Below are 53,414 nucleotides of genomic sequence, written 5' to 3' on the forward strand. Positions count from 1 at the left end.
AACGAAAAGCTGCTGCAGACGAATTAGGCATTTCTGAACGAACTTTATATAGAAAAATTAAACAATTCGATTTATAAAAGTAAATAATTCTCAAATTTTAAATTCCTGCTTTAAAAGCTGAGACAAAAAAATAAAATCCAAATTGCTTCGCCGATGCACCAGCACTCAAATCCAAATTGTTATATTTGAAAAAAAATGGGATTCCCTAAAAATTTGGAATTTGAGATTTGGAATTTACCCCCAATTGATATTATGAAAAAAATATATTCTTTATTAGCCTTAATGAGCTTGTTCATGCTAAGCGGTTGTTCTGTTTACAACTTTACAGGAACAGGAAACATCGATGCCAAAACTTTTCAGGTCAACTTTTTTCAAAATAATGCTGATTTAATTGAACCGGGAATTGATAGAACTTTTACATTGACCCTACAAGACTTAATCCAAAATCAAACCAATTTAAACCTGGTAAGTAATAGTGGTGATTTAGTTTACGAAGGAGAAATTGTAGATTACAGAACCACACCAATGACGGCCACAGCCGATCAGGGAGCTTTTCAAAACCGTTTAAGTATTCGTGTACATGTGAGGTTTACCAATAAAAAGAAGGAAAAAGACGATTTCGAAAAAACATTTGAATTTTACTATGATTTCCCAGGACAGGGGCTACCTACCGGAGCTACGCTAAATACAGCTATTCAGGTTATTTTTGAAAGAATCACACAAGATATTTTTAACGAGTCACTAGCAAAATGGTAATTTGCTTTTCTGTCGAATCATTAAAACTTTTAAGCGTTTAATCGATTAAACAGTGAAACAAATAAGCGATTAAACCAATAAACGATTAAACAATAGAATAAATGAATGTAACCGATTATACCTTCTTAATGAACAAGCCTGATGCTATTACCGAAAAGCAGGCAGAAGCATTGGGAAGCGTTTTGAATGAATTTCCTTATTTTCAAAGTGCAAGAGCCTTGCGCTTAAAAGGACTTTACGATCAAAACAGTTTTAAGTATAATTATGCGTTAAAAGTCACAGCAGCTCATACTACGGATCGTACCGTTTTATTTGATTTTATTACTTCTGAATCTTTCACTTCAATTCAAAGTGAATATTACGATAAAAAACTTAGAGACCTTATGGAAATTAAAGTTTTTGACAGTGAGATCGTATCCTTTGAACAAGTCAAAAAAACACCGGAAGTACGTGTTAATCCAATCGAGCAATCTATTTTGGATTCTATAAAAGAAGCTGCAACAGTAACTTTTGAAGAACCTGTAAAAGCAGAAGAAAAACCTGTCAATCAATTTATTGAACAATCAATACTAGATTCTGCACAAGAAGCAGCAGCTGTAACTTTTGAAGAGCCGGTAAAAACAATAGAAAAAGCTGTTGAATCTGTTTCAGAACAATTTATTGTTGCCGAGCCTGTAGAAGTTGCTCCAATCATTTTAGAAGAACCTGCAAAAATCGAGCAAACGGAAACAGAGCAGACGGAACAACAACCTGTATTACCTCCAACCAAAGAGCCGACACCAACTTTCTTTGATGAAATTGTTGAGGAAGAAATTCAGGAAATAAACCCAGAGGTTAAAGAAGTAAAAGTCAATCCAGTTGAGCAATCGATATTAAATTCTATAAAAGAAGCAACAACGGTTGTTTCCGAACAACCTGAATTAATCGAGGAACCAAAAGAAGCCCAAGCTCCTGAGAGTGTAAAAACAGCAGAAGAAAATCTGGAAATAGGACAGCCTTTGGATTTTTCTGTTAACGAAAAACATTCTTTTCAGGAATGGCTGCAATTAGCCAGAACGGAACCAATTGACAGAAGCGAAGAAACTTCACCCGAAATAAAAGAGCCCGAAAAAGTAACGGAATCTCCAACAGTAACAGAATCAATTGAAGAAGAGAAAAAGAAAAAAGCAGAATTGATCGATAAATTCATCGAAACCAATCCGAAGATCTCTCCTATCAAACAAACTGCAATAACGCAGACCGTACAATCAGACTTAAGTAAAGAAGATAATTCTTACTTAATGACAGAAACTTTGGCCAGAGTATATTTGGAACAAAAAAAATACACCAAAGCAATACAAGCATATGAAATATTAATTTTGAAATATCCAGAAAAAATTAGTTTCTTTGCAGACCGTATTTCGGATATAAAGATTTTACAACAAAATAACAATAATATTTAAACAATGAGTACATTTTCAATTTTCTTAGTTTTAATCACAATAGTTTGTTTTCTATTGATCGTAGTAATCATGGTTCAAAACCCTAAAGGAGGCGGATTGTCTTCTACAATCAGCGGAACTCAAATGTTAGGTGGAGTACAAAAAACAACTGACTTTTTAGACAAAAGTACTTGGACATTGGCTACTATTTTAATTGCATTAATTTTACTTTCTAGCTTAAGCTTTACAGGATCATTAAGCGACAGTGACTCTAAAATCATTGAAAAAACTGAAGCGCCTGCTGCTACACCAGCTGCTCCTGCTCAACAAACACCTGCTCCGGCAACGCCTGCCGCTAAATAATACATTTCAATATCACTATAAAATGCCAGCCTGTCAAAAGCTGGCATTTTTTTTAAGAAATAATGTCAGTTTTACCAGCATGGCATAGTTTCTGAAAGTTTCTAGAACATTAAAAAAACGTATAACCTAATAATATAATAAATCATGGCGTTAAACATAAAACCGCTTTCAGACCGCGTACTTATTGAGCCTGTTGCAGCTGAAACTAAAACTGCATCAGGAATCTTTATTCCAGATACTGCCAAAGAGAAACCACAAAAAGGAACTGTAGTTGCAGTAGGAAACGGATCTAAAGATCACACTATGACTGTAAAAGTGGGCGACACTGTTCTATACGGTAAATATGCAGGAACAGAATTAAAACTGGAAGGAACTGATTATTTGATCATGCGTGAAGATGACATCCTTGCGATTATCTAAAAAAATATTGTCTTAAGTACGAAGTATTAAGAATTAAGAACTTCATTAACTTGAAACAAATCAAACTTTAAACAAAATTAAAAAAATGGCAAAAGATATAAAATTTGATATTGAAGCACGTGACGGATTAAAACGTGGTGTTGATGCATTAGCAAATGCTGTAAAAGTAACTCTTGGACCAAAAGGTCGTAACGTAATTATCGGAAAATCATTTGGTGGACCAACGGTTACTAAAGATGGTGTTTCGGTTGCAAAAGAAATCGAATTAAAAGACCCATTAGAAAATATGGGCGCGCAAATGGTTAAAGAAGTAGCTTCTAAAACTAATGATTTAGCGGGTGACGGAACTACAACTGCTACAGTTTTAGCTCAGGCAATCGTAAAAGAAGGTCTTAAAAACGTTGCTGCAGGAGCAAATCCAATGGATTTGAAACGCGGTATCGACAAAGCCGTTGAAGCAATCGTTGCTGACCTTGCGAAACAAGCAAAAGTAGTTGGAAGTGATTCTGATAAAATCAAACAAATTGCTTCTATCTCTGCAAATAATGACGAAGTGATTGGAGAACTAATCGCTACTGCATTTGCAAAAGTAGGTAAAGAAGGTGTTATCACTGTTGAAGAAGCTAAAGGAACTGATACGTTTGTAGATGTTGTTGAAGGTATGCAGTTTGACAGAGGATATCTTTCTCCTTACTTCGTAACAAACCCTGAGAAAATGGAAGTTGAATTAGACTCTCCATACATCTTATTATACGACAAAAAAGTATCTTCTTTAAAAGAATTACTACCTGTTTTAGAGCCAGTTGCTCAATCTGGAAAACCATTATTGATCATCGCTGAAGATGTTGACGGAGAAGCTTTATCAACTCTTGTAGTGAATAAATTACGTGGAGCATTAAAAATCGCTGCTGTAAAAGCTCCTGGTTTTGGAGACAGAAGAAAAGCAATGTTAGAAGACATCGCAATCTTAACTGGTGGAACTGTAATTTCTGAAGAAAGAGGTTATACTCTAGAAAATACAACTATCGAAATGTTAGGAACGGCAAAAAGAGTTTCTATCGACAAAGACAACACAACTATTGTAAGTGGTGCTGGTGAAGCTGATATCATCAAAAACAGAGTAAACCAAATTAAAGGTCAGATGGAAGCTACGACATCTGATTATGATAAAGAAAAATTGCAAGAGCGTTTGGCTAAATTAGCTGGTGGTGTTGCTGTTCTTTATGTTGGTGCTGCTTCTGAAGTTGAAATGAAAGAGAAAAAAGATAGAGTTGATGATGCTTTACACGCAACACGTGCTGCTGTTGAAGAAGGAATCGTTGCAGGTGGTGGTGTTGCTTTATTAAGAGCAAAAGCTGCTTTGGCTGACCTTAAAGCGGATAATGCTGACGAAGCAACCGGAATTCAAATTGTATCTCGTGCTGTTGAATCTCCATTAAGAACTATTGTTGAAAATGCAGGTCTTGAAGGTTCTGTAGTAGTAGCAAAAGTGGGTGAAGGTTCTGGAGACTTTGGTTACAATGCTAAAACTGACGAATACGTAGACATGCTTAAAGCAGGTATTATCGATCCTAAAAAAGTAACTCGTGTAGCGTTAGAAAATGCTGCTTCGGTTTCAGGAATGATCTTAACTACTGAGTGCGCATTAATCGATATTAAAGAAGAAAACGCTGGCGGTATGCCAATGGGTGGCGGTATGCCGGGAATGATGTAATCGTTCTTTTCTTTAAAACTCAAAACGCCGGATTTCGATCTGGCGTTTTTTTTTATATTTTTTTTCCAAAATTCTCGCAGACAATTATTTTCCAGCCACAGATTAAAGGATTAAAAAGATTATAATCTGTGAGAATCTTTTTAATCCTTTAATCTGTGGTAAACCTTTTAATTTTAAAATTGTTTAACATTCTCTTTTTCATTAAAAATCCGGTTATTAATATCTTTACAGTTCTGTTTAAAATTTCAAAATGAGAAAATTTACCATTCACCTCTTACCTTTTATATTCTTACTTCTTACGATTCTTTCTAATGCGCAAAACCAAAAAGACGCTTATGTGGTTCTGGTTTCTATGGATGGATTTCGTTGGGATTATGCTAAACATTTCAAACTTCAAAATCTAGCTCAAATAGCAAAAGAAGGTGTCCATGCCAAATCAATGCGCCCTTCTTATCCCAGCAAAACTTTCCCCAACCATTACGCCATCGTTACCGGGCTCTACCCCGATCATCATGGAATCATTAATAATGTTTTTTACGATGCTGCATTAAACGAATCTTTCTCATTGTCTTCAAATGCCAAAAATGATTCCCGTTTCTATGGTGGAAATCCGATTTGGAACGTTGCTAAACAACAGGGAGTAAAAGCCGCTTCTTTTTTCTGGCCGGGATCAGATACGGATCAAAAAAGACCTGGTATTTATAAAGAGTACGACAACAAAATTCCTTACGAAACCCGCATTGATACTGTAATCAAATGGCTTCAGCTTCCTGAAAAACAACGTCCGCATTTTATCACACTTTATTTTGATGAGCCTGATCATACCGGCCATTCATTTGGTCCTCTTTCTCCTGAAAACGAAAAAGTAATCCGAAGAATGGATACTCTTATGGGGCGGTTATCTTCTAAACTGAATCAATTATCCATTGGAAAACAAATCAATTTAATTATCGTTTCAGATCATGGAATGGCAAACATTAGCGATGATAAAAAAGTAGCCGTTCTGGATTATATAAAACCCGAATGGCTTGGTTATAATGCTGTAATTAATCCAATCATGAGTCTTCAGGCAAAACCCGGCTTTCAGGATTCAATCGCAAATGCTTTAAAGAAAGTACCGCATATTAAATTCTGGAAATCCAAAGAAGTTCCTAAAAGATTACACTTCGGAACTAATCCGAGAGTTCATGATTTTGTTATTGAGGCCAAAAAAGGATATAGTTTAGTAAAAGAAAAATCGGTACATGTAAGCGGTGGTACACACGGATACGACAACAAAGAAAAAGACATGCAGGCTATTTTTTATGCTAAAGGCCCCGCTTTTAAAGTAAATAAAACGGTCGGATCGTTTCAGAATGTTTCGGTATACCCTTTAATTGCTCATATTCTCGGCTTGCAAATTGATGAAGTAGACGGAAAATTTTCCGAAGTTAGTAACATGCTTAAATAATTAGATAATGTGGCAATTAGATAATTTCTATGCGTAACGTACAGCAATTATCTAATTGCCACATTAAGCTACTAAGAAACAACTTTGTACGTTGGATCTTCAATTACATTTACGGCAATAACAGCTTCAGCATTTTTAAGTAAAACAATACAGTCTTTGCTTAGATGTTTCAGTTCAATTACTTTGTTTAACTGACTGTATTTTTTCGTCAAATTATTCAATGCTTCGATAGCCGACATATCTGCTATGCGGCTTTCTTTAAAATCAATAATCACATGATTGGGATCGTTTAAAGGATCGAATTTTTCTATAAAAGCAGCAGTAGAGCCAAAAAACAATGGTCCATAGATTTCGTAATGTTTTGTCCCTTTCTCATCAATATAATGTCTGGCACGAATTCTTTTGGCACTTTCCCAGGCAAAAACCAAGGCAGAAATAATCACTCCAATCAGAACCGCTAACGCCAGATTGTGTAGTAAAATAGTAACAACTGCCACCAAAACACCCACAAAAATATCATGCGCCGGCATTTTGTTAATAATCCTGAAACTCGCCCATTCAAAAGTCGTAATCGCAACCATCATCATGACGCCTACTAAAGCAGCCATTGGTAATTTACCGATTACAGGAGCTCCAAAAAGGATAATCAATAAAATCGTTAAAGAAGCGATTATTCCCGAAAGTCGTGCTCTCGAACCAGCAGAAAGATTAACCAGTGTTTGTGCAATCATTGGGCATCCCCCCATTCCAAAAAAGAAACCATTCAAAATGTTAGAACTCCCCTGAGCAATACATTCTCTGTTGCTATTCCCTCTTGTACCTGTTATTTCATCGACAAGATTCAATGTCAGTAAACCTTCTGTTAAGCCCACTGCCGCAACAATTACAGAATATGGAAATATGATTTTAATGGTTTCAAAAGACAACGGGATATTTGGAATATGAAAGGACGGAAATCCCCCCTTAACAGAGGCAATATCCTGAACGGTTTTTGTGTCAATATTAAAAATCAATACGACAGCAAATACGACAATGATTGCCACCAAAGAGGCCGGAACTGCTTTTGTAATCTTTGAAAAAAGTAATACAATTCCAATTGTAAGCGCCACTAAAGCCAGCATAATATACAATTGAGATCCTTGTAACCAAGTGGTTTGCCCATTCACCACAATTTTAAATTGCTCCAGCTGCGACATAAAAATAACCACGGCAAGTCCGTTTACAAAGCCATACATAACGGGCTGCGGCACCAATCTGATAAATTTTCCGAGTTTAAAAAGTCCGATACAAATCTGGACGATGCCTCCAAGCGCCACGGCTGCAAAAACATATTCGATACCGTGCGATTTCATTAAAGCAATTAAAACAATAACAGTGGCTCCCGCTCCACCCGAAATCATCCCGGGTCTGCCTCCAAAAACCGAGGTAACCAAACCCGCAATAAAAGCAGCATATAAACCAACCAAAGGTGGAAAACCAGCCAAAATTGCAAACGATAACGATTCTGGAATCATTGTCATCGCAACTGTTAATCCCGCTAAAATTTCGTTTTTATAATTGACCTTTTGAGTAAAGTCAAAAAGAGGAGTCCTTTTTTTCATAAGCACACAAATTTAAAAAATAATGTGCACATACTTAAATAAAGCTTTCCTATACTAAAACTTAATTTAAAAACTGTTTTACCAACAGTAAAAAACAAAAAACAATAAAATTTATCATATTCTAATTATTCTAATTTTACACAAGTATATCCTAAACAATTCACATAATCGATAATATTCTCAGGCTCTAAATCAATGCCTTCTATACGCAATATTTTATCACAATCTTCTAAGTCAAAATTGATTTTATAATCAGGAAACTGGCTTTGAATAACGGCAATGACATAATTTTTATCTGCCTCTTTTTGCACATTTGTTTTAAAAACTTCAACAACCATATCTTTCTACTTTAGTGATACATAAAATGATCAACGAATTACGGAATAAAGCTGAATTATAAACCTACTATAAAATGAATCATGAAAAATCCCCAATCTAAATAATTCGGGAGCTTCCTGATAACTACAAATAACTTAGACGTTCGTTCTTAATTTCTGTTACACGTACATCTAAATTTTATAAACTCTAGCACATAAAAAACGAATAGCTGAGACATAATGCACTCTTTTCAGGCGATTTCAGGTTTAAAATCCGACTGCCTTAACGTGTAGATTCTCTTGAGATTTGAGGTGCATAAATGTAAGCAAAAACTTTCTGAATTAGATTCTGCACCCGAAGAAAATATTCTTTTTTCATCAAAAAAATGAAAAAACAAAGCAGCTAAACGAGATTACGGTCAAATACCTGATACAGAAACTTATTTTATATTTATGCGATAAAAAACAAATGCTTTCTCTCGATAAAATTCCCTCAAATTCTCAAAAAAACAATCTGCTTTAAAAATAATTTTCTTACATAAAAAAATTATCTTCGCAAGGCCAAACAACTTTAACCTAAATTTTCGGAAAAATGCCTTTTTTTAGTTTTCTATTTAAAAAATCAAATTCAGGATGCCCAAGATGTCTTGGGAAAGGTTTTGTAGACTGGGAAGACATACGACGTTTAAACAAACAATTAAAATGGGCACCGGGTCCTTGTGCTTATTGTAACGCTTCAGGAAAAGCTACCCCAGAAATGCTTTCGAATGTGGCCGTAGATACGACTTACCTCACTATTGATTTACCAGAATCTGAAATAGAAAAAATAAAAAATGGTGACGAAGAAACTATAGAAAAAGGTAAACTGCAAGAACTTTTTGTAGAAAGCATTATTAAATATACCGAATACCATTACGTGAATAAAAATATGGATGCTCAAAGTATTGCAGATTTATACCTGAATACGGAAGATGAAAAAGCACCATTTTCGGTAGAAAAAGATAACCTGATACAATACATTCAAAAAATAATAGAATTAAAAAATTCTAAACCGGATTAATCTCAAACAAATACTACTTTAAATAAATTAGAGAAAACAAGTCGCAAAAAATGACTATAAAACAATAAAATTAAGGAAAAATACACTTTTAATCTCTAATCCTTTTGGGCAAAAAAACACAAAAACAGGTATAAATACGTATTGCCAAAACTTTCTTAAGTGGTAGTTTTGCACCAAATAATTTTTATTTTAAATTGTAGTTTTCCTAAGAGAAAATTATAAAATATTGTCATTTTTTTTGGAACAATTAAGCGAGCTTTTTAATCGATGCCAACGATTAAAAGTCTCGTTTTTTTTTAATCACAGTTTTCAATTGATGAGAAAAACACTCCTTACTTTCTGCCGAAAACATCTGCAAAGATTTCTTTCTTGATGATCATCTAACAAATTTTAAAAGCCTGTTATGATCAAAACAAAATCACTTTGTATCTTTGAGCCTTAAAAAAAAATATAGCCCCTAAATATCTCTATGACACGAGAACACTATATTCCCTTCAACAAGGAATTTCTATTGGAACAACAACTAACTGCCTTTGCCGAAGATTCCAAGAAAACGGATGATTTCAGAAAACTGTTTGATATTATTGAACACTATTTCCATTACGAAGCTTTTAATCTTAATCGAAATCTGAAGCAAAACTACGCTTTGTTTGATCCTGATTTGAGTCTGAACGAACGCGAAAATTTTATAGGTAAAAGTGATTTCAACGTTTTCAAAGAAACATTACTTACGGTATTAGAACAGGGGAATTATCGTGAAATAGATCAAGAAACACTGGATAAAGCCTTTGAGGATTCAGACTTAATCGGTTTGAAGCTTTCAATTGATTTCAACGCCTTTAAAGACTACGAATTATATGTTCGGGGACAACATAAGGCAAAAGAAAAGATTCGAAAATATTTTTTCTGGAAGAAAGAAATTGAAATTGAATATTACGATCGTGTCCTGATTTACCTTCATTACAGCGAAGCCGATTATATTAAAGAAAAAAAAGTAAAACTAGGAAAAATGCCTATCGAACCGGGTTCGGTTGCTTTAAAGATCTTTAAACGTGTTCCTAAAAATGATCTCGAAACTATATTCCCAAATGCTATTCCGAGAATGTCTACCAAAGATAAGTTGTTCTTTTGGGTTCCGGGAATTGGAGGCGGAATTTCACTTTTAAGTACAACCGTAATTCCTGCTTTGATTGGCATGTATGGCGCATATCAATCGGGAGAAGCTATCGACTTATTAAACAGCAAAGCCTCTTTAAATCAGGGTTTAATTGCGCTGGGTATTTTATCCCTTTATTTGTTTCGTCAGTACAGTAACTTTGTCAATAAAAGAATCAAATACTCTAAAATCCTTTCAGACAGCCTTTACTTTAAAAATCTCGGAAACAATAGCGGTGCTTTCTATTCACTGCTAAATTCCTCTGAAGAAGAAGTACTGAAAGAAACGATACTGGCTTATACCTTTTTATACAAAAATGAATATGCAATCTCAGCCGAAGAACTCGACAATCAAATTGAGTCCTGGTTTACGACAGCGCTCAATACAAATCTGGACTTTGATGTACAGGATGCTTTGTTGAAATTAAAAACTATGGCGTTAGCTGTTGAATCCAATGGTAAATGGAGTGTTATCCCTTTAGATGACGCATTGGTAACCGTTGACTCATTATGGGATAATGTTTTTGACTACAATCAGAAAGCAGAAGTTTCTGAATATAATTAATTACAGAATTTAATAATCAACAATACTATAAATGAAAAGAAAAGAGCAAGGAGAAGAAGTATACTAAAAATTAGTTTTACAATTTCAACTCGATTTTCTGACAAATCATTTTGAATCCATGTATGATTGTATAGCTGTAAACCGTCTGCCATTGTTTGACCATCATTTTCTTTTTCATGATTGATTACATAAATCTTTACAATCACCTCTTCTTTGTTTTCTATTTGATACATAACTATTTGTTTAATAAGTTATTTAATTATCGACAAAATTAGAAATGAAAAAAAAGACGGCACACCTAATAAAGCCATAAAACTATCATGATAAGACAAATACCTCCTTTTTTTGAGTATTAAATCTAAAATTTATCCTTTTTTCATTATTTTTTCTCGAAAACGAAGTACTTCTTTAGTGCCAGATTAAAAGCAGATCTGCAGCGTTTTTAATTCAAATTTCATATCTGCGTCTTCTTAAAAACTAAGATTATATATTTTTAAGAATAGTCGAAACTGATAAAACTAAATGTTTTTTTAGTAGATTTACGACACTAAACCCAAAACAATGAGAACATTAGAACAATGGTTTGATGAATACGCTGTAAGTCATCAGAACCCAAAGAATAAGGCAATACATTATATTTGTGTACCAGCAATCTACTTTTCGATAGTTGGACTGTTAATGAGTATTCCAAGTGATTTCATCTCCAATACCTTAAAACTGAACGCTCCTGTTCTGGAAAACTGGGCTGCTGTTGTTTTAATTTTTGTACTTCTTTTTTACCTTCGTCTGTCGGTAACGATGGCTTTGAAAATTGCTGTTTTTTCGACAATTTGTTTGGTTGTAAATTACTATATCGGACAAGTTTTGCCGTTATGGATCTTTTCTATTGGCGTATTTATAATTGCCTGGATCGGTCAATTCTACGGACATAATATTGAAGGAAAAAAGCCTTCTTTTTTGAAAGATTTACAATTTCTAATGATTGGTCCGGCCTGGGTTGTAGAGAATTTATTTTCTAAGAAGTAACTCACTTCCAATATGTTGAAAATGATAGCCTCAGGAATACTTGTCATTTAACTGGAAATACTAATTAACATACTTATAAAACATTAAAAAAATGGAAAACCAAAAAGCATCATCATTTGTCTTTTCGATTATTGCAATCATCTTAGGAGTAGTATTGTACAAACAATTTGACTTTGAAAAACTAACTTTCGAAAAACCGGCTTTAGCAGTACTTTATATCATCGTATTTTTATTCTCTATTTTTATTTTGATCAAAAACGCAAAAAAAGGGTCTGCAAAATAACGGAAGCAAAATCTCGTGCCTCAGATATTAGATCGTTTTCGAATGAATTATTAGAAAAAGGCCTGAGAATTGATATTCTCAGGCCTTTTTTCAAATACTCTCATATACTTTTTTAGAAATAATTTATTCTAAAATTAAATTGAAGACCATTAGCTGTAACAGAAAATGTGACAATAAAAGACAGTTTCATAAATTCGAATTTAGAAGTTATTAATCCTATAGTAATTTTATTGGTATATAGATATCGATAATATGGAGGTTTTCAGGATGCAATTTAGGATCATTTAAATGGCTTAGAAAGAAATTTCTATTATCGGGCTGATAGCCATTCTCTTCAAACCAAACTTCGTATATGTAATTCCAGGTTTTAAAGCATTCTGACATTGGTCCTTCTTTATGGAAAATGGCATATAACCCTCCACTAATTATGGTATTACCCACTATCCCCTCTCCTACTATTTTCTCAGGAACAGACAAACAAACATCAGCCTGAAGCATTCCTGATAAATTAGCATTACTTCTGTAAACGGTCAATGCTTTGGTTTCAGGAAAATTTACTAAATTTCTTGGAGTAGCCCAGCTAAAAAGCTTTTTAAACATCTCTTCAAATGTTTCACTATCATGACTGTGAATATTGAGATTTCTGATGTAAATAACATTAAATGCCTCAAGATTTTTAACTTCAAAATCAAGTTTCTTAATTTCACTCATTTCAATATTTTTTAAATTATTTAATTTGAGTGCAAGGTAGTTTTCGATTTCAGACTGCATTTTTCCAATATTGCTATCTATTATACGAATATTGCTATTTTTATACTGTACCCGCCATTCACTTGGTGTCATCTGTCTGACTTCACGAAAACTTCTTGAAAAAGAGGAAACATTCAAAAAACCGCAATCATTGGCTATTTCACTAATTGTCTTTGACGGATTATTCATCAGGAAAAACAGAGCCCTCTCTATCTTTGCATTTTTAATAAATTCATTGATTGTTTTTCCTGTAACAGACTTAAAAATTCTATGAAAATGAAACTTTGAAAAGCTGGAAAGAGCTGCCAATTTTTCTAAAGAAAGCTCTTCATGAAGATTTTCCTTAATGTAATCTATACTTTTATTGATTCTAAAATAATATTCTTTAATAGACTCTTCCTTTGTCATGCTTTTAAGCTATAGTATAAACGTTAAATATCATTTACAAATGCAAACTAATATTAATACAAAGTTATGGATGTATTAGACATTTTTTTATTCTTTTAAAGTCCTTTTCTGAAGCAAAATTATTAATACATTTATCCAACAATAAAGATTAAAAAATGGGTGACAGAATATTAAAAGACATACGCTTTTATGAAAGTGAAAAGCAAAATATTGAAGGACAAAGCATTCCTCGACAACTAGGTAAGCTCTTCGTACCAACAAAAGATACAAATTTTATAGGACAACGAATTGCCAGAAAATTAAACGAACTAAAATTCACTTATGGAGAATTTGATCATATATACATCAATTTAACAACCGTATTAAAGGAAAATGAAATTGTAGTTTCGAATAGAAACGTTGACAAAAGAATTAAATATTTGGATTTTGGAATTGACGTTGAAAAATTACAATCACTTTCTGATAGTGAAAAAAACGGCCTAATTAAATCAATAACATTCCAAGCGCTGAGAAAAATAAGTAATGACTTAAATTTGCCATTAGTAGATCAAACTGAGAAGCTTATTTCAGAATTGGATACCAAAATAAAAATTCATTTTAAAACAAAAGAAACCAAGTCCTTTAAAATTGATATTTATTATCAAATTGAAGTCGAAGAAATTGGAACAATGGCTGTAATTGAACACAAAGACAAGAAGAATAATTTCTACGGTTCAATGAACTATAAGCTTCAATTCTATGAGGATATTTATACCTTGATTGATACAATTAGTATTGCAAAGGGTTTGATAACTTTAAAACCCAAAAAATCTTTTACAGCAGACCTGAATAATAAAAGATATGAAACTCCAATACAATTAGAATTGAGCGATTTTACTCCTGTCATATGAACTTCATGGAATGTACAAAGCAAAACGTATAAAACAGTTTATAAAAGACATAAAAAAAACCTATTTCGTAACGAAATAGGTTTTTTACTTAAGTGACCCCGGAGGGGTTCGAACCCCCAACCCTCAGAGCCGAAATCTGATATTCTATCCAGTTGAACTACGAGGTCAATATTGTTTACTATTCCATTTTTTAAATTCCAAATTCCAGGAATAAGGTTGGGATTTGGAATTTAAATATTGGAATTTTTAAGATAATAGTTTCTTTACAATTGTAGAAATGGTTTTCCCTTCAGCTGTTCCGCCTAATTGTGCAGAAGCCAATCCCATTACTTTACCCATTGAAGCAATTCCAGCAGCTCCAGTTTCAGCAATGATTTTTGCTACTACTGCTTCTACTTCTTCTTCACTTAACTGAGCCGGTAAAAACTTCTCGATTACAGCTACCTGAGCTAATTCAGGCTCTGCTAAATCAGGACGATTTTGCTCTGTAAAAATTCTGGCGCTTTCTTTACGGGTTTTCACCAATCTCTGAAGCAATTTAATTTCATCGTCTTCTGTTAATTCTTCTTTAGAACCTGAAGCCGTTGCAGCCAATAACATTTCAGACTTAATAGCTCTTAATGCTTCTAAACTTACTGTATCTTTTGCTTTCATGGCGGTTTTAATCTCGTCCATGATTAGTGTTTGTAAACTCATTTTCTAATTTTATTTAAATAAGCCAAGGCTTATAGATTGATCTATTACATTTAAAATTATATTTTCTCCTTCGCTTAAACTGACCCATAAGATTCACTTTAAAAACCTGCTTATGAAGTCAAATTTCAAATTCTGTGCGAAGATAAAAAAAATAACCCGAAAATTAAATCCAATTTTCGGGTTATCCAATTATTATGATTTTAAAACTAGTCTACGTTGTCGTGCAAAAACGAATTGTTTGAACGCAATTGCAAATCGTTGTTACTGTCTGTTCCAACCGAAATTCTTGAGTTTGTGTTGTTTGCTTGTGAATTAGACAAATCAATACCTAATCTTTTGTAAGCAGGCTCTTTCTCCAATTCATCAATTCTGGACACATTATTATGGAATTTATAATTAAATTCTTTTAATTTTTTTCTTCTTTCTTCGGCTCTTAAACGTAAAGTCTCTTCAATTGTCAGTTCCATCGGAGACACATTTGCTGTTGTGGAGTAATCCGGTTCAACAGCGAAATCTGGTCTTGGTTTCATGGTGATATTTAATTCCGCAGGAATTACTTCTTCTACCACTTTTTCAACCGGTTTTGACGTCATTAAATCGTTTTCAACTTCCATGTATTCCTCTAAAGAATACTTGATAACTCCTTTGTCAGAAAGCTCGGTTACCGGTACAAATGAAACCGGGTCATTTACTTTAATATTACGAGTTTCGTTTGTTAATTCGAACAAAACTTTAGTTTCTTCAACAACCGGCTCTTTCCTAACTTCTGGCTCAGATCTGAAAATTGGCAAATCAAAGGAGAATGTCGTTTGTTCTTCTCTTTCGAATGTTCTTTGCTGCACTTGCTGAACTGGTTTTATATCCTGAAAAGCTTCGGCTTGCGGAGTTGTAATCGTAAAATCGATATCGGTTATCGGCGAAACAATTTCAAACGTAACATCCAGATTTTTGATAAACTCAGACATCACTACCAATTCTTCCTGATTCATTGTTGGAGTAGCTGCCACCGGAGCAACTTCAAATGGTGTAGCTGCAACTGGTACAACCGGAGCAGGAGTTACGGGAGCAACCGTGTCTTCATCGTCCATTAAATCAAAAACAATTTTTTCTTCTGATTTACTGGTTGGTGTATCAATTGTTAAATCAAAAGAAGTAACTGATTTATTGGTTAGATTATGAACACTTCTTTGCTCATCTTCCAAGGTATGAATGATTTTTTTAGGCTCTGTATTAACGATATCATTTTGCTGTTCAACGTCAAAACCTGTCGCAATAATAGTTACGGCAATAGCCTCACCAAGAGTCTCGTCTTCACCAACTCCCATGATAATATTAGCATTGTAACCTGCTTCAGCCTGAATATGATCGTTGATTTCTCCGATTTCATCTAAAGTAATTTCATTAGATCCAGAAACGATAAGCAACAATACGTTTTTGGCTCCTGTAATTTTATTATCGTTCAGCAACGGAGAGTCCAGTGCTGCAATAATAGCTTCCTTAGCTCTGTTCTCGCCTTCTGCAACGGAAGATCCCATGATCGCTGTTCCACTATTCGAAAGAACAGTTTTAGCGTCACGTAAATCGATATTTTGAGTATAGTGATGCGTAATTACTTCAGCAATACCTCTTGAGGCTGTTGCCAAAACTTCATCCGCTTTAGAGAATCCGGCTTTAAAACCAAGATTTCCGTATACTTCTCTTAATTTATTATTGTTGATTACGATTAAGGAATCGACCTGCTTACGCAATTTCTCAATTCCTAAAAGTGCCTGCTCCTGACGTACTTTCCCTTCAAACTGAAAAGGAATCGTCACAATACCAACGGTCAGGATCTCTCTTTCTTTAGCTAACTGTGCAATTACCGGAGCTGCACCTGTACCTGTTCCACCTCCCATACCAGCGGTAATAAATACCATCTTAGTACCACGGTCTAACATTTTTTCGATATCAGCGATACTTTCTATAGCAGATTGCTGTCCTACATCAGGATTTGCTCCTGCACCAAGACCTTCTGTTAAGTTCATCCCTAACTGAATCTTATTAGGAACCGAACTGTTCTGCAGTGCCTGTGAATCGGTATTACAGACGATAAAATCTACGCCTTTAATACCTTGTTTAAACATATGATTGATAGCGTTACTACCACCTCCACCTACACCTATTACTTTGATTACATTTGATTGGTTTTTTGGTAAATCAAATGAAATACTTCCAAATTCTGAGTTGCTCATCATCTTTTTGGTTTTTGAAATTCTTATTTAATACATTTTTTACTTCTTGACTTGGGGCCAATAAAGTAATCCTTTTCTTTTATTATCTTATTCAGCGTTGTCTAAAAAATCTTTGATTTTATCGACATATCGGTCAAAAAATGATCTTCTGATTTTTGTTTCTGTAGATTCTTCTTTAGAGACGCTGTTTCTAACTTCTCTGGTTTCTTCGATAGTTTCTACTCTTTCAACGTAGTTTTCTTCAACTTCGTATCGTTGTTGTACCGGCTGTTGTATCGGCGGCGGTACATTTCTGTATACCACTTTTGGCTGATCATTTACAATCTCCATTCTAACAGCACTTTGCGTACTATTTTCGATACTGTTCATTACTAAACCAACTGCGGTTGCAAATAACGGACTGGAAATTTCTTCACTTGAATTCCCTGCCAGGTGCTCGTTTGGATATCCAATTCTCGTATCCATTCCTGTAATGTACTCTACTAATTGCTTGATGTGTTTTAGTTGCGCACCTCCACCCGTAAGTACGATACCGGCAATTAATTTTTTACGCGGATCTTCGTGTCCATAGGCCTTAATTTCTGCAAAAACCTGCTCTACAATCTCCACCACACGGGCATGAATAATTTTAGATAAGTTTTTAAGCGAAATTTCTTTTGGCTCTCTTCCTCTTAATCCCGGAATAGAAACAATTTCATTGTCTTTATTTTCTCCCGGCCAGGCCGATCCGAATTTTATTTTTAAAAGCTCTGCTTGTTTTTCGATAATCGAACAGCCTTCTTTAATATCATCTGTAATTACATTTCCTCCAAAAGGAATCACTGCTGTGTGGCGGATAATACCGTCTTTAAAAATAGCTAAGTCAGTCGTACCACCACCAATATCAATTAACGCTACTCCGGCTTCTTTTTCTTCCTGACTTAAAACTGCATCAGCAGAAGCTAAAGGCTCTAAGGTTAATCCGGACAATTCGATTCCTGAACTCTGAATACATCTTCCCACGTTTCTGATTGAAGAAGCCTGCCCCACTACAACGTGAAAACTGGATTCTAATCTTCCGCCATACATTCCGATTGGCTCTTTAATCTCAGACTGCCCGTCGATTTTAAATTCTTGTGGCAAGACGTGAATAATTTCTTCTCCTGGTAACATCGCCAGTTTATTTACCTGATCGATCAAAAGCTGAATATCTTTTTCGCCAATTACTTCTTCCGGATTATTACGGCTGATGTAATCGGTATGCTGTATACTTCTGATGTGCTGTCCGGCGATACCTACTACCACATCTTTAATTTTATAACCTGAATTATTTTCTGCTTCAAGTATTGCTTGCTGAATTGATTGAATAGTTTGCGTAATGTTGTTTACAACTCCTCTCGCCACTCCCAAACTTTTGGATTTCCCAATCCCCAAAATTTCCAGTTTACCATACTCATTTTTCTTGCCTATCATGGCAACTATTTTGGTTGTTCCAATATCTAGACCTACTGCAATGTTATCTTTTTCCATTTTCTATTATTTTGTGCAAACTACTTGTTCCGTAAACCTAAGGTCAATTTTATTGTATTTGTATAACGAACTATCTAAAACCGCTTTTTGAAAAAAGGCTTTATAGTTATTAAATTTCTTATCAACATTCATCGTTCTGCCAAAATCGATGAAGTAATTATAATTTCTATTAAACATTTTTAAGCTACCATTAGGCATAATTTGTATTGCAATGATGTTTTTTTTCAAAAACGCATCGTCATAAATTGTGCGAAATAAAGCAGCTAAATCTTCGTTATTTTTTTTATTAATTGCCCCCGAAACAAGAGGAACTCTCGCAGTATAATTGTCCGACAAAGGCATTTTATTACCCTCATAGTCAATATAAAAAGATTGATCACCATCATAAACTCTTGCTATTGGTGTCTTCTGTTTTACTACTGCTTTTAGAACGCCGTCGATACTTACAAAAACATCTGACTCTTCAATCATGTCTTGCGCATTGAGGGTTTTCTCTATCTTATTCAAATCTAATTCATCTTTTCTAATACTGGAAGCGTCTCTTTTATTTTCTATCAACAATTTATTAACCGTTTCAGGCTTCACAAAAAGCGTATTTTCTCCTACAAAAACTACCATGGATTTTTTTAATTTTCGATCTCCATTTCGATGTTGAGCGAAGGAATATAAAAAAATAACCAGCCCTAAAATGAGTATCAAACGAATATTTGTCCAATTAAATATTTTCATTCAGCATTTTTTTAATTGAAGGAACCATCTCACCAAGATCACCAGCTCCTATTGTTACAATTATTGGCGCATCACTGGCTTTGATCTCCGCTAATAAATCCTCTTTTGCAACAATTTTTTTGTTCGAATTTGTCATTTTTCCTAACAGCCATTCCGATGTAATCCCTTCCATCGGTAATTCACGTGCCGGATAAATATCCATTAAAAACACTTCATCAAACTGAGACAGACTTTCGGCAAATCCATCAGCAAAATCTCTGGTTCTGCTGAACAAATGCGGCTGAAAAATAGCCAGTACTTTACGTCCCGGATACAATTCAGTAACCGCCTGATGTACTGCATTTATTTCTGTTGGATGATGTGCATAATCATCTATATAAACTAAGTTTTCAGATTTAATCTGATACGAAAAACGTCTTCTGATTCCGTTGAATGAAGCAATGGCCTTTGCAATGGAGTCGGTCGGGGTGCCGAACGTTTTGGCCATCGCAATAGCCATTAGTCCATTCATTAAATTGTGTTTTCCCGGCAATCCGAAACGCAGGTCTGTCATTACTTCTGATGGCGTCTGCACATCAAAAACATAACTTCCATTATCAATACGAACATTAAAAGCCTTATATACCGCCTCTTCGTTTATAGCGCACTGAACTCCTTCAAGAGGTAATTCTTTGGTTATAAACAGCTTATTTTTATCTTCTACTTTTGAAGCGAATTCCACAAACGAAGCTTCGATTGCATCACTGGTTCCGTAAATATCCAAATGATCTGCATCCATTGAAGTAATACAGGCAATATTAGGATGCAAGTGCAAAAACGAACGGTCAAATTCATCTGCTTCCACTACAGTAACTGTTTTTCCTTCTCCAATTAAATTCGAATTGTAATTCTCTACAATACCCCCCACAAAGGCAGTTACATCTGCTCCGCTTTCATACAAAATATGTCCCAAAATACTTGAGGTTGTGGTTTTTCCATGTGTTCCTGCCACAGCAAAACAAAACGTATCTTTAGTGATAATCCCTAAAACTTCAGCACGTTTTTTAACCACATAATCTCTTTCTGTAAAATAATTCCATTCAGAATGTGTTTTGGGTACAGCCGGTGTAATAATCACCAGTGTATTCTCGATATAATATTCCTTTGGAATTAAACCAATATTATCTTCAAAATGAATATCAATACCGCTTTCAATCAACTCGCTTGTCAGCATAGATGGTGTCTTATCGTAACCGGAAACCTGTTTCCCTATATTTTTAAAATAGCGGGCCAGGGCACTCATTCCGATGCCTCCAATACCAATAAAATAAACGTTTTGTATTTGATTTAAATTCATTTCTTTTTTTGCTTTTTTTTTGCTTTAAGCAATAGGCTTTAGGCTTTAAGCACTCAACCTTTGTGTTTATTATTTATTCTCTTTTGTATTTTAAGCTTTAGGGCAAGCTTAAAGCTTACTGCCTATAGCCTACAGCTAAATCAGCTTCACAATCTCAGCTACAATATCCTGTGTTGCTTTTGGTTTTGCCAGTTTTTTAATATTTGCACTTAATTGTTTTTGCTTTCCTTCATCTTTAAGCAAGGCTTCAAAAACAATACTAAATTCATTATCCAATTCTGATTCCTTCAACAAAATAGCTCCTTTTGCATCTACAATTGCTTGCGCATTTTTTGTCTGATGATCTTCAGCAACATTCGGCGACGGAATAAATATAACCGGTTTCCCTACAATACACAATTCGGAAACCGATGAGGCTCCGGCACGTGAAATGATTACATCAGCAGCAGCGTATACAAAATCCATTCTTTCAATAAAATCAACCACCTTAACATTTTGCTGATTGTATTTTTTATATTCTTCAAAATACAACTTCCCGCATTGCCAAATTATCTGAACGTCCTGCGAAAGAAAATTTTGCAATTCTTTTTCGATTAACTGATTGATTCTTCTCGCTCCTAAACTCCCTCCTAAAACCAACAATGTTTTTTTATTCGGATCTAGTCCATAAAAAGCAATCGCCTCTTCATGCTTACTGTCAATATCAATCAAATCCTGACGAACCGGGTTTCCGGTTAAAACAATTTTCTCTTCTGGAAAAAAACGCTCCAGATGATCATAAGCTACACAAATTGCATTGGCTTTTTTGCTTAGCAATTTATTCGTAATTCCCGGAAACGAATTCTGTTCCTGAATGACTGTTGGAATTCCGGCCGAGCCTGCTGCCTTTAATAAAGGTCCACTGGCAAAACCTCCGGTACCAATTACAACGTTTGGCTTAAATTGTTTTATGATTCGTCGTGACTCCAGCAAACTTTTTGCCAATTTTAACGGAAACATTAAATTTTGCAACGTAAGTTTTCTTTGCAAACCTGCAATCCAAAGTCCTTTGATTTCATAACCTGCCTGCGGCACTTTCTGCATTTCCATTTTATCTTTGGCACCTACAAAAAGAAATTCAGCGTCAGGGAATTGTAATTTTAATTCATTCGCAATAGCAATTGCAGGATAGATATGTCCTCCTGTACCACCACCACTTAATATGAATTTATATTTTGTCATGTTTTTTTTTAGTTATGAGTTGTGAGTTATGAATTCTCTCAATACTTCTCAACCTATTTCTCAATTCTCTTTCTTCTATTATCTTGCTTCTATTCTCTCCGCTCTATACTTATTTATTTAAAACTGCATTCATCGGATTTCTGGAATTGTCTTCAATGGAATACATTCCCTCTTCTTCGTATATCTTTTCATCAGCAGGCAGATCTTCTTCTGCTAATTCTTTATCAATTAATCTTTGAAGAGCTTCTCTTCTTCTTTCTTTTTCTTCCTGTTCTTCGGCAATTTCTTCTTCTTTTTTTGTCACACTAATGATAATTCCGAGAGAGAAACAGGTCATCCAAATCGAACTACCTCCACTACTAATCAACGGAAGTGTTTGCCCTGTTACCGGAAGCAACTCCACTGCAACAGCCATATTGATCATTGCCTGAAAGATCATCGGAAACCCGAGTCCGACGACGACGAGCTTTCCAAATAATGTATTGGCCTTATGTGAGGCGATCACAAATCGGAACAATAACAATAAGTACAAAATCAATATTGCTACCCCACCTACTAAACCGTATTCTTCTACAATAATCGCATAGATAAAATCGGAAGAAGACTGTGGCAAAAAGTTTTTCTGAACGCTTTTCCCCGGACCTACTCCTCCTAATCTCCCTGATGCGATTGCAATTTTTGCTTTCTCAATCTGATAATCATCTTCATCCGGTTTATCGGTGGTAAAGTTTTCGATACGACTTCCCCAAGTACTAACCCTGCTAAAGAATCTGGAATCCGGGAATGCTTTTGCAACCAAAAGGAAGAACGCAAACATTGCAATTCCGGAACCAATGATAAAACCAATATATTTTAATGGATACCTGCCAATAAATGTCAGCATAATTACCATTGCAAAAATCAACGCGGTGGTTGAGAAGTTCGCCGGTAAAATAAGTGCCAGTGTTATAAAAACCGGCAGCCAAAGCTGTATCAGCGATACCTGAAAAGGTTCATTTTCTTCTTTCGTTTTCGACAGATAACGCGCCACAAATATGAACAATATACTGGCCGCCAAGGTCGACGTTTGAAACGTAATTCCGATAAAAGGAACCTGAATCCAACGGCTCGCATTTGCACCTGCAATAACAGTTCCTTTCAACAAGGTATAAAGCAGCAAAAACCACACAATAGGCAGTGCAATTTTCGAAATCGCCCTGAAATAATGATACGGCACGCGATGTACCCAGTAAATGATTAGGAAACCAATACAAACGTGAGCCAAATGCTTTACTAAATAACCTAATGTATTTCCAGTTCCATGACCTATATAGGCCAGATTACTACTCGCACTAAAAACAGGCATAAACGAAAACAATGCCAATAAAGCCACGAATGACCATATTACCCTGTCTCCTTTTAATTTGTTCACCAGCTCTTTCATAATCTTTTATTTCAGGTTTCTCTCGTTTCAGGTTTCAAGCTTCAGAATTCAAACTTGAAACCTGAAACTTGAAACATTTTTTTTTACAAATTGTGCACCGCTTGCTTAAACTGCCTTCCTCTGTCTTCGTAGCTTTCGAATAAATCGAAACTTGCGCAGGCCGGAGACAATAAAACAGCATCACCTTTTTCTGTTAAACGCTGTGCTGTTTTTACAGCATCGTTCATATTATTTACTTCAACCATGATGTCAACCACATTTCCGAAGGCGCTGATAATTTTATGATTATCAATTCCAAGGCAAATAATAGCTTTTACTTTTTCGCGAACTAATGACATCAGTTCGTTGTAATCGTTTCCTTTATCTACTCCACCAACAATCCAGACTGTTGGAACGTTCATACTGTCTAAAGCAAAGAAAGTCGCATTAACATTTGTTGCTTTTGAATCATTGATATATTGTACATTCTGAATTTTAAGTACTTTTTCTAAACGGTGTTCAACACCCTGAAAATTAGATAAACTTTCGCGAATTGTTGCATTTCTAATTTGCATCAATTTCGCAACAGAGCTTGCTGCCATTGCGTTTTTCATGTTATGTTTTCCTTCTAACGCAATGTGTTCTGTGTCCATTGTAAACTCTTCTTGGTTGATCTTTATTTCCATTTTGTTGTTATTTATAGAAGCTCCTTCATCGAATGATTTCGTCAATGAGAAAGGAATTAATTTTGCTTTTGTTTTGTTGTTTTTTAACCATTCTACACTTGCTTCATCATCTGCATCGTAAATGAGATAATCACTTTCGGTCTGGTTCATCGTTATTCGAAATTTCGAATTGATATAATTTTCATATTTATATTCATATCTATCGAGGTGATCGGGACTGATATTGGTTATGATCGCAATATCGGGTCTATAATCTATTATTCCGTCTAACTGAAAACTGCTTAATTCAAGAACGTATGCATCGTATTTATTCTCGGCTACCTGCCAGGCAAAACTCTTTCCTATATTCCCTCCCAAACCTACATTCAAACCTGCTGATTTTAATAAATAATGGGTCAGCATAGTGGTAGTCGTTTTTCCATTACTGCCTGTGATTCCAATAGTCAATGCTTCTGTAAAAGGTTTTGCAAATTCTATTTCCGAAATCACTTTTACTCCCGCTGCTACCAACTTCTTTACAATTGGTGACTTTTCAGGAATCCCCGGACTCTTCATAACCACATCAGCATTTAAGATCAGATCTTCGGTATGCTGTTCTTCTTCCCAGGGAATTTTATTAATGATAAGAACTTCTTTGTAACTCTCTTTTATCTTTCCAAAATCTGATACAAAAACATCATATCCTTTTTTCTTTCCGAGAATAGCAGTACCTACACCGCTTTCTCCTCCGCCTAAAACCACTAACCTCATACTTTATAAAATTAAAAATTGAGAATTAAAAATTAAAAATCTGCTATACTCAAGACCTCTAATTATTTGCATTTTTCCCTTTTAAGGTTAATATAATTTTCGCTAATATTTTACATATTTCCTCTGCTTCCTTATGAATGCTTTCGAATTCAACTGCAGAAATATAATCCGTTGCTTTCAAGAGTTTCAACCAATAAATTGTTTCTCTTGCTTCTTTATATGAGATTTCCAGTTTAAACAGAAACTCCTTATCAGAACGTCCCCCGATTGATTCTTCGATGTTGGCTCCTATAGAAGTCCCACATCTTAGAATCTGCTTACTCAAAACAAACTCTTTCTTTTCGGCCGTCAGATATTTATATAAATTGATAATTCTAACCGCGAAAAGAAAGGATTTATCCTGAATAATATTTTCTTTCATTTCTAAGAACTTTTAATTTTTAATTCTCAATTTTTAATTCAAAACTATCTTAGTTTTAAAGTAACGATTGACAATATGGCTAACATTACAGCAACAATCCAGAAACGGGTCACAATCTTACTTTCATGATATCCCTTTTTCTGATAATGATGATGCAGAGGGGACATCAGGAAAATTCTTCGTCCCTCTCCGAAACGTTTTTTCGTATATTTAAAATAAGTGACCTGAATAATTACGGAAGCACTTTCGGCAAGGAAAATTCCGCAGAATAGAACAATTAATATCTCTTTACGAACGGCAATGGCTAAAACCGCTATAATTCCACCAATGGTCAAACTTCCTGTATCTCCCATAAATACAGATGCCGGAAATGAATTGTACCAAAGAAATCCAATCAAAGCTCCCACAAATGCGGATATAAACACGGTCATTTCTCCCGAATTGGGGATGTACATTATATTGAGATAGTTGGAGAAAATAATATTCCCGGAAACGAATGTAAATATACCGAGTGCGAGTACCGAAACCGCCGAAGTCCCAGCCGCGAGTCCATCAATACCATCCGTTAAATTAGCTCCGTTTGAAACTGCTGTGATAATAAAAATAACCACCGGAATAAAAACCAGCCAGGCCCATTTTTCATATCCTTCACCTGTCCAGGCTAAAATTTCAGCATAATCAAATTCATTATTTTTCACAAAAGGAATTGTCGTTGCAGTAGATTTTTCTTCTACCGGTGCCGGCAAAACTATCGTTGAATTGTTCGTAGCTGTTTTAAAAACATCAGTTCTTCCTGTATCGGTTCGAACAGTTACCGCAGGATTAAAATACAAAACAGATCCTACAATGATTCCAAGACCAACCTGTCCGATCACTTTAAAAATTCCTTTAAGTCCTTGTTTGTCCTTTTTGAATATTTTGATATAATCGTCCACAAAACCAATACTCCCCATCCAAAGCGTCGTTACTATAAGCAATACGATATAGATATTATGCAAACGAGCGAATAACAAAACCGGTACCAGCGTTGCAAAAATGATAATCAGTCCTCCCATTGTTGGAGTTCCTGCTTTTTCATTTTGACCTGCAAGACCTAACTCACGAACGGTTTCACCAACTTGCTGATTGCGTAAAAAGTTTATAATTCTTTTTCCGTAAATCGTTGACAAAAGCAACGAAAGCATAAATGCCAAAGCCGATCTGAAAGTGATGTACTGAAAAACTCCCGTTCCCGGTACATCTAATGTTTTGTCTAAATATTCAAATAAATAGTATAGCATATATCTTTGTTTATTTGGTTAATCGTTGATTTGTTTATTCGTTTATTCTTGATTTAATAATTATTCGATTAAACGAATAATCAATTCACCGGTTAAACTTTTATTTTCCTAATTGTTCTAAAATTTCCTTTACCGTTTCCATATCATCAAAATGATGACGTACCCCGTTTATCTCCTGATACGTTTCATGCCCTTTCCCTGCAATTAGTATAATATCATTGGGCTGGGCCAACTGACAAGCCGTTTTAATCGCTTGTTTTCTATCTGAAATTCTCAATATTTTTTTATAATTGTGAGCTTCAACGCCTTTCTCCATTTCATCTAAAATCACTTCAGGATCTTCATTTCTTGGATTATCTGAGGTTAAAATGGCCTTATCACTTAAATCTGTAGCAATTTTTGCCATTATAGGCCTCTTGGTTTTATCTCTGTTTCCACCGCAACCAACAACTGTTAACAGCTGCTCGTTTTTGGTACGGATATCATTAATCGTTTTTAAAACATTATCTAAAGCATCCGGAGTATGTGCATAATCAACTATTGCTGTAATATTTCCTTCTGAAACGATATACTGAAAACGCCCCGAAACACTTTCTAAATCAGACAGTAAGCGCAACGCTTCAAGACTATCCATTCCTAACTCTACAGCCGTTCCGTAAATTGCCAAAACATTGTAAGCATTAAACGTTCCGATTAGCTTTACCCAAACTTCATTGTCATTAACTTTCAATAACAAACCCGACAACTGACTCTCCAGAATCTGTGCTTTAAAGTCGGCATAGGTTTTTAAAGCGTAAGTAAACTTTCTGGCTACTGTATTTTGCAACATTACCGATCCGTTTTTATCATCGATGTTAGACAAAACGAAAGCTGTTTTCGGCAAGGAATCAAAAAACGATTTTTTCACATCTCTGTATTCCGCAAAAGTTGGGTGATAATCTAAATGGTCGTGTGACAAATTCGTGAAAATTCCTCCAACAAAATGTAGCGCCTCTGTTCGTTTTTGATGAATTCCGTGTGAACTCACTTCCATAAAACAATGCGTAACACCCGCTTCGATCATTTCGTTCAAATAATGATTGATCGTAATCGAATCCGGAGTGGTATGTGTTGCAGGAAATTCAGTTTCATCGACCATGATTTTTACGGTTGACAATAAACCAACTTTAAAACCTGCTTTTTGAAACAACTGAAATAACAATGATGCAATGGTAGTCTTTCCGTTTGTACCGGTAACTCCAACCAATTTTAACTTTTCGGATGGATTTCCGAAGTAATTGGCCGCCATAAAAGCCAGAGCCGCATTAGTATCTTTTACTTTTATGTAGGTTATTCCTTTTTCAATATTTTCAGGCAACGTATCGCAAATAATCGCAATTGCACCTAATTTGATTGCTTTTTCAATATAATCATGACCATCTGAAAGTGATCCGCGAATAGCCACGAAAACATCATTTGCCTCAATTTTTCTCGAGTCAAAATCAATTTTATGTATATCGATTTCCGTTGAACCTGTTACAGACTCAATCGCTACTTTATATAATATGTCTTTCAGTATTTTCACGATAATTCTAATACTATGATTGTGTTTTTACTAATATTCTGCCCGGGTTGAATAGATTGTTTTTTAACCTTTCCTACTCCGATAACTCTCACTTTTAAATCAAGGTTTTCTAATAATGCCACTGCATCCATACCCGGCATACCTTTTAAATTAGGAACCTGATTTATTTTTTTATTGGCTTCTGCCGTATATTTATTATAACTGTCATCTTGTTTTGGAATTCTTGAATCCAGTTTTTTTATTCTATTGGTTGATGGCGCATCTGTAAATATTTTTTGAGCGATTCTTTTAAAAACCGGCCCGGCAACATCTGCTCCATAATAATTGTTTTTTGATGTATTAGGTTTATGCACTACTACTATACAAGAATATTTAGGATGTTCAGCCGGAAAATACCCCACAAAGGAAGAGGCATAATACAAACCAGATTTTCCTTCTTTACCACCATAATTCACCTGCGCTGTTCCGGTTTTTCCTGCCATCGAAAAATCTTTCGAATACAGCTTGGAACCTGTTCCTTTTTTAACCACATTGAGCAATACTGCTCTTACTTTGTCGATGGTTTCCTGCGAACATATTTTCGGGTTGATCACTTCTACCTCAAACTTATTAATCGTTTTGTTCCATTCTTTAATTTCCGAAACAAACTGTGGCTTAACCATCACTCCATTGTTTGCAACGGCATTATAAAGCGCCAGTGTTTGCATTGGCGTAACCGAAACTCCGTAACCAAAAGCCATCCACGGAAGTGAAACTCCTGACCAATGTTTGTCTCCGGGTTGTGGAATATATGGCCTTCCCTCTCCTTTAAAATGCAATCCTAATGTTTTATTTAATCCGTACGAATTAATATGATTTACAAACTTTGACGGATTGCTTTTGTAATTGTCATACACAGCCTGAACCATTACGGTATTGGACGAAAGTTCGAAACCACGAGCCAGCGAAATTTTCCCGTAACCACCTCTGTGCGAATCACGAACAGCACGTCCGTAATACCTCATTTCTCCTCCGTGACTGTCAAAAACGGTACTTGTATCAGCTACTTTATCTTCTAAAATTGCCATTAAATCGACCAATTTAAATGTCGATCCTGGCTCATGAGACTCGGCTATAGCGTAATTTGTAGTTTCATAGTACGATCCGTCTTCTGATCTTCCCAAATTTGAAATCGCTTTTACGTGCCCCGTTTCAGTCTCCATCACCACCACACAACCATGATCGGCTTCGTAATCTTCCAATTGCTTTAATAAAGCATGATGTGCAATATCCTGAATAAAAACATCAATGGTCGAAATCACATCATAACCGTCTACAGGATCTACTTCATTTAAATCCCGAATAGGCTTCCATTGTCCTTTTGCAATTTTTTGCTTTAAAATTTTTCCGTCTTTCCCGTTCAGATAACTTTTATAGGCCCATTCGATTCCTTTACCAACTTCGATTCCGGTTGCAGGGTCAATTCGATCGTAACCAATGGTTCGCTCTGCAATTTTTCCTATCGGATGCTTTCTAACGGTTTCCTGTTCAACAATTATCCCCCCTTTAAAAGCCCCCAGATTGAACAAAGGAAAACCTTTAATTTTCACATATTCGGTATAACTCAAATTGCGGGCAATCAGATAATAACGATTTTTATTGGCTCTGGCTTTTCTTAATTCCTGCTGATAATAACCTGCAGGTCTGTCTAAAACGGTAGCCAATGAATCGGATAATGCCTTTACGTATTTTTCAAAAGTCTCCGTTTTCGGCGCTTTAGCATCAAAACGAATTTCATAATTCGGAATCGATGTTGCCAATAAACTTCCGTCAGCCGAATAGATATTTCCTTTGTTTGCCGGAATTACAAAATTTCTAACGGTACGTTGTTTCGCCAGTTTTCTGTAATAATCTCCTTCTACCCATTGAATATTGGTTAACTTAACAACAATAGCAATTGCCATCACAAAGATGAAAACTGCTACGAGGTAAATTCTGTAGGATATATGTTTATCTTCTACTGCCATATTCTTTTAAAGAAACTTTTTTCTTCTTCTTTTTTTACTTCTATTTTAATCGGAGGAACTGTGGATGGAAAAATTTTCTTCTCCAGCATTTTATCCGATATCGTCGATTCCATTTTTAACTTCATTAACTCTGAACGGCGGTCTACAAATTCAGATCGCAATTCTTTTACTTCATTGTTCAGTTTTGCGATTTCAAAAACCTTTTGTTCGTAGCGCTGTGTATTGGCGATCATCAAAATGGCAAGCAGAATAATAAAAACAATGAAACGCCAGTTCTTTACTGCATCATCGTTGATCAGAAATCTTGCTTTTAATATATCAAATACACCACTTTTCATTTTTTCTACCTATATATTATAGTAATCTGTTTAATTGTTTAACCGTTGAGTCGTTTATTGTTTTATTTTCAAAGCCACAACTCACATTTCACATCTCACAAACTATATCTTCTCAGCAATTCTTAATTTAGCACTTCTTGCTCTGTTGTTGATTTTAATCTCAGCCTCATCCGGTACAATCAGTTTTCCTATCGTTTTAAACGGAACTGAAAAGTTTCCATAAAAATCTCTTTCAGGCTCTCCTTCAAACATTCCGTTTTTGATGAATCTTTTTACCAGTCTGTCTTCTAAAGAATGGTAAGAGATTACAGAAAATCTTCCACCCGGATTTAAAATTTCTAACGACTGTTCGATAAACTCTTTCAAAACATCCATTTCTTGATTCACTTCAATTCTAATCGCCTGATAAATCTGAGCCAATATCTTGTTACGAACTCTTTCCGGTAAATATTTTGCCAGAACTTCTTTCAGTTCATCTGTCGTTTTGATTGGGTAACCTTGTCTAGCTTCTACAATTGTTCTTGCTAAAACCGGTGCGTTCTTCAACTCCCCATAATCAAAAAAAACACGACGTAAATCCTGTTCTTCATATTCGTTAACCACCCGATAAGCATTTAAATCATTTTTCTGACTCATCCGCATATCCAGTCCGGCATCAAATCTGGTTGAGAAACCTCTCTCCGGAACGTCAAACTGATGTGATGAAACACCCAGGTCAGCCAAAATTCCATCTACACTTTTAACACCATGAAAACGCAAAAACCTTTTTATGAATCTGAAATTCTCATTAATTAAGGTAAACCGTTCGTCCGGCAATGCATTTGCAAGCGCATCTTCGTCCTGATCAAAAGCAAATAATTTTCCGTTTGGCCCTAATCGTCTCAAAATTTCTTTTGAATGCCCCCCACCGCCAAACGTAACATCTACATAAATGCCGTCAGGTTTAATATTTAAACCATCAACTGTAGGATGAAGCAAAACCGGATTATGATATTCCATTGTCGTCGTCATTAATATTTCCCATTACTTCTTCGGCTAAATCTGCAAAATCCATATCTTCGCCGCTTATTGATTTTTCATATAAATCCTTATCCCAAATCTCCACAATATTAACCGCAGATGAAAAAACCACATCTTTAGAAATACCCGAAAAGGTCACCAAATCTTTCGGAACCAGTAATCGTCCCAATGCATCAATCTCTACCACTTTCACACCTGCAGTAAATCTTCGAATGAAATCATTGTTCTTTTTCACAAAGCGATTCAGCTTGTTGATTTTTTGCATCATCAGATCCCATTCACTCATTGGATACAATTCTAAACACTGTTGAAAAACCGAACGCTTCAAAACAAATCCGTTCTGAAGAGAGGAAGTCAATTGCTTTTTCAAAGGCGCAGGCAACATCAGCCTCCCTTTAGCATCGACTTTACACTCATATGTTCCAACAATTGTGTTCAAGAAAATTCATTAATATGTTATAGGACAAAAATATAAAAAATATTACCACATTTTACCACAATGTACCACTTTGTTAATAAGTTTAACCACTTACACCCCACTTTGCATAACCGATAGAATATCAATACATTAACTTATTATTAACGAATTATCAATAACACTAATCATTCAAAAAAATTAAGCGCTATTTTTCTTAAAAATTTAGCTATTCTGCCGATTTCTTAACATTAAAAAAATCGGCAAACAACACCACTTACACCTGATTTTTAACCACTTATAAATTATACTAAAATTATCTAGTTAAAAAACGACAGCAAAAATCCTTTTTTATTTATTAAACCCTATATTTGTCCAAATTGAAATTGGCATTAAATTAAATGGACAAACACTACAAAAAAGAAGGCAAATACAGCTATTATGAAGCTGGAGAAGGAACTCCTATCGTTATTTTACATGGCTTAATGGGAGGCCTTAGTAACTTTGATGCTGTAGCCGAATATTTTCCAACAAAAGGATACAAAGTTGTGATCCCGGATTTGCCAATCTATACTCAAAGCATTTTAAAAACAAACGTAAAAAGCTTTGCCAAGTATGTAAAAGACTTTATCACATTTAAAGGATTTGATCAGGTTATACTATTAGGCAACTCTTTAGGCGGCCACATTGCACTGTACCACACAAAGCTATATCCTGAAAAAGTTGCCGGACTGGTAATCACAGGAAGCTCAGGACTTTACGAAAGCGCAATGGGTGATAGCTATCCAAAAAGAGGCGATTACGAATACATCAAAAAGAAAGCTGAAGATGTTTTTTACGATCCTGCAATTGCTACACCAGAGCTTATTGACGAAGTCTACGCAACCGTTAATGACCGTATCAAACTAATCAAAACTTTGACGATTGCCAAAAGTGCTATTCGTCATAATATGGCCAAAGATTTACCAAAGATGACCACAGAAACCTGTATCATTTGGGGTAAAAATGATGCCGTTACTCCCCCAAATGTTGCCGAAGAATTTGATAAATTATTGCCTAATTCAACTTTGTACTGGATAGACAAATGTGGACACGCTGCTATGATGGAACATCCTCAGGAATTCAACAAAATCCTGGAAGAATGGCTCGTTAAAAAGAATTTATAGCATCTAACTTTCGACTTTTAGGAGGTTTTAAAAACAAAAAACATGAAAATTAATACCGCCGAATTCATTGTAAGTAATTCTGAAGTATCAAAATGCCCGAAGGATTTTTTACCGGAATATGCTTTTATCGGAAGATCAAACGTAGGTAAATCCTCTTTGATCAACATGCTTACTAATCATAAGAATTTAGCCAAAACATCAGGACGACCTGGAAAAACACAGTTAATCAATCATTTTAAGATTAATAACAATTGGTTTTTGGTCGATTTACCGGGTTATGGTTATGCAAAAGTATCTAAGAAAACCAAATCAGTTTTTCAGCAATTCATCACGGATTATTTTGAAACCCGAGAGCAATTAGTTTGCGCTTTTGTTTTAATTGACATTCGCCATGAAGCACAAAAAATTGACATTGAATTTATGTCATACATGGGAGAAAGCGAAATACCGTTTTGCATCATTTTCACCAAAGCGGATAAAATCAGTAAAGTAAAAATCGATTCTCACGTCGCAGCATACAAAAAACAAATGTTTGCCAATAACTGGTCTGAAATGCCTCAATACTTTGTAACTTCCTCTACTGAAGCTACAGGAAAAGAAGACCTTTTAGCCTATATTGATGAAGTAAATCAGGAGGTTTTTAAAAACAACTCAGAATTTTAAATTCCAATAAAAGGATACAAAAAAAATAAAAAATCCCAAATTCCAAGTTTTGCTATTGGAATTTGGGTTTTTTTATATTGGAATCTTAACTACTATTTCGTCAACTCCAGTTTCTCTGCAAAATAATCACAAAAATCTTTCATGGTATCTGACATTTTTTCGTCGTCAGTGGCACGTTTAAAAGTATCCGCCATAGCCACCAAAGTCTGGTGAAAGAAAATTTTCATTTCGTCTACCGGCATATCTTTGGTCCACAAATCAATACGCATACTTTCTTTCGCTTTACTGTCCCAAATTGACAGCATAATTGCTTTTGCTTCTTCTGCTTCTACTCCACCGTCCTTTGCCGTCCATGATAATCTTTCCGGAACACGGTTTTCGTCTAATTCTATATTGAATTTAATTTCTGATTTTATTGTATTTGACATTATTTCTTAGGTTTATATTTTGACTTTTCAAAGATTACCTTTGCTTCTGTTTTTAATAATTCCGGCAAAGTTACGTTATTATTCTTCATATACGACCGTACAATTTGCCATCCTAACCAGGCGCCTATTCTTCCCGGAGAATCGTTGTCAATTTCTAAGTAGAATTTAGAAAACGGAGCAGGCACTATAAATCGGGTAGTTAATTTCGGATCATCACTGTACAGCATTTCGCTTTCAATAAAATAGCGCCACATATAGGCTTCATTTTCCTGACTCCATTTTATTTGTTCAGGTGTATAACCTATTTTTTCAGCATCGGTATAATTGGGCAACAACAAATCTTTAGCATACAATTGTTTCCCTTCAAAAATCATTTGAGAAACCAAGTTTTTATCCCGAAATGCCGGGATATTTCGATAAGCGAAACTCGAAACCACGTCGGGCATAATTTGTTTCTCTTCAAAATTTTGCTTTAGATAATTTGGGAATTCATAAAATTTATGATCTTTCCCCAAATACAATTCCAACGCTACAATTACCAGAGTGTCTGCATATATAGCCTTGGCATTATAATCCATTTCCCCAATTACAGTGATAACTTTTGGCGTTTTCGTTTTAGGGAAGTAATATTTTACATGCTGAAAAAGCGCATTGAATTCTTCACGTACAGGTTCAAAATTGCTGTATTTTTTCTGAACCTCGGTATAAACTTCTTTCCAGATCGGATCCTGCATTTTCTTAAGCCAGACATTATCATCATTTCCTGCCGGAAAAAAGAAAGGATACTGTTTTTTTACTTTAGCCAAATCCTCCGGTTTGGTCTCAAAAAACACCTTATCAAAACGCTCTACTTTAATGTCTACCGGAATTTCTTCTACTGCTTTTTCGACTTTGGTTTTCTGGTCACAAGACAAAAAAAACAAGCACAGAACCACTGCTAAGCGATATATTTTCATTTTATTTTAATTAGATTTGTGTTGCTCATATTTTAAACAAACTATGCTTAAAAATATTTGTGCAAATATACATCCCTGCATCTTAAATCTTGAACTATTATGGCTAAAAAAAGCACTATTCAGACAGAAAAAGTAAACGCCCACATTGTAGAGTGGTTAAAAAATTATGCAACCCGAGCAAAAGTTAATGGTTTTGTAATTGGTATTTCAGGCGGAGTTGACTCTGCAGTAACTTCTACCTTGTGTGCACAAACCGGCTTAACCGTTTTATGTGTTGAAATGCCAATTCATCAGGCTGCTAATCAGGTTTCAAGAGGAAGAGAACATATTGAGCAGTTAAAGAAACGTTTTCCAAATGTTTCAAGCGTAGAAACGGATTTAACCGCCACTTTTGAAGCTTTCAAAAGCGCTGTACCGCAAACGGATGATGAAGCAAAAGTAAATTTATCACTGGCCAATACACGTGCCCGTTTAAGAATGACCTCTTTATATTATTTAGCAGGAATTCATGGTTTGCTTGTAGCGGGGACAGGAAACAAAGTAGAAGATTTTGGAGTAGGATTTTACACTAAATATGGAGACGGAGGTGTCGATTTAAGTCCAATTGCCGACTTAATGAAATCAGATGTATATGCTTTAGGGGCATTTTTAACAATTCCGGAGTCAATTTTAAGCGCAGCACCTACAGATGGATTATTTGGCGATAATCGCACTGATGAGGATCAATTAGGCGCCAGTTATGACGAACTTGAATGGGCAATGCTAGCCTCGGAGTCAGGAAATACGGGGGCTGACTTTAGTGAGAGAGAGAAAATTGTCTTCGAAATTTATAAACGTTTAAACACCAGCAACAAGCACAAAATGGATCCAATTCCGGTCTGCATTATACCAAAAACGTTAAAATAATACTTTTTAACATTTGTCTGCAATTAATTACAGAATTTATTTATTAATTTTACAGTTCCAAAAACATGAACAATTCTAAAAAAGGTAAAAATTATGATTAAAGTATGTCTTGCAGACAATCATCCTGTGACTCACTTTGGCGTTAAGTCTTATTTTAAAGACCACGATCAAATTTCAATTGTTGCCAACGTAGGCAATTTTTCAATGGTTAGAGATATCCTTCAGACGAAAGAAATCGATATCCTGATTCTAGACCTAGAACTGGAAGGACTTTCAAGTATCTTCGAAGTAAAATCCATCCTGAAGAATTTCCCAAAAACAAAAATTGTAATTTTTAGTGACCTCGCTGAACAAATGTATGCTCCAAATGCTATTAAAGCAGGAGTTTCCGGTTATGTACACAAAACAGAAAAACTTGAGACTTTAGGTATTTCTATTATTAAGGTACACGAAGGAAAAATTATCATCAACGAAACCGTACGTAAAAACATGGCCCTTATTGCTAAACAAAGCAAAAGTGAGCGTTTGTACAGAAAACTTTCAAATCGTGAGATCGAAGTTTTACGTTATTTAAGCGATGGTAAAAAGAACAATGAAATCTCTAAAATCTTAAACCTGAACGAAAAAACAATCAGTACTTACAAATTAAGATTATTGACTAAATTAAATGTTACTAATTTAGTTGACTTAGTAAACAAAGCTAAGACTTTAGAAATTATTTAATGGTATCGCGACATTACTCTTCCTAGTTTTTTCGCGAATGAATTAACTAATTTTGAGTAATCGACAACCATAGACAAAAGCTCTGTATTATCTGAATTATCAGGTTTTATAGAGCTTTTTAATTCATCAATGATTTTGCCTACCAAAAACCAACGCATTGACATAATCGTTTCAGTAACGTATTGTGCAATCGTTTCATGCTTCATTTTTGAAAAAATATTCTGTCCTTCCCAATCGTGAAGAGCCAATCTTTCATCTTCCATTAAAATATCCGTAACTTCCTGAGCAAAATCAGGCTGCAGGCGCATTAAATATTGTTCGAGACTGAATTTTTCATTCTGATTGTAAAACCCGATTAAGTCTGTAAAAATATCACGGAACAAATTATTAGAAAGTTCTACCTCATCTTCCTGCAAACTCAAATAAATACGCTGATAGACTTTATAATTTTTCATTTCAGAGACCATTATTACTTCGCCCTCTTCATTCGTTTTTAAAAGTACATCTTCGAACTCCTCCGTTTTATCACCATAAAGCAATAAAATCTCAATTACTTTTCGTTCTAAACGGTATAAAATATCAACTTTCTCCGTCGGCTCTTGTGCATACGATGGTTCTCCCGGATAATAATCCTCAGGTGGTCCTGTCCTTGGGTCTTCGGGATCGCCTCCTGAATAACCGGTCTGTTTTGCAGGCTGATTCCTGTGTACTTCAAAGGGTCTTTGCTCCTGCTTTTGCTTTTTGCCTGCTTCTGCAAGATCTTTTTGAATTAATTGCGCCAGAGTACTCACCAATACCTGCTCTGAAATATCCATGATTCGGGCACATTCCTGAGTATAAATTTCGCGTTGGATACGATCCGGAATCTTCGAGATACTATTGACCATATCCCGAATTAAATCAGCCTTTTTTATAGGGTCGTTTTTCGCTTCTTTCATTAGGAGAGAGGCTTTAAACTGTATAAAATCTTTGCTGTTTTCTTCTAAATAAGCAACCAGATCATCGTGCGAATTTTTTCGCGCAAAACTGTCCGGATCTTCCCCATCAGGAAAAGCACAAACTCTTACATTCATTCCTTCTTCCAGAATCAAATCGATCCCGCGAACAGAAGCACGCAATCCTGCAGCATCTCCATCAAATAAAACGGTTATATTTCTCGTTAATCGGTTGATCAGACGAATCTGGTCCGGTGTTAAAGCGGTTCCTGATGAAGCTACCACATTCTCGATTCCGGCCTGATGAAACTGAATTACATCCGTATAACCTTCAACCAGATAACAGTTGTTTTGTTTCGCAATAGCCTGTTTCGCCTGAAAAATTCCATAAAGCACTTTACTTTTATGGTAGATATCACTCTCAGGGGAGTTTAAGTATTTAGCAGCTTTTTTATCATTGGTCAGAATACGCCCTCCAAAACCCAAAACACGCCCGGACATGCTTTCTATGGGAAACATCACACGCCCCTTGAAACGGTCAAACGGACGGTCTTCTCTTGGAATGGTCAAACCGGTACTTTCCAGAAATTCCAATTTGTATCCTTTACCCAGAGCTTCTTTGGTAAGAGCATCCCAGGTTTCAGGTGAATATCCTAAACTAAATTTTTTGATGGTTTCATTGGTAAAACCTCTTTCTTTAAAATAAGAAAGTCCTATTGCTTTTCCTTCTTCTGAATTTAAAAGCGTTTTATTAAAATAGTCTTTCGCAAATTCCGAAACCAGGTACATACTTTCGCGAACATCTGTCATTGCTTTTTCAGCATCCGTCTGTTCTGTTTCTTCAATCTCTATATTGTATTTTCTGGCCAGATATCGAATGGCTTCCGGATAGGTAAACTGTGAATGTTCGATCAGAAATTTAACTGAATTACCTCCTTTTCCCGTACTAAAATCTTTCCAGATTCCCTTTGCAGGCGAAACCATGAACGATGGAGAGCGTTCATCTGAGAACGGACTTAGTCCTTTAAAGTTACTTCCGGCTCGTTTTAAATTAACAAAATCACCAATAACCTCCTCTACCCGAGCAGCATCAAAAACAGCATCAATCGTACTTTGTGAAATCAAAACGTAAAATATTTATAAAATTTGAAGGATGTAAAATTACACAAATCCCCCATGAAATTGGGCAATTTTAAATAAAAAAAAGCACCTCTTTCGAAGCGCTCTTTCTACTAACTAATCAATTGTATTCTTAATTAAAATCAAATCTTAATCCCAATGAAATATTATTTTCTTTCACAGTATTATTCCTAAACAATGGGTTTAAATCGTATTTCAAATACAAACTCATTTCTTTATAACCAATGTAAGAACTCAATCCGTAAATAAAATTATCCACATTATAATCTCCTTTTATAGTTGTCTTATAATCTAAATCGTCCTGATCGTATTTTAGAATTTGTTTGGATTTTACATTGACCCCCGCATAACCTCCAATTCCAAAGCGAAAACTATCATGTGTTCTAAAGTACGTTTTTCCATTACTCACTTTTGGTCTTGAAAAATCAAACTCTAAATGAACTGGCACCGCGATGTACACATTTCTAAAACGGGATTCCTCTAAATGGATTGCATTGGTTTGCAATTCTGTCTGGTTTCCATTGACTACAAAATATTTATTATCTCTCGGGCGAATATTATTATACATTAAAGACAATCCGTATTTAGCGTGTAACAAATTATCGTTTTTCATTAACCTGGTGTTATAGGTAAATCCCCATTCGTAAAAATGCGATCCTGTAAACCTATATTTAGCATCCTGCAATTTACCATCAACCATCATATTATTCAAACCTGCTGCAAATACAAACTGTGATGTCGTTCTTCTTTCGCCGCGTATAGAATCTTTTCTTTTTTTATTATTGTCATTCCATTCTATGTCATTCCAATGAACAATCAAAGCACGTCCACTTTTATAATTTCCTTCCTTGATTTTTCCGTCTACTTTTTGCTGTACTAAATCATTTAACTCATTTTGCGCCAGTGTTACTTTTTCTTCAATAATAATCGCTCTGGCTTCTGCTAATTCTTTTTTACGCTTGTCTGCTTGTTCCTGAGTGATTTTCCCTTCAGACAACTGAACATTAATTGCTTCAATTTCTTCTTTCAAAGCTTCTTTTTCCTCTTTCGTAACTTTCTCTATTTTGTTGGCAATTTTTCTCGCTTTTGATTCAAAAGTTTCCTGCCCCATAACTTTACTTACAAATAAAAAGACAAGGATAACGAGGTGAATGGTAAAATTTTTCATGACTGTTTTTTTTTAAAATTTTGATTGTTGATTGATGTTTTTTTTCTAATTGTAAAATGTAAAATGTGAGATGTGAATGGCAAACAATTATTATTTATAATTGGGTTGAAAATTGGCACTAAAAGCCTGCCCGACTACTCTCGGAATTATTTTTTTGATCTTTAATTTTTGATTTTCTCCAACAGCACGTTCCTGATTGGAGTTGGAAACTTTATTCCTGCTGATTTCGATTAGCCAAAGCCACTTTTACCGTTTGGTAATTTTTATTGACTTTTGTAATTACCTTTTCGCGAAACGACTGCTCTAATTCACCATCGACCTGTTGAAGTAAATCATTGGCATTGATTTTTACTTTTGATTTTGGCTTGACAGCATTCTCAGCGACGATTACTTTTTCAGCTGTTCCCAGCAACTGATCTACCGTTTCTTTTTCAGGATTTTTAGCCATTAAAGGCTGTAGATTGATTGATTGTTTTTCAGGATTGTTTTTGATGATGATTGAAGACTCCGCTATTGCATTGGATTTATTTGTAATGATTTTATTCGATTTTGATTCCTGATGCTCTTCTTGTTGAACTGACTTTTTAATTGCTTTTTCTTCTGAAACTGCTACTGCTTCTTCAACAGCTATATTGGTATCTAAAGCTGGCTGTACAACCGAATCTTTCTTTGCATCTTCCTTAACCACTATGATGTCTTTTGGTGTTACATCTGTATTTTTCTTTTGGTTAAAAAAGAACATTCCAACCAATAAAAAACCAACAATACTTGCAGCAACATACATCCATTTCTTTTTCCCGGCTTGTCGTGAACTAAGAGCAATAGTTTTCTTTTCTTCAGCGACGCTCAACATGGCATCCAATCGATCCCAGGCTTTATCACTTGGTTCAATTTTACGTTGATTTAGTTTTTCACGGAAATCCTTTTCAAAATTATTCGGTTCCATTATCTTGTTTTTTTAGACTATTAATTTGTGTTTGCAGCATTTTTCTGGCATGCGATAATTGCGATTTTGATGTTCCTTCGTTAATCCCTAACATCTTGGCAATTTCATTGTGTTTGTATCCTTCTATGGCGTATAAGTTAAAAACCATTCTGTAACCTTCCGGTAAAGCATCAATTAAGAACTGAATCTGATCGATCGAAAACTGACTGTCAATGGCATTGAAACTCTCTTCGATATAAATTTCTTCTTCACTAAACTTTACTTTTTTATGAACTCTTAAATACGAAATACATTCGTTCACCATAATCCGCCTGACCCAACCTTCAAAACTTCCTTTGTGCTCAAATCTGCTTAAATTGGTAAACACTTTCATAAAGGCAGTTATCATCACATCTTCAGCCAATTGAATGTCTTTTATATACTGTCGACAAACACTTAACATTTTTGAAGAAAACCGACTGTAAATTTGTTGTTGCGCCTGCCGATTATTCTCGACAGCCAACTTTATAATTTCGGTTTCTTCCTGATGTAAATGAATAATTTTCATTAATAAGCGGTTGGTTTTGGTTTAGTAACAGACTTCTATTAGCATAGACGCATAACGTTTTGAAATGGTTGCATGAGAATGGAAAAAAAAATCAATAAAAAAATTACAAATTCCGAAAAAACACAATTAAACCATTCATTTACAACAAAGTAAATCAATTATCTAATTAACAAATTTTCTAATTATCTAATTTAAAAAAACTATTTTTTTCTTTCAATAACGTAGTTTACCATTAAAACAAGGGCATCTTTAAACTCAGAATCTGAAAAATTATCCAGTAGCAAAAGTGCTTCCTGCTGAAATTGCACCATTTTTTGTTCGGCGTAAGCCAACCCATTATTGCTTTTTACAAATGCGATAACTTCTTTGACACGTTTTTTGTCTTTATTGTGGTTTTTGATGGAGTTTATCAACCACTTTTTTTCTTGCGGGGTACAAGTATTTAAAACATGAATTAAAGGCAAAGTCATTTTTTGCTCTTTAATATCGATTCCGGTTGGTTTACCGATAGCTTCTTCGCTGTAATCAAATAAATCATCTTTGATTTGAAAAGCCATTCCGATCAGCTCGCCAAATTTTCTCATGTTTTCGACCTGAGCATCATCTTCAATTACCGATTTTGCACCAAGTGCACAACAGGCTGCAATAAGCGTTGCTGTTTTCTTTCGGATGATTTCGTAATATACTTCTTCGGTGATGTCCAGTCTTCTTGCTTTCTCAATTTGAAGCAATTCACCTTCGCTCATTTCGCGAACGGCTACAGAAATGATACGGAGCAAATCAAAATCACCATTATCGATAGAGAGTAACAGTCCTTTTGACAACAAATAGTCTCCTACCAAAACGGCAATCTTATTTTTCCAAAGCGCATTGATTGAGAAAAATCCGCGACGGCGATTGCTATCGTCTACCACGTCATCGTGTACCAAAGTAGCGGTATGAATAAGTTCGATTACAGAAGCTCCGCGATAGGTTCTTTCGTTTACAATACCTTCAGAAACCATTTTAGCGGTTAGAAAAACAAACATCGGACGCATTTGTTTTCCTTTTCGGTTTACGATATAATAGGTAATACGATTCAATAAAGCCACCTTTGAGGTCATCGATTCATGGAACTTTTTTTCAAAAAGTTCCATCTCGTTAAAGATGGGCTGTTTTATTTGAGAAGTAATATTCATTTCGATCCCAAATATACTATTTTAAATAAAAAAATACGATGTATTTTACATTAGTATATCAATAATTTAAATGCTAATGTAAAAAAACGGACCGAAAACTTTCTTCTGTCTCAATTTGAATTCGTTATCAACAAAAGTGTCCGCTCTCAGGCAATGCTCTATAAAAAATGCCTTGAAGAACAAGGCATCTTTAAAAATTTATTAAGCTGTTCGTTTGCAGCACAAAACTGCAAAACATTATTTATCCTTCTTTATTGGCCAATTGTCCGCAGGCAGCATCAATATCCTTTCCTCTGCTTCGGCGTACTTTTACCACTACTCCGATATTTTCCAATGCTTTTATATAAGCCAGAATCGATTCTTCTGAAGCTTGTTGAAACTCGCCATCATCAATTGGATTGTATTCAATTAAATTGACTTTACACGGAACATATTTACAAAATTTCACCAAAGCATCAATCGAAGCTTTATCGTCATTGATTCCTTTCCAGACTACATATTCGTACGAGATTTTACTTTTAGTTTTTCTATACCAATATTCCAAAGCTTCACGCAGATCTTTTAACGGAAAATTTTTACTGAAAGGCATGATTCGTGCTCGTACATCATCAATAGCCGAGTGCAGAGAAACTGCCAGTTTGAATTTTACATCATCATCGGCCATTTTTTTAATCATCTTCGGAATTCCGGAAGTCGAAACCATAATACGTTTGGGCGACATCCCTAATCCTTCCGGCGAGGTAACCATATCAATAGCTTTGATGACGTTATTGTAATTCATCAAAGGCTCACCCATTCCCATAAAAACAATATTCGAAAGCGGATGATTGTGATACAATCGACTCTCTTTGTCTATCGCAATAATCTGATCGTAGATTTCTCCCGGTTCCAGGTTTCGCATTCTTTTCAATCGTGAAGTGGCACAGAAATTACAATCCAGACTACACCCAACCTGACTTGAAACGCAGGCTGTTGTTCTGGTTTCTGTAGGAATCAATACGGACTCTACCACTAAACCATCATGCAGACGAACGGCATTTTTTACGGTTCCGTCACTGCTGCGCTGCATGGTATCTACCTTAATATGATTGATTACAAAATTTTCCTCTAGCATCGTACGAGTTGTTTTGGCAACATTGGTCATGTCTTCAAAACTGTGTGCTCCTTTACTCCATAACCATTCGTAGACTTGATTTCCGCGAAAGGCTTTGTCATTATTAGCGACAAAAAAATCGCGAAGCTGATCTTTTGTTAAGGCTCTTATATCTTTTTTCTCCATTTGCATGTTGCAAAGTTAATCACTTTTTAAAACATTTCTCAGAAAATGTATTTTCTCTCAATATATACGCTTTAAATAAAAACCTAACCATGATTTTTATCAGGTCTTTTGCTATTCGTTCGTAATAAATTTGACATAAGAAAAAGACAGTAACTCATTATCAAAAATCAACTGAACCGCAAACTGATCTTAAAATTTAACAAATACCTATACAAATGAAAACGATCCAATCTATTTTATTAGCAGCAGTACTGATGTTATCTTTACAAGTAAACTCACAAAAAAGATATAGTTTATCAAAATCAGCCTTTGAAGTTGCAGGAACTTCCAACATACACGATTGGACGATGAAATCTTCAGACGGAGTGGGAAGTGCTTTCTTAACTGTTACAGATTCGAAAATTACAGATATAAAAAACCTGACCGTTTCCTTATCAGCTGAGAGCTTAAAAAGCGGCAAAGGCAGCATGGACGATGTTGCTTATAAAGCTTTGGAAACCGATGACCATAAAAACATTAAATACGCTCTAAAATCTGCCGAAAAAGTAAACGAAAACACCTGGAATCTTATTGGAACTTACACTATAGCGGGTGTTAGTAAAGATTTTAAAACTCAGATAAGAGTAACAGCCTATAAAGACGGTACTTTTGCGCTGCAAGGCTCTAACCGAATGACTTTTAGTGATTTTGAAATGACCACCCCTTCAGCAGCACTTGGAGTTGTTAGGGCAGGGAAAGAATTAACAGTGATCTTCAACATCACTTTGACTGATTTTGCGAAAAATGATACTATATTAGTGATTAAATAACGATTTAAAAGCAGTGAAATAAAAGTATGAAACAATAAATACTTTTCTATTCTAAAAATGAATAAAAAAAATAGCTCAGCATTTCAAAACTCAAAACTTTGGCACGAGAATTGTCTTCCACTCAAAAGGAAAGTAATCTTACAAAGAGCTCAATCATTTTAAAATGTGTATCTTTATTTTTCAGCTTTATAACTTTTAAATTTAATCAATCTAAAAAAATCAATTTCTTATGAAAAAACAAATCTTAAGTCTGGCTGTTATCGCTTTATTAGCATTCGCTGTTCAATCTTGCGAAAAGAAGGAACCAAAACCTGCAGAGGAAGAACTAACTCTTGGAAACAAAGTTGACTCTTTAACTACCGATATTAAAGAAGTAAAAGATAGCGCAGTAAGCAAAACTGAAAGCGCTGCTGAAGATGTAAAAGAAGCTACCAAAAAAGCAGCAGAAGATGTAAAAGACGCTACTAAAAAAGGCGCTGAAAAAGTAGAAAATGCTGCTAAAGCTGCTAAAGACGGTACGGTAAAAACAGCTAAAGAAGTTAATGAGGCTTTGAAAAAATAGCCTCTTCACTTTATGAAACTAAAACCATTCGCTACAACGAATGGTTTTTTTATACCCAAAAAGGAGCCAGTATTTTTCGTATTTTTACATTCAAAATTAGAAGATACTACAAGATGCATTTTATTTCTCAAGAACTGGAAGATTATATCGAGCAACATTCTGAAAACGAACCGGAATTGTTGGCTAAACTAAATAAAGAAACGTACCAGAAAATATTATTGCCAAGAATGCTTAGCGGGCATTTTCAGGGTCGTGTTTTAAGCATGCTCTCCAAATTGATTCGCCCTGTGAACATTCTCGAAATTGGAACTTATACTGGTTATGCCGCTTTGTGTCTGTGTGAGGGAATGCAGGAAAACGGGCAGCTGCACACCATTGACATCAAAGAAGAATTAGTCGATTTTCAACGTAAATATTTTGATGCATCTCCTTGGGGAAAACAAATTTTCCAACATTTAGGAGAAGCTGTTGAAATCATTCCAACTTTGGACGTTAAATTTGACTTGGTTTTTATCGATGCCGATAAAGAAAATTATATCAATTATTGGGAAATGATCGTTCCGAAAATGAACAAAGGCGGTATTATCTTATCGGATAATGTTTTATGGAGTGGAAAAATACTGGAACCGGTTCATCCAAATGATGTTAGCACCAAAGTTCTTTTAGAATACAATTTACTCTTGAAAAACGACCCTAGAGTCGAAACGGTTTTATTACCTATTCGTGATGGATTAACGGTTAGCAGGATACTTTAAAGAGAGACTAAGATACTAAGATACTGAGGCGCTAAGGCTCTAAGTTTTCTCAAATAAAAACTTAGTATCTTAGAAACTCAGAACCTTTAAGCATGTTATTTGCCATTGTTTCATTGGGCTAAAGCCTTTTTCCTATTCAATTTCACCTCCAGCTGAAGCTGGAGACAATTGAACAAAGTAATTAAAAACTAAACAAATAAGGTTCTAAGTTTTCTCAAATAAAAACTTAGAACCTTAGTATCTTATCCCCTCAGGACCTTCAAAAAAACCTATCCTGGGAAGTATTGTGGTTTTAACCTGCGGTATACCAAATAAAGTAAGGATCCGAAAAGGGCTCCAAAGAAATAACCGGTTAAGATATCTCCCGGGTAGTGTAATCCTAAGTAAATTCGGCTATAAGCAAAGATTAAAGGCCATAGGAATATAAATCCCAAAAACTTAATACGACGTCTTAAAACGAAATATAAAAAGGTCGCTACCGCCATAGTGTTGGCTGCATGTCCGGAGAAAAAACTAAATGATTTTCGGGTTTGTACCACTCGAATAATAGTGTTGATATCAGGATTATTACATGGTCGTAGTCGCTGAACCGTGTATTTAACCAAATTGGTAACCTGATCTGTAAAAGTGATTAGCACGGCAATAAAAAGGATCACATACAAAGTTTGTTTCCCCCCCTATCTTCTTGTACATCAAATAAAAAAACAACAGAAAAAGAGGTGTCCAATTTAACTGACTGGTAATAATCAGCCAAAGTTTATCGTATGTTTCAGAACCTAAACCGTTAAGGTACACCAATAACTCGGTGTCTAATTTTTGTATTTTTTCAAGCATATTATCTTTGGCGTTTTACAGGTCCTGAGATTGAATCGATATCTTCTTTTACTTTGTCTATTTCTGTAGTAGTGTCTCCCAATAAATTAGCGGAGTCCCCCATCAGATTGCTTTTGGCGTCATTAATTTGTGCATTGATGTTACCCGTTATATCCGTAAGTGACCTGGAATCAAGACCATTAGCCTCAGCTCCTTTTTGAATTTCACTTTTAATATCATTAGTAGCATTTTTTAATTGCGCCATGGCCTTTCCCATTGTACGGGCAATTTCAGGCACTTTATCTGAACCAAAAAGCATTAGCACTATAAAAAGTATAAAAACTAATTCTCCTCCTCCTATACCAAACATATCTTTTATTTTTGTGTTCACAAAGATATTAAATTTTATAACGGACGGTTTTAAAATTTACTTAAAAAAAGGGAAACTACCTTAAAAGAATTACGCTCCGCTGGAGCTTCTTAAAACTGGTAAATTGTATTTGCTATAAAGATTTTGCTCCGCTGGAGCAGTTTCAGAAAAAACAGAAGTAATTCCTTTTAAAAGAAGTTTTATTTTATAAAAAAAGTGCCGCCTCATTTTGAGACAGCACTTTTTTTGATTTATTGCTAATCAAATTTTGATTTTTCTTCTACTTTTGGCCAGCTATTATTGGTAACATCAATATCGGCGGTCATTAATTTCGGATCTATCTGAATGCTCTTGATTGCTTTTTCAGTTGCATACACTTTTTTAGCCGTGTCGTTATTCTTTCTCCAGATCTGAGCCGGATACTGATAATTCTCTTTTGTTCCGTCTTCGTAAGTAATCTCAACCAAAATTGGCATGATCATTCCTCCCGGTTTACTAAACTCTACTTCATAGAAATATTTAGGTGATTTCAGACTTGCTTTTTCTTCTGCTGTAAAGGTTTGACTCACATAATCTGACAATAGTTTTACCTCCTCTACTTTTAGTGGTTTCTTAGTCGAAGCGTTTACCTCGGCATTATCACCGGCAACTAAATATACAAAAGGTCCTTTTTCAAATCCAAAACGTCCTTTTTTCACTTTAATATCTTTGATATCTGCAGTCGGAGTTTCGGAAACATAGTATTGTTTTACCTCTTTGATTCCGATATCTACAAAATCTGTAGAATAAAACCATCCTCTGAAAAACCAATCTAAATCAACCGCCGAAGCGTCTTCCATCGTTCTAAAGAAATCTTCAGGAGTTGGGTGTTTAAATTTCCATCTGTTGGCATAGGTTTTAAAAGCATAGTCAAACAATTCTCTTCCCATTACGACTTCTCTCAGAATATTAAGACCTGTGGCCGGTTTTCCGTAAGCGTTATTCCCAAATTGATGAATGGTTTCAGAGTTCGACATAATAGGCTCTAAAAACTTTTGATCTCCACTCATATACGGAACAATATTTTTCGCAGGTCCGCGTCTTGAAGGAAAGTTCGAATCCAGTTCCTGCTCTGCCATGTATTGTAAAAAGGAGTTTAAACCTTCATCCATCCAGCTCCATTGACGTTCATCTGAGTTTACAATCATTGGAAAAAAGGTATGCCCCACTTCGTGAATTACCACACCGATCATTCCGTTTTTAACCTCTTTGCTGGTCACCCCATTTTCATCCGGACGACCATAATTCCAACAAATCATTGGATATTCCATCCCCTGATCTTCGGCTGAAACCGATACTGCTTTTGGATAAGGGTAATCAAAAGTATGTGCTGAATAGCTTTTTAAAGTATGTGCTACCACCATTGTGGAGGTTTCTCCCCATAACGGATTTGATTCTTTTGGATAAACAGATTCGGCCATCACTACTCTGTTTCCAATTTTTACAGCCATTGCATCGTAAATGAATTTTCTTGAAGAAGCAATTCCGAAGTCACGTACATTTTTAGCACTGAATCTCCAGGTTTTTTTCTTTTCCGAAAATCCTTTTTCTGCTGCTTCTGCCTCAGCCTGAGTTACAATTACAACTGGTTTATCAAATGATTTCTGAGCCTGTTCGTAACGTTTTACCTGTTCCGGCGTAAAAACTTCGGCTCTGTTGGTCAGTTCTCCGGTAGCATCAATGATGTGATCTGCAGGAACTGTAATGTTTACATCAAAATTACCGAAAGGCAATGCAAACTCTCCACTTCCCCAAAACTGCATGTTCTGCCAGCCTTCAACATCATTGTATACAGCCATTCTTGGGTAAAACTGAGCAATTACATATAATTTATTTCCGTCTTTATCAAATGATTCATAACCGGAACGTCCGCCACCTTCTTTTCTGTAGTTGTTAACGTTGTACCACCATTTGATGGCCAATGAGATTTTTTCACCCGGTTTTAATGGTGTTGCCAAATTAATACGCATCATGGTTTCATTGATGGTGTACGACATTGGGTTTCCTTTTATGTCTTTTACCTGTTCAATATTAAAACCACGCTCTAAATCTTTTTTCAAATATTTACTTGAAAAACCATCCAAAGGCAAAACAGGGCTTATTTTTTCGCTTTCCGCCAAAGAGGTCTGCGTTTTGGCTCTGGCCTGATTCTGATCTAACTGTATCCATAAATACTCCAGAACATCAGGAGAATTATTAGAATAGGTTATCACTTCAGACCCGTCTATTCTTGATTTTTTATCGTCTAATTCAATGTCGATTTTATAATCGGCCTGTTGTTGGTAATACGCAGGCCCCGGTGCTCCCGAAGCGGTACGAAACATATTAGGAGTAGCCAGCAGATCATACATCTGGCTGAATTTGTTTGTATCGTACTTCCCTTGTTGCTTTGGAGCAACTGTTTTTTCCTGAGCGATAAGCATTGCAGGAAAAATCAACAATAATGAAAGTTTTTTCATAAAATAGTAATGGTAATTTTGTCAGGGTGTGAAAATAACAATTAAATCAATAATTTTATCGATTCTTTAGTACTTTAACAATTCTTTCCTGGAAGATTCGGTAAAGAGAACACTTTTCTTACTACCAAATGCCGTAATGTGCGTAATATTCTGTTGCTCAGCATTCCAATCTACTAAAATAGTATTAGAGATTTCAATCGTTTTAAATTTATCGATGTCTTTTATTCGCGAATAACAAACCAAAACATCACCGGCTTCTATCTCTTTAGACAAAAAGGTAATGGGTTTGGACTGACCGTTTATTTTAATGATAAAGTTTTCTGCAAGGTATTTCTTTAACAGCTCTACATCTGCTTCGGTTTCTTTATCGGTTCCTACGAATGTTTTCTTATGGTATTTTTTCTCCATACCATTATTAAGGTCATCAATAAAAATTCGGGAAGTAATCTGAATCATCTTTTTTTCGGCGGCATAATTGACCTGAAAAACACCCACATAAAACTTGTGGAATGCGAAAGCAGAAAGTGATAAAAACAATATTCCTATTAAAGGATAGATTACCTTATTTTTCATTACTGAGAAACTTTCACTTTTTTAAATTCCTTATTTTTATTAACCAGGAAATCAATCAATTCAAATTTCTGGTCCGGACCAAGATGTTTTCTGGATTCCGGATCATTAGAACAATACAACAGAAACAATTCTATATCATCTTCTTTTAACCCCAAAGTACCGGTAAAAAAGTTCGGTTTGAAATTGGCTCTGGAATATTCAATAAAAGCAAGATCCGTAATAACTTCTTCCTTATCATCATCATCTTTAGAAAGCAGCTTTTTAACATCTTTAAAAATTCTGACAAAGTTCATACCGTATTTAATCGTCTGATCAGAGTACATTGTAATATTTTTGGCTGTAGACTGCTTATCATCTTCAAACTGCATGTCGACATATTGTTGTGAACCTCCGCCAAGTGATTTTACTTTTAGATCTTTATGGACCAAAACTTCTTTCAGCTCATTACTTATTAAATCTAATGGCACCGAAAGCAGAACTCCGGCACAGTCTTTTTCTGTCAGCACAATTTTTTTGGACTGAAACGCCAATCCCGTAAACAACAAGGTATCCTTAGGTTTTGCCATGATATCAAACAATCCGCCTGAACCAATAAAGGTTCTCACATTGGCATTTACATTCATCACAAAACCACTTTCAACGGCGAGCGATTTATTGGTAACTTGTCCGTGGATGGGTTTTCTTGAATTTTGTCCTAGTGTAATTTGACAAATCAGGCTTATAAGCAATAAGGTTAGGCTATTTTTCATTTTCGAGAATTATTAGATATTTTCTGGCTAGATCGGTTAACAAAAACATACTCATTGTTTTGTTTTTAGTATTCAAAGATACGGCAAAATCAGCATCATCCACACAATATAACTGAAATCCTTTAATATCCGCTACTGGTATCCGTAATCTTTCTGTGTAATAATTTTCCTCGAAAAGATATTCCATTTTTCTAAAGAGCGCCTCTTTCTTCTCTACATTAACCTCTTTTTTAAGCATGGCTGTTCTTCCGGAAATTTTGTTAAGCAACTTGTCTACCGAGGTTGAAGTCGCAGTGTACACTTTTCGTTCTGCAGGGGTATATTTTTTCTGTCCGTACGGAATTATCCCTAAATTCTCAGCTGTTATATTGGCATTTTCATTCACTACTACCTCTTTCAGCTCCACTTCTTTGGCTGTCATTTTAATCTGAAGCCTACCTGCATTCATATCGTCAGCCGTGATTCGTCTCTTATACCCTTCGAGATTTACTGCCGAAAACACTAAAACATCTCCTTCTTTTACTACAATTGAAAATCCTCCGTTTGCATCTGAAACAGCCGTTACCTGAGTTGTATTATTAATAATATTCACGGACTCAACTGACGTAGACTGCTCAAAAATCTGTCCCGAAATTTCTTTTGAAACCTTATTTTGTGCAAATCCCAACTGAACTAACAACAACAGCAGACTACTACTTATAAATCTATTTATTTTCACTTGCAATTATTTCTTTATACTTCACCGCTAATTCCGCCAACAAAAATTCTGTCGAAGTCTTATTTTTAGAATTTAAAACCACTGTAAAGCTATCATTATCTACGACGTAATATTCGAATCCTTTTACATATTCTAAAGGAATCTTCAATTGCTCTACAAAATGCTCCAGTGTAAACATTTTTTCTAACAGCTTCATAAAAGCCTCTTTTTTCTCTACCACTGCCTCTTTTTTAAGCATAGCTGTACGTCCAGAAAAATAATTCAACAGCGGATCGGCAGAAACAGAACCACCAACCATACCTCCGGCATTTGCCTTTGCATTTAGATCTGTCGCGGTACGCAATTTTCGTTCAGCTGCTGTATATGTCTTTTGTCCGCTTGGAATAATTCCCAAAGAAACAGCATTTACATTATTGTAATTTTTAACAACAACTTCCTGCAATTGATGCATTACTACATTAAGTTTTACAACAAAGTTGATATCTGAGAAATTTTCTGCCGTTAATACTACTCTGCTTTCTTTGAATTGTATCGAAGAAAAAACAAGCTCATCACCTGCTTTAGCACCAATAGAAAATGCACCTGAGGAATTGGTTGTTGTCATCCCCTCTGTCCGCGCATTGATTACATAAACCCCTTCGAGATCAGTGACATTCGCGCTTATTCGCCCGTTTAAAACAGTCTGCTCCTGAGCCTGAGACCAAGCGGTCTGCCCTAAAGCAAGAATCAGAAAACAGACGAACCTGTGCATGACAACAAAATTTTAAAGATTTTCTTAAAGCTGTAAAAATATCTTAATGTTCTCCAAATTTAATACTAAGGAGTTGGTAAAAATATGTTAATTAAACCCCACAAAGAAGCATTCTAAAGAGAGTTTTTTAATACCTTTAGCCGATTCAACCTGAGTTTAAACCATTATGAAAAGCATCATCATCGCCAGCACTTCTACTCTTCACGAAGGCAGCTATTTAGAGTATTTACTCCCTACTTTACAATCTCACTTTAAAAACTGTAAGAGCATTTTATTTATTCCGTTTGCCAGACCCGGAGGCATTTCGCATGACGATTATACGGCAAAAGTTTCGGAAGCTTTTGCTTCGATAGATATCTCTGTTAAAGGAATTCACGAATTTGAGAATGCAACAGACGCCGTAAAAAATGCGGAAGGAATATTTACCGGAGGCGGAAATACCTTTTTACTGGTTACTCAACTCTACAAACATAACATTATGCAGCTTCTTTCTGAGACGGTAAAAAACGGAACTCCTTATTTAGGAACAAGTGCCGGAAGTAACATTTGTGGTCTTTCTATGCAAACCACTAACGATATGCCCATCATTTACCCTCCAAGTTTTCAAACCTTAGGATTAATTCCTTTTAACCTGAACCCACATTACCTGGATCCTGACTTACAATCTAAACATATGGGCGAAACAAGGGAAACCAGAATTAAGGAATTCCATGCTTTCAACGCAATCCCGGTTTTAGGCTTAAGAGAAGGCAGCTGGCTGGAAGTAAAAGGCGATACAATTACTTTAAAAGGAAACCTGCAGGCGCGTTTGTTCCTGCAAAACGAAACTCCGACAGAACTGGAGACAGGCAGCGATCTGAGCAATCTGAAATAAAAATTCAATCTTTTTAAATTCCAAATTCCAGTTTATCAATCAAATTTGGAATTTGGTTTTTTTTTACATGAATACGCTTGAATACAGGCAAAAACGAAAAAAGCCTCAAACATTTGTTTGAGGC

Annotated in this window: 53 protein-coding genes, 1 tRNA gene and 1 pseudogene (1 of these 55 only partly in view); 20 read left to right on the plus strand and 35 right to left on the minus strand. The window is 35.3% G+C overall.

Features of this window, described 5'->3' with window-relative positions; genetic code table 11:
* The 7 genes from C245_RS0112790 to C245_RS0112820 all read left to right on the plus strand — a co-directional run.
* On the plus strand, positions 1 to 77 hold the end of the coding sequence (locus tag C245_RS0112790; RefSeq protein ID WP_017496996.1) for a sigma-54-dependent Fis family transcriptional regulator. 1,177 nt of this gene lie to the left of the window's left edge; only the last 77 of its 1,254 coding nucleotides appear in the window; the start codon falls outside the window, past its left edge; it ends in the stop codon at positions 75 to 77.
* Between the two features lie 175 nt (positions 78 to 252).
* Positions 253 to 756, plus strand: coding sequence for an LptE family protein (locus C245_RS0112795; RefSeq protein ID WP_026110044.1), 504 nt, complete (start codon positions 253 to 255; stop codon positions 754 to 756).
* A gap of 101 nt (positions 757 to 857) precedes the next feature.
* Complete coding sequence (locus C245_RS23720; protein WP_017496998.1) at positions 858 to 2,198, plus strand: tetratricopeptide repeat protein; 1,341 nt, start codon at positions 858 to 860, stop codon at positions 2,196 to 2,198.
* A gap of 3 nt (positions 2,199 to 2,201) precedes the next feature.
* Positions 2,202 to 2,540, plus strand: coding sequence for a preprotein translocase subunit SecG (gene secG / locus C245_RS0112805; RefSeq protein WP_026110045.1), 339 nt, complete (start codon positions 2,202 to 2,204; stop codon positions 2,538 to 2,540).
* Between the two features lie 144 nt (positions 2,541 to 2,684).
* The gene (gene groES / locus C245_RS0112810; protein ID WP_012023920.1) at positions 2,685 to 2,960 is read left to right on the plus strand and encodes a co-chaperone GroES; all 276 of its coding nucleotides are present in this window, start codon (positions 2,685 to 2,687) and stop codon (positions 2,958 to 2,960) included.
* An 85-nt stretch (positions 2,961 to 3,045) separates the two neighbouring features.
* Entirely contained in the window at positions 3,046 to 4,674 is a 1,629-nt protein-coding gene (gene groL / locus C245_RS0112815) for a chaperonin GroEL (protein WP_017497000.1), read from the plus strand.
* A gap of 250 nt (positions 4,675 to 4,924) precedes the next feature.
* On the plus strand, positions 4,925 to 6,124 hold the full coding sequence (locus C245_RS0112820) for an ectonucleotide pyrophosphatase/phosphodiesterase (RefSeq protein WP_017497001.1): 1,200 nt from the start codon (positions 4,925 to 4,927) through the stop codon (positions 6,122 to 6,124).
* A 71-nt stretch (positions 6,125 to 6,195) separates the two neighbouring features.
* On the opposite strand, the gene C245_RS0112825 is transcribed toward C245_RS0112820, so the two are convergent.
* Positions 6,196 to 7,725, minus strand: coding sequence for a SulP family inorganic anion transporter (locus C245_RS0112825; protein WP_017497002.1), 1,530 nt, complete (start codon positions 7,723 to 7,725; stop codon positions 6,196 to 6,198).
* A gap of 125 nt (positions 7,726 to 7,850) precedes the next feature.
* The gene (locus C245_RS0112830) at positions 7,851 to 8,063 is read right to left on the minus strand and encodes a hypothetical protein (RefSeq protein ID WP_017497003.1); all 213 of its coding nucleotides are present in this window, start codon (positions 8,061 to 8,063) and stop codon (positions 7,851 to 7,853) included.
* 571 nt (positions 8,064 to 8,634) lie between these two features.
* On the opposite strand from C245_RS0112830, the gene C245_RS0112835 reads away from it, so the two are divergent.
* Positions 8,635 to 9,102, plus strand: a complete 468-nt coding sequence (locus C245_RS0112835) for a hypothetical protein (RefSeq protein ID WP_017497004.1) — start codon at positions 8,635 to 8,637, stop codon at positions 9,100 to 9,102.
* A gap of 469 nt (positions 9,103 to 9,571) precedes the next feature.
* Positions 9,572 to 10,822: a TMEM143 family protein gene (locus tag C245_RS0112840; RefSeq protein ID WP_017497005.1), complete on the plus strand. Its 1,251-nt coding sequence runs from the start codon at positions 9,572 to 9,574 to the stop codon at positions 10,820 to 10,822.
* On the opposite strand, the gene C245_RS0112845 is transcribed toward C245_RS0112840, so the two are convergent.
* Positions 10,819 to 11,055, minus strand: a complete 237-nt coding sequence (locus C245_RS0112845; protein ID WP_017497006.1) for a hypothetical protein — start codon at positions 11,053 to 11,055, stop codon at positions 10,819 to 10,821. The two genes, C245_RS0112840 and C245_RS0112845, sit on opposite strands and share 4 nt — an antisense overlap.
* 328 nt (positions 11,056 to 11,383) lie before the next feature.
* Here C245_RS0112845 and C245_RS0112850 point away from each other — a divergent pair, with 328 nt between their 5' ends.
* On the plus strand, positions 11,384 to 11,848 hold the full coding sequence (locus tag C245_RS0112850; protein ID WP_017497007.1) for a DUF962 domain-containing protein: 465 nt from the start codon (positions 11,384 to 11,386) through the stop codon (positions 11,846 to 11,848).
* A gap of 91 nt (positions 11,849 to 11,939) precedes the next feature.
* Complete coding sequence (locus tag C245_RS0112855) at positions 11,940 to 12,131, plus strand: hypothetical protein (protein ID WP_017497008.1); 192 nt, start codon at positions 11,940 to 11,942, stop codon at positions 12,129 to 12,131.
* Between the two features lie 216 nt (positions 12,132 to 12,347).
* Here C245_RS0112855 and C245_RS0112860 read toward each other — a convergent pair whose 3' ends face one another.
* Complete coding sequence (locus C245_RS0112860) at positions 12,348 to 13,289, minus strand: GyrI-like domain-containing protein (RefSeq protein WP_017497009.1); 942 nt, start codon at positions 13,287 to 13,289, stop codon at positions 12,348 to 12,350.
* A gap of 155 nt (positions 13,290 to 13,444) precedes the next feature.
* Here C245_RS0112860 and C245_RS0112865 point away from each other — a divergent pair, with 155 nt between their 5' ends.
* A complete protein-coding gene (locus C245_RS0112865; protein WP_017497010.1) occupies positions 13,445 to 14,179 on the plus strand; it encodes a hypothetical protein in 735 nt (244 codons plus the stop codon).
* Between the two features lie 93 nt (positions 14,180 to 14,272).
* On the opposite strand, the gene C245_RS0112870 is transcribed toward C245_RS0112865, so the two are convergent.
* The 16 genes from C245_RS0112870 to mraZ form a co-directional block, all read right to left on the minus strand.
* Positions 14,273 to 14,346: transfer RNA gene (locus C245_RS0112870), tRNA-Arg, on the minus strand.
* A 79-nt stretch (positions 14,347 to 14,425) separates the two neighbouring features.
* The gene (locus C245_RS0112875) at positions 14,426 to 14,875 is read right to left on the minus strand and encodes a GatB/YqeY domain-containing protein (RefSeq protein WP_026110046.1); all 450 of its coding nucleotides are present in this window, start codon (positions 14,873 to 14,875) and stop codon (positions 14,426 to 14,428) included.
* Between the two features lie 206 nt (positions 14,876 to 15,081).
* Positions 15,082 to 17,109, minus strand: coding sequence for a cell division protein FtsZ (ftsZ, locus tag C245_RS0112880; RefSeq protein WP_026110047.1), 2,028 nt, complete (start codon positions 17,107 to 17,109; stop codon positions 15,082 to 15,084).
* An 84-nt stretch (positions 17,110 to 17,193) separates the two neighbouring features.
* Entirely contained in the window at positions 17,194 to 18,615 is a 1,422-nt protein-coding gene (gene ftsA, locus C245_RS0112885) for a cell division protein FtsA (RefSeq protein WP_017497013.1), read from the minus strand.
* 6 nt (positions 18,616 to 18,621) lie between these two features.
* Positions 18,622 to 19,344 (minus strand): cell division protein FtsQ/DivIB, encoded by a 723-nt coding sequence (locus tag C245_RS0112890; protein WP_017497014.1) that lies wholly within the window; start codon positions 19,342 to 19,344, stop codon positions 18,622 to 18,624.
* Entirely contained in the window at positions 19,331 to 20,680 is a 1,350-nt protein-coding gene (gene murC, locus C245_RS0112895; protein WP_017497015.1) for a UDP-N-acetylmuramate--L-alanine ligase, read from the minus strand. Before murC ends, C245_RS0112890 begins: the two co-directional genes overlap by 14 nt.
* A 135-nt stretch (positions 20,681 to 20,815) precedes the next feature.
* Positions 20,816 to 21,901, minus strand: a complete 1,086-nt coding sequence (gene murG / locus C245_RS0112900; protein WP_017497016.1) for an undecaprenyldiphospho-muramoylpentapeptide beta-N-acetylglucosaminyltransferase — start codon at positions 21,899 to 21,901, stop codon at positions 20,816 to 20,818.
* Positions 21,902 to 22,010: 109 nt separating this feature from the next.
* Positions 22,011 to 23,324, minus strand: coding sequence for an FtsW/RodA/SpoVE family cell cycle protein (locus C245_RS0112905; protein ID WP_017497017.1), 1,314 nt, complete (start codon positions 23,322 to 23,324; stop codon positions 22,011 to 22,013).
* A gap of 83 nt (positions 23,325 to 23,407) precedes the next feature.
* Positions 23,408 to 24,739, minus strand: coding sequence for a UDP-N-acetylmuramoyl-L-alanine--D-glutamate ligase (gene murD, locus C245_RS0112910; protein ID WP_017497018.1), 1,332 nt, complete (start codon positions 24,737 to 24,739; stop codon positions 23,408 to 23,410).
* Positions 24,740 to 24,797: 58 nt separating this feature from the next.
* Positions 24,798 to 25,160, minus strand: coding sequence for a four helix bundle protein (locus C245_RS0112915; protein WP_017497019.1), 363 nt, complete (start codon positions 25,158 to 25,160; stop codon positions 24,798 to 24,800).
* 44 nt (positions 25,161 to 25,204) lie between these two features.
* Positions 25,205 to 26,440, minus strand: coding sequence for a phospho-N-acetylmuramoyl-pentapeptide-transferase (gene mraY, locus C245_RS0112920; RefSeq protein WP_017497020.1), 1,236 nt, complete (start codon positions 26,438 to 26,440; stop codon positions 25,205 to 25,207).
* A gap of 100 nt (positions 26,441 to 26,540) precedes the next feature.
* Positions 26,541 to 28,004, minus strand: a complete 1,464-nt coding sequence (locus C245_RS0112925) for a UDP-N-acetylmuramoyl-L-alanyl-D-glutamate--2,6-diaminopimelate ligase (protein ID WP_017497021.1) — start codon at positions 28,002 to 28,004, stop codon at positions 26,541 to 26,543.
* A complete protein-coding gene (locus C245_RS0112930; protein ID WP_017497022.1) occupies positions 28,001 to 30,010 on the minus strand; it encodes a penicillin-binding protein in 2,010 nt (669 codons plus the stop codon). The genes C245_RS0112925 and C245_RS0112930 overlap by 4 nt, the downstream gene beginning before the upstream one ends.
* Positions 30,001 to 30,348 (minus strand): FtsL-like putative cell division protein, encoded by a 348-nt coding sequence (locus C245_RS0112935; protein ID WP_017497023.1) that lies wholly within the window; start codon positions 30,346 to 30,348, stop codon positions 30,001 to 30,003. Before C245_RS0112935 ends, C245_RS0112930 begins: the two co-directional genes overlap by 10 nt.
* Before the next feature lie 102 nt (positions 30,349 to 30,450).
* On the minus strand, positions 30,451 to 31,359 hold the full coding sequence (gene rsmH, locus C245_RS0112940; RefSeq protein ID WP_017497024.1) for a 16S rRNA (cytosine(1402)-N(4))-methyltransferase RsmH: 909 nt from the start codon (positions 31,357 to 31,359) through the stop codon (positions 30,451 to 30,453).
* Positions 31,334 to 31,807: a division/cell wall cluster transcriptional repressor MraZ gene (mraZ, locus tag C245_RS0112945; protein ID WP_017497025.1), complete on the minus strand. Its 474-nt coding sequence runs from the start codon at positions 31,805 to 31,807 to the stop codon at positions 31,334 to 31,336. Before mraZ ends, rsmH begins: the two co-directional genes overlap by 26 nt.
* A 377-nt stretch (positions 31,808 to 32,184) precedes the next feature.
* On the opposite strand from mraZ, the gene C245_RS0112950 reads away from it, so the two are divergent.
* Both C245_RS0112950 and yihA read left to right on the plus strand, forming a co-directional pair.
* Positions 32,185 to 32,949, plus strand: coding sequence for an alpha/beta fold hydrolase (locus tag C245_RS0112950; protein ID WP_017497026.1), 765 nt, complete (start codon positions 32,185 to 32,187; stop codon positions 32,947 to 32,949).
* 42 nt (positions 32,950 to 32,991) lie between these two features.
* Positions 32,992 to 33,612, plus strand: coding sequence for a ribosome biogenesis GTP-binding protein YihA/YsxC (yihA, locus tag C245_RS0112955; protein WP_017497027.1), 621 nt, complete (start codon positions 32,992 to 32,994; stop codon positions 33,610 to 33,612).
* 92 nt (positions 33,613 to 33,704) lie between these two features.
* On the opposite strand, the gene gldC is transcribed toward yihA, so the two are convergent.
* Positions 33,705 to 34,040 carry a gliding motility protein GldC gene (gene gldC / locus C245_RS0112960; protein ID WP_017497028.1) on the minus strand — a complete coding sequence of 112 codons (336 nt, stop codon included), beginning with the start codon at positions 34,038 to 34,040 and terminating at the stop codon, positions 33,705 to 33,707.
* Positions 34,040 to 34,996, minus strand: a complete 957-nt coding sequence (gene gldB / locus C245_RS0112965; RefSeq protein ID WP_017497029.1) for a gliding motility lipoprotein GldB — start codon at positions 34,994 to 34,996, stop codon at positions 34,040 to 34,042. Before gldB ends, gldC begins: the two co-directional genes overlap by 1 nt.
* Positions 34,997 to 35,095: 99 nt before the next feature.
* Between gldB and nadE the strand changes: the two genes are divergently transcribed.
* Together nadE and C245_RS0112975 are read left to right on the plus strand one after the other, a co-directional pair.
* Positions 35,096 to 35,902 (plus strand): NAD(+) synthase, encoded by an 807-nt coding sequence (gene nadE / locus C245_RS0112970; protein ID WP_017497030.1) that lies wholly within the window; start codon positions 35,096 to 35,098, stop codon positions 35,900 to 35,902.
* 93 nt (positions 35,903 to 35,995) lie between these two features.
* Positions 35,996 to 36,625 (plus strand): response regulator transcription factor, encoded by a 630-nt coding sequence (locus C245_RS0112975; protein WP_017497031.1) that lies wholly within the window; start codon positions 35,996 to 35,998, stop codon positions 36,623 to 36,625.
* Here C245_RS0112975 and dnaG read toward each other — a convergent pair.
* The 6 genes from dnaG to rlmN all read right to left on the minus strand — a co-directional run bounded on the left by dnaG (position 36,622) and on the right by rlmN (position 43,824).
* Complete coding sequence (gene dnaG, locus C245_RS0112980) at positions 36,622 to 38,685, minus strand: DNA primase (RefSeq protein WP_017497032.1); 2,064 nt, start codon at positions 38,683 to 38,685, stop codon at positions 36,622 to 36,624. The two genes, C245_RS0112975 and dnaG, sit on opposite strands and share 4 nt — an antisense overlap.
* 127 nt (positions 38,686 to 38,812) lie before the next feature.
* Complete coding sequence (locus C245_RS0112985; protein ID WP_017497033.1) at positions 38,813 to 39,868, minus strand: hypothetical protein; 1,056 nt, start codon at positions 39,866 to 39,868, stop codon at positions 38,813 to 38,815.
* Positions 39,869 to 40,079: 211 nt separating this feature from the next.
* Entirely contained in the window at positions 40,080 to 40,814 is a 735-nt protein-coding gene (locus tag C245_RS0112990; RefSeq protein ID WP_017497034.1) for a hypothetical protein, read from the minus strand.
* Complete coding sequence (locus C245_RS0112995; RefSeq protein ID WP_017497035.1) at positions 40,801 to 41,361, minus strand: RNA polymerase sigma factor; 561 nt, start codon at positions 41,359 to 41,361, stop codon at positions 40,801 to 40,803. Before C245_RS0112995 ends, C245_RS0112990 begins: the two co-directional genes overlap by 14 nt.
* Before the next feature lie 200 nt (positions 41,362 to 41,561).
* Positions 41,562 to 42,539: a polyprenyl synthetase family protein gene (locus tag C245_RS0113005; protein WP_017497036.1), complete on the minus strand. Its 978-nt coding sequence runs from the start codon at positions 42,537 to 42,539 to the stop codon at positions 41,562 to 41,564.
* A gap of 241 nt (positions 42,540 to 42,780) precedes the next feature.
* Positions 42,781 to 43,824, minus strand: a complete 1,044-nt coding sequence (gene rlmN / locus C245_RS0113010) for a 23S rRNA (adenine(2503)-C(2))-methyltransferase RlmN (RefSeq protein WP_017497037.1) — start codon at positions 43,822 to 43,824, stop codon at positions 42,781 to 42,783.
* Between the two features lie 209 nt (positions 43,825 to 44,033).
* Here rlmN and C245_RS23055 point away from each other — a divergent pair, with 209 nt between their 5' ends.
* The 3 genes from C245_RS23055 (at position 44,034) to C245_RS0113025 (ending at position 45,944) form a co-directional block, all read left to right on the plus strand.
* Positions 44,034 to 44,627: a YceI family protein gene (locus tag C245_RS23055; protein ID WP_017497038.1), complete on the plus strand. Its 594-nt coding sequence runs from the start codon at positions 44,034 to 44,036 to the stop codon at positions 44,625 to 44,627.
* 229 nt (positions 44,628 to 44,856) lie between these two features.
* The gene (locus C245_RS0113020; RefSeq protein ID WP_017497039.1) at positions 44,857 to 45,189 is read left to right on the plus strand and encodes a hypothetical protein; all 333 of its coding nucleotides are present in this window, start codon (positions 44,857 to 44,859) and stop codon (positions 45,187 to 45,189) included.
* Between the two features lie 113 nt (positions 45,190 to 45,302).
* Positions 45,303 to 45,944, plus strand: a complete 642-nt coding sequence (locus C245_RS0113025) for an O-methyltransferase (RefSeq protein ID WP_017497040.1) — start codon at positions 45,303 to 45,305, stop codon at positions 45,942 to 45,944.
* 269 nt (positions 45,945 to 46,213) lie between these two features.
* Here C245_RS0113025 and C245_RS23060 read toward each other — a convergent pair.
* The 7 genes and pseudogenes from C245_RS23060 to C245_RS0113065 all read right to left on the minus strand — a co-directional run bounded on the left by C245_RS23060 (position 46,214) and on the right by C245_RS0113065 (position 52,416).
* Positions 46,214 to 46,778: pseudogene (locus C245_RS23060) on the minus strand (phosphatase PAP2 family protein).
* A gap of 1 nt (position 46,779) precedes the next feature.
* Positions 46,780 to 47,127: a twin-arginine translocase TatA/TatE family subunit gene (locus tag C245_RS0113035; RefSeq protein WP_017497041.1), complete on the minus strand. Its 348-nt coding sequence runs from the start codon at positions 47,125 to 47,127 to the stop codon at positions 46,780 to 46,782.
* A gap of 257 nt (positions 47,128 to 47,384) precedes the next feature.
* Positions 47,385 to 49,625 (minus strand): M1 family metallopeptidase, encoded by a 2,241-nt coding sequence (locus C245_RS0113045; protein ID WP_017497043.1) that lies wholly within the window; start codon positions 49,623 to 49,625, stop codon positions 47,385 to 47,387.
* Between the two features lie 66 nt (positions 49,626 to 49,691).
* Positions 49,692 to 50,198 (minus strand): DUF6702 family protein, encoded by a 507-nt coding sequence (locus tag C245_RS0113050; protein ID WP_017497044.1) that lies wholly within the window; start codon positions 50,196 to 50,198, stop codon positions 49,692 to 49,694.
* Complete coding sequence (locus C245_RS0113055) at positions 50,198 to 50,947, minus strand: hypothetical protein (protein WP_017497045.1); 750 nt, start codon at positions 50,945 to 50,947, stop codon at positions 50,198 to 50,200. Before C245_RS0113055 ends, C245_RS0113050 begins: the two co-directional genes overlap by 1 nt.
* Positions 50,937 to 51,665 carry a carboxypeptidase-like regulatory domain-containing protein gene (locus tag C245_RS0113060; RefSeq protein ID WP_051041443.1) on the minus strand — a complete coding sequence of 243 codons (729 nt, stop codon included), beginning with the start codon at positions 51,663 to 51,665 and terminating at the stop codon, positions 50,937 to 50,939. Before C245_RS0113060 ends, C245_RS0113055 begins: the two co-directional genes overlap by 11 nt.
* Positions 51,652 to 52,416 (minus strand): hypothetical protein, encoded by a 765-nt coding sequence (locus C245_RS0113065; RefSeq protein ID WP_017497047.1) that lies wholly within the window; start codon positions 52,414 to 52,416, stop codon positions 51,652 to 51,654. The genes C245_RS0113060 and C245_RS0113065 overlap by 14 nt, the downstream gene beginning before the upstream one ends.
* Before the next feature lie 166 nt (positions 52,417 to 52,582).
* Between C245_RS0113065 and pepE the strand changes: the two genes are divergently transcribed.
* Entirely contained in the window at positions 52,583 to 53,290 is a 708-nt protein-coding gene (gene pepE, locus C245_RS0113070; protein WP_017497048.1) for a dipeptidase PepE, read from the plus strand.
* Positions 53,291 to 53,414 lie beyond the last annotated feature (124 nt).

It is taken from the genome of Flavobacterium sp. WG21 (genome assembly GCF_000335775.1).
Taxonomy (GTDB): domain Bacteria; phylum Bacteroidota; class Bacteroidia; order Flavobacteriales; family Flavobacteriaceae; genus Flavobacterium; species Flavobacterium tructae.

Excerpts from the sequence above, each read along its gene's own strand:
- C245_RS0112865 (WP_017497010.1), top strand. The coding sequence starts at position 13,445 with ATGGGTGACAGAATATTAAAAGACATACGCTTTTATGAAAGTGAAAAG.
- C245_RS0112825 (WP_017497002.1), bottom strand. The coding sequence starts at position 7,725 with ATGAAAAAAAGGACTCCTCTTTTTGACTTTACTCAAAAGGTCAATTAT.
- murC (WP_017497015.1), bottom strand. The coding sequence starts at position 20,680 with ATGAATTTAAATCAAATACAAAACGTTTATTTTATTGGTATTGGAGGC.
- groES (WP_012023920.1), top strand. The coding sequence starts at position 2,685 with ATGGCGTTAAACATAAAACCGCTTTCAGACCGCGTACTTATTGAGCCT.
- C245_RS0112875 (WP_026110046.1), bottom strand. The coding sequence starts at position 14,875 with ATGAGTTTACAAACACTAATCATGGACGAGATTAAAACCGCCATGAAA.
- C245_RS23720 (WP_017496998.1), top strand. The coding sequence starts at position 858 with ATGAATGTAACCGATTATACCTTCTTAATGAACAAGCCTGATGCTATT.
- C245_RS0112930 (WP_017497022.1), bottom strand. The coding sequence starts at position 30,010 with ATGGCAGTAGAAGATAAACATATATCCTACAGAATTTACCTCGTAGCA.
- ftsZ (WP_026110047.1), bottom strand. The coding sequence starts at position 17,109 with ATGATGAGCAACTCAGAATTTGGAAGTATTTCATTTGATTTACCAAAA.
- rsmH (WP_017497024.1), bottom strand. The coding sequence starts at position 31,359 with ATGACGACGACAATGGAATATCATAATCCGGTTTTGCTTCATCCTACA.
- C245_RS0113065 (WP_017497047.1), bottom strand. The coding sequence starts at position 52,416 with ATGCACAGGTTCGTCTGTTTTCTGATTCTTGCTTTAGGGCAGACCGCT.
- C245_RS0113005 (WP_017497036.1), bottom strand. The coding sequence starts at position 42,539 with ATGAATATTACTTCTCAAATAAAACAGCCCATCTTTAACGAGATGGAA.
- C245_RS0112860 (WP_017497009.1), bottom strand. The coding sequence starts at position 13,289 with ATGACAAAGGAAGAGTCTATTAAAGAATATTATTTTAGAATCAATAAA.
- C245_RS0112845 (WP_017497006.1), bottom strand. The coding sequence starts at position 11,055 with ATGTATCAAATAGAAAACAAAGAAGAGGTGATTGTAAAGATTTATGTA.
- rlmN (WP_017497037.1), bottom strand. The coding sequence starts at position 43,824 with ATGCAAATGGAGAAAAAAGATATAAGAGCCTTAACAAAAGATCAGCTT.
- C245_RS0112915 (WP_017497019.1), bottom strand. The coding sequence starts at position 25,160 with ATGAAAGAAAATATTATTCAGGATAAATCCTTTCTTTTCGCGGTTAGA.
- C245_RS0112950 (WP_017497026.1), top strand. The coding sequence starts at position 32,185 with ATGGACAAACACTACAAAAAAGAAGGCAAATACAGCTATTATGAAGCT.
- secG (WP_026110045.1), top strand. The coding sequence starts at position 2,202 with ATGAGTACATTTTCAATTTTCTTAGTTTTAATCACAATAGTTTGTTTT.
- C245_RS0112855 (WP_017497008.1), top strand. The coding sequence starts at position 11,940 with ATGGAAAACCAAAAAGCATCATCATTTGTCTTTTCGATTATTGCAATC.
- ftsA (WP_017497013.1), bottom strand. The coding sequence starts at position 18,615 with ATGGAAAAAGATAACATTGCAGTAGGTCTAGATATTGGAACAACCAAA.
- C245_RS0112795 (WP_026110044.1), top strand. The coding sequence starts at position 253 with ATGAAAAAAATATATTCTTTATTAGCCTTAATGAGCTTGTTCATGCTA.
- C245_RS0113050 (WP_017497044.1), bottom strand. The coding sequence starts at position 50,198 with ATGAAAAATAAGGTAATCTATCCTTTAATAGGAATATTGTTTTTATCA.
- C245_RS0113045 (WP_017497043.1), bottom strand. The coding sequence starts at position 49,625 with ATGAAAAAACTTTCATTATTGTTGATTTTTCCTGCAATGCTTATCGCT.
- C245_RS0112820 (WP_017497001.1), top strand. The coding sequence starts at position 4,925 with ATGAGAAAATTTACCATTCACCTCTTACCTTTTATATTCTTACTTCTT.
- gldC (WP_017497028.1), bottom strand. The coding sequence starts at position 34,040 with ATGTCAAATACAATAAAATCAGAAATTAAATTCAATATAGAATTAGAC.
- mraY (WP_017497020.1), bottom strand. The coding sequence starts at position 26,440 with ATGCTATACTATTTATTTGAATATTTAGACAAAACATTAGATGTACCG.
- nadE (WP_017497030.1), top strand. The coding sequence starts at position 35,096 with ATGGCTAAAAAAAGCACTATTCAGACAGAAAAAGTAAACGCCCACATT.
- C245_RS0112835 (WP_017497004.1), top strand. The coding sequence starts at position 8,635 with ATGCCTTTTTTTAGTTTTCTATTTAAAAAATCAAATTCAGGATGCCCA.
- pepE (WP_017497048.1), top strand. The coding sequence starts at position 52,583 with ATGAAAAGCATCATCATCGCCAGCACTTCTACTCTTCACGAAGGCAGC.
- C245_RS0113035 (WP_017497041.1), bottom strand. The coding sequence starts at position 47,127 with ATGTTTGGTATAGGAGGAGGAGAATTAGTTTTTATACTTTTTATAGTG.
- gldB (WP_017497029.1), bottom strand. The coding sequence starts at position 34,996 with ATGAAAATATATCGCTTAGCAGTGGTTCTGTGCTTGTTTTTTTTGTCT.
- C245_RS0112975 (WP_017497031.1), top strand. The coding sequence starts at position 35,996 with ATGATTAAAGTATGTCTTGCAGACAATCATCCTGTGACTCACTTTGGC.
- C245_RS0112840 (WP_017497005.1), top strand. The coding sequence starts at position 9,572 with ATGACACGAGAACACTATATTCCCTTCAACAAGGAATTTCTATTGGAA.
- C245_RS0112935 (WP_017497023.1), bottom strand. The coding sequence starts at position 30,348 with ATGAAAAGTGGTGTATTTGATATATTAAAAGCAAGATTTCTGATCAAC.
- C245_RS0112830 (WP_017497003.1), bottom strand. The coding sequence starts at position 8,063 with ATGGTTGTTGAAGTTTTTAAAACAAATGTGCAAAAAGAGGCAGATAAA.
- yihA (WP_017497027.1), top strand. The coding sequence starts at position 32,992 with ATGAAAATTAATACCGCCGAATTCATTGTAAGTAATTCTGAAGTATCA.
- C245_RS0113055 (WP_017497045.1), bottom strand. The coding sequence starts at position 50,947 with ATGAAAAATAGCCTAACCTTATTGCTTATAAGCCTGATTTGTCAAATT.
- C245_RS0112985 (WP_017497033.1), bottom strand. The coding sequence starts at position 39,868 with ATGAAAAATTTTACCATTCACCTCGTTATCCTTGTCTTTTTATTTGTA.
- C245_RS0112850 (WP_017497007.1), top strand. The coding sequence starts at position 11,384 with ATGAGAACATTAGAACAATGGTTTGATGAATACGCTGTAAGTCATCAG.
- C245_RS0112995 (WP_017497035.1), bottom strand. The coding sequence starts at position 41,361 with ATGAAAATTATTCATTTACATCAGGAAGAAACCGAAATTATAAAGTTG.
- C245_RS0112905 (WP_017497017.1), bottom strand. The coding sequence starts at position 23,324 with ATGAAAGAGCTGGTGAACAAATTAAAAGGAGACAGGGTAATATGGTCA.
- murD (WP_017497018.1), bottom strand. The coding sequence starts at position 24,739 with ATGAGGTTAGTGGTTTTAGGCGGAGGAGAAAGCGGTGTAGGTACTGCT.
- C245_RS0112890 (WP_017497014.1), bottom strand. The coding sequence starts at position 19,344 with ATGAAAATATTTAATTGGACAAATATTCGTTTGATACTCATTTTAGGG.
- C245_RS0113025 (WP_017497040.1), top strand. The coding sequence starts at position 45,303 with ATGCATTTTATTTCTCAAGAACTGGAAGATTATATCGAGCAACATTCT.
- murG (WP_017497016.1), bottom strand. The coding sequence starts at position 21,901 with ATGACAAAATATAAATTCATATTAAGTGGTGGTGGTACAGGAGGACAT.
- groL (WP_017497000.1), top strand. The coding sequence starts at position 3,046 with ATGGCAAAAGATATAAAATTTGATATTGAAGCACGTGACGGATTAAAA.
- C245_RS0113020 (WP_017497039.1), top strand. The coding sequence starts at position 44,857 with ATGAAAAAACAAATCTTAAGTCTGGCTGTTATCGCTTTATTAGCATTC.
- C245_RS0112990 (WP_017497034.1), bottom strand. The coding sequence starts at position 40,814 with ATGGAACCGAATAATTTTGAAAAGGATTTCCGTGAAAAACTAAATCAA.
- C245_RS23055 (WP_017497038.1), top strand. The coding sequence starts at position 44,034 with ATGAAAACGATCCAATCTATTTTATTAGCAGCAGTACTGATGTTATCT.